Annotated in this window: 40 protein-coding genes and 1 pseudogene; 14 read left to right on the top strand and 27 right to left on the bottom strand. The window is 61.4% G+C overall.

Annotated features, from left to right (window positions below; all coding sequences use genetic code 11):
• Positions 1–179 precede the first annotated feature (179 nt).
• Positions 180–662: pseudogene (locus tag AU465_RS27270) on the top strand (tyrosine-type recombinase/integrase); the annotation flags it as partial.
• A 342-nt stretch (positions 663–1,004) separates the two neighbouring features.
• On the opposite strand, the gene AU465_RS27265 reads toward AU465_RS27270, so the two are convergent.
• The 11 genes from AU465_RS27265 to AU465_RS27215 form a co-directional block, all read right to left on the bottom strand.
• Positions 1,005–1,511: a flavin reductase family protein gene (locus tag AU465_RS27265; protein ID WP_192255091.1), complete on the bottom strand. Its 507-nt coding sequence runs from the start codon at positions 1,509–1,511 to the stop codon at positions 1,005–1,007.
• 25 nt (positions 1,512–1,536) lie between these two features.
• Positions 1,537–2,955, bottom strand: a complete 1,419-nt coding sequence (locus AU465_RS27260) for an FAD/NAD(P)-binding protein (protein ID WP_192255089.1) — start codon at positions 2,953–2,955, stop codon at positions 1,537–1,539.
• Positions 2,952–4,127 (bottom strand): FMNH2-dependent alkanesulfonate monooxygenase, encoded by a 1,176-nt coding sequence (gene ssuD / locus AU465_RS27255; RefSeq protein ID WP_192255087.1) that lies wholly within the window; start codon positions 4,125–4,127, stop codon positions 2,952–2,954. The genes AU465_RS27260 and ssuD overlap by 4 nt, the downstream gene beginning before the upstream one ends.
• Before the next feature lie 31 nt (positions 4,128–4,158).
• Positions 4,159–5,406 (bottom strand): SfnB family sulfur acquisition oxidoreductase, encoded by a 1,248-nt coding sequence (locus tag AU465_RS27250; RefSeq protein WP_192255085.1) that lies wholly within the window; start codon positions 5,404–5,406, stop codon positions 4,159–4,161.
• Positions 5,403–6,194: an ABC transporter ATP-binding protein gene (locus AU465_RS27245; RefSeq protein ID WP_192255083.1), complete on the bottom strand. Its 792-nt coding sequence runs from the start codon at positions 6,192–6,194 to the stop codon at positions 5,403–5,405. The genes AU465_RS27250 and AU465_RS27245 overlap by 4 nt, the downstream gene beginning before the upstream one ends.
• Before the next feature lie 63 nt (positions 6,195–6,257).
• Positions 6,258–7,589, bottom strand: coding sequence for an ABC transporter substrate-binding protein (locus tag AU465_RS27240; RefSeq protein WP_192255081.1), 1,332 nt, complete (start codon positions 7,587–7,589; stop codon positions 6,258–6,260).
• Between the two features lie 47 nt (positions 7,590–7,636).
• Positions 7,637–8,674, bottom strand: coding sequence for a branched-chain amino acid ABC transporter permease (locus tag AU465_RS27235; protein ID WP_192255079.1), 1,038 nt, complete (start codon positions 8,672–8,674; stop codon positions 7,637–7,639).
• 3 nt (positions 8,675–8,677) lie between these two features.
• Positions 8,678–9,574 (bottom strand): branched-chain amino acid ABC transporter permease, encoded by an 897-nt coding sequence (locus AU465_RS27230; protein WP_192255077.1) that lies wholly within the window; start codon positions 9,572–9,574, stop codon positions 8,678–8,680.
• Positions 9,574–10,476 (bottom strand): ABC transporter ATP-binding protein, encoded by a 903-nt coding sequence (locus tag AU465_RS27225; RefSeq protein ID WP_192255075.1) that lies wholly within the window; start codon positions 10,474–10,476, stop codon positions 9,574–9,576. The genes AU465_RS27230 and AU465_RS27225 overlap by 1 nt, the downstream gene beginning before the upstream one ends.
• Before the next feature lie 55 nt (positions 10,477–10,531).
• Complete coding sequence (gene sfnG / locus AU465_RS27220; protein ID WP_192255073.1) at positions 10,532–11,632, bottom strand: dimethylsulfone monooxygenase SfnG; 1,101 nt, start codon at positions 11,630–11,632, stop codon at positions 10,532–10,534.
• A 23-nt stretch (positions 11,633–11,655) separates the two neighbouring features.
• Positions 11,656–12,225, bottom strand: coding sequence for an NAD(P)H-dependent oxidoreductase (locus AU465_RS27215; protein ID WP_312891322.1), 570 nt, complete (start codon positions 12,223–12,225; stop codon positions 11,656–11,658).
• A gap of 445 nt (positions 12,226–12,670) precedes the next feature.
• Between AU465_RS27215 and AU465_RS27210 the strand changes: the two genes are divergently transcribed.
• The 9 genes from AU465_RS27210 to AU465_RS27170 all read left to right on the top strand — a co-directional run bounded on the left by AU465_RS27210 (position 12,671) and on the right by AU465_RS27170 (position 21,300).
• Positions 12,671–13,282 carry a cupin domain-containing protein gene (locus tag AU465_RS27210; protein WP_192255069.1) on the top strand — a complete coding sequence of 204 codons (612 nt, stop codon included), beginning with the start codon at positions 12,671–12,673 and terminating at the stop codon, positions 13,280–13,282.
• A 121-nt stretch (positions 13,283–13,403) separates the two neighbouring features.
• Complete coding sequence (locus AU465_RS27205) at positions 13,404–14,342, top strand: ABC transporter substrate-binding protein (protein WP_192255067.1); 939 nt, start codon at positions 13,404–13,406, stop codon at positions 14,340–14,342.
• A 73-nt stretch (positions 14,343–14,415) separates the two neighbouring features.
• On the top strand, positions 14,416–15,213 hold the full coding sequence (locus AU465_RS27200; protein WP_192255065.1) for an ATP-binding cassette domain-containing protein: 798 nt from the start codon (positions 14,416–14,418) through the stop codon (positions 15,211–15,213).
• 59 nt (positions 15,214–15,272) lie between these two features.
• Complete coding sequence (locus AU465_RS27195) at positions 15,273–16,214, top strand: ABC transporter permease (RefSeq protein ID WP_376774908.1); 942 nt, start codon at positions 15,273–15,275, stop codon at positions 16,212–16,214.
• A gap of 4 nt (positions 16,215–16,218) precedes the next feature.
• Positions 16,219–17,310 carry a phosphotriesterase family protein gene (locus tag AU465_RS27190; protein WP_192255061.1) on the top strand — a complete coding sequence of 364 codons (1,092 nt, stop codon included), beginning with the start codon at positions 16,219–16,221 and terminating at the stop codon, positions 17,308–17,310.
• Positions 17,311–17,370: 60 nt separating this feature from the next.
• Positions 17,371–18,141, top strand: coding sequence for a glutamine amidotransferase (locus tag AU465_RS27185; RefSeq protein WP_192255059.1), 771 nt, complete (start codon positions 17,371–17,373; stop codon positions 18,139–18,141).
• Between the two features lie 3 nt (positions 18,142–18,144).
• Entirely contained in the window at positions 18,145–19,053 is a 909-nt protein-coding gene (locus AU465_RS27180; protein WP_192255057.1) for a ribokinase, read from the top strand.
• Positions 19,050–19,892: a BtpA/SgcQ family protein gene (locus AU465_RS27175; RefSeq protein WP_192255055.1), complete on the top strand. Its 843-nt coding sequence runs from the start codon at positions 19,050–19,052 to the stop codon at positions 19,890–19,892. Before AU465_RS27180 ends, AU465_RS27175 begins: the two co-directional genes overlap by 4 nt.
• 604 nt (positions 19,893–20,496) lie before the next feature.
• Positions 20,497–21,300, top strand: a complete 804-nt coding sequence (locus tag AU465_RS27170; protein ID WP_192255053.1) for a thermonuclease family protein — start codon at positions 20,497–20,499, stop codon at positions 21,298–21,300.
• Between the two features lie 43 nt (positions 21,301–21,343).
• Here the strand turns inward: AU465_RS27170 and AU465_RS27165 are convergent, their stop codons facing one another.
• Complete coding sequence (locus AU465_RS27165) at positions 21,344–22,135, bottom strand: hypothetical protein (protein ID WP_192255051.1); 792 nt, start codon at positions 22,133–22,135, stop codon at positions 21,344–21,346.
• Positions 22,132–22,497: a hypothetical protein gene (locus AU465_RS27160; RefSeq protein ID WP_192255049.1), complete on the bottom strand. Its 366-nt coding sequence runs from the start codon at positions 22,495–22,497 to the stop codon at positions 22,132–22,134. The genes AU465_RS27165 and AU465_RS27160 overlap by 4 nt, the downstream gene beginning before the upstream one ends.
• A 22-nt stretch (positions 22,498–22,519) precedes the next feature.
• On the opposite strand from AU465_RS27160, the gene AU465_RS36770 reads away from it, so the two are divergent.
• The 3 genes from AU465_RS36770 to AU465_RS27145 all read left to right on the top strand — a co-directional run bounded on the left by AU465_RS36770 (position 22,520) and on the right by AU465_RS27145 (position 24,805).
• Positions 22,520–23,041 (top strand): YuaX family protein, encoded by a 522-nt coding sequence (locus AU465_RS36770; protein ID WP_246506475.1) that lies wholly within the window; start codon positions 22,520–22,522, stop codon positions 23,039–23,041.
• Complete coding sequence (locus AU465_RS27150; protein WP_192255047.1) at positions 23,031–23,912, top strand: TIR domain-containing protein; 882 nt, start codon at positions 23,031–23,033, stop codon at positions 23,910–23,912. The genes AU465_RS36770 and AU465_RS27150 overlap by 11 nt, the downstream gene beginning before the upstream one ends.
• A 350-nt stretch (positions 23,913–24,262) precedes the next feature.
• Positions 24,263–24,805 (top strand): hypothetical protein, encoded by a 543-nt coding sequence (locus AU465_RS27145; protein WP_192255045.1) that lies wholly within the window; start codon positions 24,263–24,265, stop codon positions 24,803–24,805.
• A gap of 36 nt (positions 24,806–24,841) precedes the next feature.
• On the opposite strand, the gene AU465_RS27140 is transcribed toward AU465_RS27145, so the two are convergent.
• Both AU465_RS27140 and AU465_RS27135 read right to left on the bottom strand, forming a co-directional pair.
• Positions 24,842–25,222 carry a KTSC domain-containing protein gene (locus AU465_RS27140; RefSeq protein WP_192255043.1) on the bottom strand — a complete coding sequence of 127 codons (381 nt, stop codon included), beginning with the start codon at positions 25,220–25,222 and terminating at the stop codon, positions 24,842–24,844.
• 19 nt (positions 25,223–25,241) lie between these two features.
• Positions 25,242–26,411, bottom strand: coding sequence for an SH3 domain-containing protein (locus AU465_RS27135; protein WP_192255041.1), 1,170 nt, complete (start codon positions 26,409–26,411; stop codon positions 25,242–25,244).
• 116 nt (positions 26,412–26,527) lie between these two features.
• Between AU465_RS27135 and AU465_RS27130 the strand changes: the two genes are divergently transcribed.
• On the top strand, positions 26,528–27,343 hold the full coding sequence (locus AU465_RS27130) for a hypothetical protein (protein WP_192255039.1): 816 nt from the start codon (positions 26,528–26,530) through the stop codon (positions 27,341–27,343).
• 184 nt (positions 27,344–27,527) lie between these two features.
• Here the strand turns inward: AU465_RS27130 and AU465_RS27125 are convergent, their stop codons facing one another.
• The 12 genes from AU465_RS27125 to AU465_RS27070 form a co-directional block, all read right to left on the bottom strand.
• A complete protein-coding gene (locus AU465_RS27125; RefSeq protein ID WP_192255037.1) occupies positions 27,528–28,127 on the bottom strand; it encodes a hypothetical protein in 600 nt (199 codons plus the stop codon).
• A gap of 223 nt (positions 28,128–28,350) precedes the next feature.
• Positions 28,351–29,535 (bottom strand): hypothetical protein, encoded by a 1,185-nt coding sequence (locus AU465_RS27120; RefSeq protein WP_192255035.1) that lies wholly within the window; start codon positions 29,533–29,535, stop codon positions 28,351–28,353.
• 133 nt (positions 29,536–29,668) lie between these two features.
• Complete coding sequence (locus AU465_RS27115) at positions 29,669–30,169, bottom strand: hypothetical protein (protein WP_192255033.1); 501 nt, start codon at positions 30,167–30,169, stop codon at positions 29,669–29,671.
• A 194-nt stretch (positions 30,170–30,363) separates the two neighbouring features.
• Positions 30,364–30,978, bottom strand: coding sequence for a hypothetical protein (locus AU465_RS27110; RefSeq protein WP_192255031.1), 615 nt, complete (start codon positions 30,976–30,978; stop codon positions 30,364–30,366).
• Between the two features lie 147 nt (positions 30,979–31,125).
• Complete coding sequence (locus AU465_RS27105; protein ID WP_192255023.1) at positions 31,126–34,074, bottom strand: D-Ala-D-Ala carboxypeptidase family metallohydrolase; 2,949 nt, start codon at positions 34,072–34,074, stop codon at positions 31,126–31,128.
• A 391-nt stretch (positions 34,075–34,465) separates the two neighbouring features.
• On the bottom strand, positions 34,466–35,059 hold the full coding sequence (locus AU465_RS35990; RefSeq protein WP_210325274.1) for a helix-turn-helix domain-containing protein: 594 nt from the start codon (positions 35,057–35,059) through the stop codon (positions 34,466–34,468).
• 95 nt (positions 35,060–35,154) lie between these two features.
• Positions 35,155–35,742, bottom strand: a complete 588-nt coding sequence (locus AU465_RS27095; RefSeq protein WP_192255021.1) for a recombinase family protein — start codon at positions 35,740–35,742, stop codon at positions 35,155–35,157.
• Between the two features lie 256 nt (positions 35,743–35,998).
• Positions 35,999–37,030 (bottom strand): PIN domain-containing protein, encoded by a 1,032-nt coding sequence (locus AU465_RS27090; protein WP_192255019.1) that lies wholly within the window; start codon positions 37,028–37,030, stop codon positions 35,999–36,001.
• A gap of 144 nt (positions 37,031–37,174) precedes the next feature.
• Positions 37,175–37,918 (bottom strand): M48 family metallopeptidase, encoded by a 744-nt coding sequence (locus tag AU465_RS27085; RefSeq protein WP_192255017.1) that lies wholly within the window; start codon positions 37,916–37,918, stop codon positions 37,175–37,177.
• Positions 37,905–41,237 (bottom strand): type I restriction endonuclease subunit R, encoded by a 3,333-nt coding sequence (locus AU465_RS27080; RefSeq protein ID WP_192255015.1) that lies wholly within the window; start codon positions 41,235–41,237, stop codon positions 37,905–37,907. The genes AU465_RS27085 and AU465_RS27080 overlap by 14 nt, the downstream gene beginning before the upstream one ends.
• On the bottom strand, positions 41,234–42,409 hold the full coding sequence (locus AU465_RS27075) for a restriction endonuclease subunit S (protein WP_192255013.1): 1,176 nt from the start codon (positions 42,407–42,409) through the stop codon (positions 41,234–41,236). The genes AU465_RS27080 and AU465_RS27075 overlap by 4 nt, the downstream gene beginning before the upstream one ends.
• Entirely contained in the window at positions 42,399–43,877 is a 1,479-nt protein-coding gene (locus AU465_RS27070) for a type I restriction-modification system subunit M (protein ID WP_192255093.1), read from the bottom strand. The genes AU465_RS27075 and AU465_RS27070 overlap by 11 nt, the downstream gene beginning before the upstream one ends.
• Positions 43,878–43,900 lie beyond the last annotated feature (23 nt).

Genomic DNA, 43,900 nt, shown 5'->3' with positions numbered 1-43,900 from the left:
CTGTCCGCGACTTAGCGGAATCCCCGTCCGGCTTTTGCGAAATGCGCAGATGACGGCACCATCGGGTCCGATGTGCTCAAAGCCATCAAACGAAGCATGGCGGCCGAGCACAGCCGGATGCTGTCGCTCAAAGTACTCCGAATTCGCAACTCGCCAATCCGTCGGAGCCGAGAAAGACGTTTGTCGGCGTCACAGACTATACCGGCTGCCGGCTCAGCGATGGGCTAGATCTGACATGCGATAGGCTCATGCTCAACGAGGCCTTCGTCTATTTCGAGGAGACGAAGAACGACGATCCGCGAGGCGCGCACCTCCCGCCGCTGCTAGTGACTGCGCTGGCGAACCACCCGCGAGGGACGGACCGCGGCCGGCAGAAGGTGTTTCGATTCAGGAAAAACGGCCACCTCTATAACCTGCTCAAGAAGGTCAAGCTGGCGGCCGGACCGGATGTCACCTTCGTCACCTTCCACACCTTTTGTCACACCTGGGCGACTTGGATGCGCCGCTATGGCGGGCTCGATACCCGCGGCCTAGTCGGCACGCGCCGATGGAAGGACATGAAGTCGGCGGCTCGCTACGAGCATGTGGACGTTTCGGTGGAGAGCATGAAGGCCGATCTGCTCCCGACACCAAAACGCAAGGGGAACAAATTCCCCGGATAGTCCACGGATTTCTGTGCCGAGTTGCGCCTTTGTTCGCCACTCGGTGCCAGATTGGCAACAATGCGCCATCAACTAGCAAGTTGAAAAAATTGGGAAAAACTGGTGCTGCGAGAGAGGATTGAACTCTAATTAGTATTAATAAAATCAAATACTTACGGCAATATTTGTAACGTTGTGACGACCGACAAAACGGACCGAAAATCGCCTCTAGTATGCGGGCTTTGGCCGGGGCGTTAAGCCAAGACCTCCTTGGCCTTTTCTCGTTCTCTCCTCAAGGCACCAACGCGTTGTGGTGTCGAACGCTTGGATCACTGCGCCGCCAATAGAAGGACCGACAGGCGTTTACGACGATCCGTATGCGCCGTGATGATAGATTAATGCCGGGCCAGGCTCTCCGCTCACCACATGCCGGACGCTGCCGAGGATCAGCGCATGGCTGTGGCGAATAATCGTATCCTCGACCGTGCAGCCGACTGCGGCAAGCGCCCCGTCGAGCGCCAGTGCGCCGCTTGGGAGACTGGACCAGCGAGCTCCCTCGTAACGAGCCGAGCCCTTGAGGCCACCGCGACCGGCGAAGCGGTCGGCAATCGCGATCTGGTCGGCGCGCAGCACATTCACGCAGAAGTGGCGATGCCGGCTGATGGCTGCCCATGTCGACGAGCTCAGGTTGATGCTGACGACCATCACCTCCGGTTCGACCGACAGGGAGTGGGCGGTGGTAACCGTTGCGCCCGTCCGCTCGTCGCCGATACCTGCGGTGACCACGGACACGGCTCCGGCCAGGTGCCGCATCGCAACTTTAAGAGGGATCCGGGTTTCAACCAGGGGGACGCGTTCCGTCAGTGTCATCTCGCTAGCCTCATCGTTTGCAGCTTCACGACGCCTTGCGACGCAACGCGGTTTGGCATCCCAACCATTGGTGAATTTCAGCGGCGATGCGCTCGGCATGCGCGGTGACTTCGGGAATTCCCATCAATTCGCCAACGCTGCCGCGCGCCAGTGGCCCGCTGACGAAAATGCTGTCGGTTGGGCGCCCGGATGTGCCGACTGCACGACCTTGCAGATCGGTCTCCAAGCCAAGACCAATCGGGTCGAGCCGGACTAAGCCAAACTTTCCGAGCGCGGCAATCGCGGTGTTGGTCCGCAAGATATCGGCATGCGCCGGCCCGGTCGTCACGATAACGCTCTCGAAAGCCTCGACAACGGGGCTGTGTTGGCCACGCAGCCGCTGCCTGACGCGAATGCGTCCGTCGACCTGTTCGGCGCCGACAATCGATGCGGCGCGATAGGCAAGCCTCCCCTCGGTTACCCGGCGATCGAGCACGTCCTTGATCTGTGGCGAAATGCGGAAGCGATGCACATCCCAGAGCGCGCGAAGATGGCGCACCACGCGGCGCTGCTCGGTGAGTGGCAGGGCCTGCCAGATGGCCGGCCCCTGGCGGCGGACGGCATCGAGCACCGGATGCCAGTCTTCGCCTCGCTGAGCGGCTGCGGCAACTGCGGTGCGGATGCGCCTGAGTAGCGCTGTGGCGCTACGTGAAGGCAGGTTGGTAAAGTCGCCCGCCGGATCGGCTTGCTTCACAGCATGGCCGCGCGACCGGTAGCCATGGCGCGAAAGTGCTGTGATGCGGCCGCGATGCCCCTTGCGGTCGAGCGTCGCAATCACGTCCGCCGACGTCAGTCCGGTGCCGACGACGAGAACATGTTCATCGCTGCCGATCGCTTCCAGCCTCTCGGGATCATAGGGATTGGCTAGCAACCCGGCTGCGCCGGCCACGGACTGTAGGGGCGAAGGCAAGGCCGGAGGCGGATGCGTCGTCGCAATCACCACGGCGTCGGCAGCGAGAGTCCCGCCCTCGGCGAGGATCAGGCGGTAGCGCTCGCCGGTGCGGTCGACCGATGCGACGGCAGACCTGACATGGCGGATCGTTTTGCTGAGCAGGAAGGGCTGCAGATGAGATTCCACATAGCGCCCGAAAACCCGACGCTGCGGGTAGAGCGCTCCATTGGCAGCAATAGCCTCGGCATCGACCACAATGGCGCTGGTCTGCTCCAGCCAGTCAACAAAGTGGTTGTCCTGACCGGAGATCAGCGTCATCCTCGAGGCTGGCACGTTGATGCGATGCGCCGGATCGACCGTGGAATAGGCTAGGCCATAGCCGAGCCCCTCGCGGGGCTCGACGACCACGATATCGGCTGCGCCGGCCGGCAGCTCCCGCGCCAGATGAAACGCGGTTGCCGCACCTGAAAAGCCGCCTCCGATAATCGCTATTACCGGTTCGCTGGCGCTCAAGACTGGCTCGCGCGCAGCGCCGACGGCCGATGGTCGCCGGCCACCGTTTCGCCGAAAGGCCCCATGTTCACGGCCGTTGTCCGTGTCGAGATTTCATGATCGAGCGGCAATAGGGGCAGCACCAGTTCGCCGAAACGATAGGCCTCCTCCAGATGCGGATAACCGGACAGGATGAAGGTATCGATGCCGATACGCCGGTATTCATCGATCCGCTCCGCCACGGTAGCCGCATCGCCGACCAGGGCGGTGCCGGCGCCGCCGCGAACCAGGCCGACGCCGGCCCACAGGTTCGGACTGATTTCGAGCTTGTCGCGACGGCCGCCATGCAGGCGGCTCATGCGCGACTGGCCGACCGAATCCATGCGCGCGAAAACCTTCTGCGCCTCGGCTATCGTGTTGTCGTCCAGGCGGCTGATCAGGCGGTCGGCATCGGCCCACGCCTCGTCATTGGTTTCGCGGACGATGACATGCAGCCTGATGCCGAAGGTCACCTGGCGCCCGGCTTTCTCGGCGAGACCGCGCACATGATCGAGCTTAGCTGCAACGTCTGCGGGCGGTTCGCCCCAGGTCAGATATTTGTCGATCTGCTCGGCGGCGACCGCATTCGCCGCCCCCGACGAGCCGCCGAAATAGAGCGGCGGATGTGGCGACTGAACAGGCGGAAACAGCAGCCGGCCGTCTTCGATGCGGAAGTGCTTGCCTTCGAAGGCGACAGTCTCGCCGCGCAGCACCGCCTTGTAGATGTCGAGGAATTCCCGCGTCACCTCATAGCGCTCGTCATGGCTGAGGAAGATGCCGTCGCCCTTGTTCTCGACCGGATCGCCGCCGGTGACGACGTTGATCAGCAGCCGTCCGCCGGAAATACGGTCTAGCGTCGAGGTCATGCGCGCCGCAAGCGTCGGCGACTGTAGGCCCGGGCGGACGGCGACAAGAAAGCGAAGCCGCTGCGTCAGGGGCGCCAGCGCCGACGCCACGACCCAGCTGTCCTCGCAGCTGCGTCCGGTCGGCAGCAGCGCGCCGTAGTAACCGATGGCATCGGCGGCTTTGGCGACCTGGGTGAGGTAGGGCAGGTCGACCGCCCTGCCCCCCTCCGAGGTGCCGAGATAGCGGCTGTCGCCATGGGTCGGAAGAAACCACAGGACCTTGATCCTGTCGGGAGTGGCAATGCTCATGAATGGTCCTCTGTGACTTGGCGCGCCTCGCTCAGCTCCAGGCATGGAGAGGTGGATTGACGTCGTTGAGGTAGTAGTTGCCGAGGATCGCGTATTTCCAGCGCACCGGATCGTGTAGCGTGTGGGTGCGGGCGTTGCGCCAGTGCCGGTCGAGATTGTGCTCGGCCAGCGTCGAGCGTGTGCCGGCGAGCTCGAACAGCTTGTTGGTGGCGTTGATGGCGATCTCAGTGGTGAGGATCTTGGACTCGGCAACCGCGATCTGCGCTTCAGCGACGGGCTTCTCGTTCGGGTCAGCGACGGCCCGATCGACCGCAAGCCCGGCCTTTTCCAGAACCGCTTCTGCCGCATTGGCCCGCAGGCGCAGGTCGCCGATCGCCTGGATCGTATAAGGATCCTGCCAGGCATGATCGACGCCGCTGTCTATCCAGGCGCGCGACTTGGTGCGCACGAAGCTGACAGTCTCGTCGATCGCGGCCTTGGCGATACCGAGATCGACGGCCGCCTGAATGATCTGGAAGATGGCCCCGTCAGCCGTCGGCCTGTCGTAACCCTTGAAGCCAGGAACGAGATGCGTTTTCGGCACTTTCACATTGTCGAGCAAGACCGTGCCGGACAACGTCGTCTTCTGGCCGAAGCTCGACCAGTCGTCGATGACAGTCAGTCCTGGCGCGCCGCGATCGGCGATGGCATACCAGGCGCGCCCCTCGTCATCGAGCGCCACGATCGGCACCAGATGGGCAAGCAGAGCACCGCTGGAATAGAATTTCTGACCGTTGACGACGACATGGTCACCGGCGTCGACGAACTTGGTCTCGAAGTCGGCCGCCCGCTTGGAGCCGAACTCGGAGAACGCGTTGCCGAAGCGGGTGCCGGACAAAACCTCGGCGAAAAGCAGATTCTTCTGCGCCTCATCCGAGACGGTGCGGATAGCGGCGACGACGCCAAGATGGTTCTGCGGAATCTGGCCGAGCGACGGATCGGCCGCCGAGATGATGGTGATCACTTTCGACAGGGTCACATAGGAGAGCTCCGGCCCGCCATAGGCTTTCGGCACGTTGATCGACCACAGGCCGCTCTGCGAAAACGCATCGAGCTCTTCTGTCGGCCAGATGCGTTCACGATCCCGCTTGGAGGCATCCCTGGCGAATTGGGCGGCCAGTTTTTCGGCGACAGCGATTGCCTCGGCATCGGTCTTGATGACATGCGCCTTGGCTGATGGACGCTCGACCGGCGGAACGGCACTGCGGATATCCGACGGCTGCCTGGATTGGATGGTCATGCTGCTGTCTCCTTGGGAAAATGTTGCGGTGGAAGCGGCGCGCCGCCGAGGTAGTAGGTTTTGATGTCAGCGCGCTGGCGCAGATCGGCAGCCGATCCTTCCAGAACGCTGACGCCGTTCTCGAGCACGGTGGCGCGGTCGGCGTATTTCAGCGCGACCGCCGAATTCTGTTCGGCGACAAGGATCGACAGCCCTTCGTCGCGATTGAGCCGCTTCAAAGCGCTGAAAATCTCCTCGACGATCAGCGGCGCGAGTCCCATCGACGGCTCGTCCAGAACAAAGAGTTTCGGCCGCGACATCAAACCCCGGCCGATTGCCGTCATCTGCTGCTCGCCCCCGGAAGTGAGGCCGGAGCGGGTTCGCCGCTTCTCGGCGAGCCTTGGGAAAAGTGAATAGACACGGTCGAGGTCGGCCTTGACGCCGGCGCGGGAGGACGAGCGTCCGAGCGCGCCGGTGAAGAGGTTCTCCTCTACCGTAAGCGAGCGGAAGCAATGCCGTCCCTCGAGGACCTGAACAAGGCCGCTGCGGACGAGATGCGAGAGACTTGCTTTGGAAACATCCGCGCCATCGAAGGTAATCCGACCGGCGGTAATAGTGCCGCGCTCGGCCGGGAGGAGATTGGATACGGCGCGGAGCAGCGTCGTCTTGCCGGCGCCGTTGGAGCCGAGCAGCGCGACGATCTCGCCCTTCCCAACCGACAGGTCCACGCCGTGCAGGGCGGCGATGGCGCCGTTGTAGACAGCTTCCACGCTGCTCACCGACAGTATCGGATATTCCGGGCTGGACATCGATCTCTCCGTTGGGGAAGCTGGATGGCGGCCGGCCCATGAGCCGGCCGCGAGGTGCTAAACTCAGTTGCTGACCACCGCGTCTGCATCCTCGGCCGTGCGGATCTTGATGCCGTTCTCCTTGGCATAGGCCTCGGACGACTTCTCGATGATCGGGCGCAGCAGCTTCCAGTCGGGTGCGATCCAGTCGGAAACGACGTTCCACTTCTTGCCGTCCCACTGCTGGAAGGTCACGTAGCCGTCACCCTCGTGATTGTCCCAGGAGACGTTGATCGAGTGGAACAGGTCCTTGGCGCCGAGCGCCTCAACGCGCGCCGGATCGAGCTTGAGGTGCTCGAAGCCCCAGCGCACTTCGTCGCCCGTCAGCGTGCGATTGCCGAACTTCGCCTGCGCGATGCGGACCGCTTCGACATTGAGGATGCCATTGACGATGCCGAGATTGTGGTAGACCGAGCCGATGCGGCTCTTGTCCTCGAGATTGCCCTTGCCGGCGCCGTAGACCGTTTTGACGATCTCCTGGACCACCGGATACTGCTCGCCCGACGCTTGGGTGGTGATCGCCGTATAGCCCTTGGCGGCATCGCCGGCGGGGATGACGTCCTCTTCCGAATTGGACCAGACATTGCCGATGATGTGATCGGCGGGGAAGCCGGTCTTCTGCGCGGTCTTCAAGGCGACGGGGTTCATCACGCCCCAGCCGCGCAACACCACATAATCCGGATGCTCGCGCCGGATCGTGAGCCATTGCGCCTGCTGCTCGTTGCCCGGATGCGGAACCTCGATCTGCGACAGCTCGAAGCCGTATTTCTGCGACAGCAGCTCATAGATCGGGATCGTCTCCTTGCCATAGGGCGAGCCGTGATAGAGCACCACGATCTTCTTGCCCTTGAGCTTGTCGAGGCCGCCTTCTTTGGAGGCGATGTAGTTCACGATTCCGGAAGTCTCGCTGTAGGGATTGAGAAGCAGCGGGAAGACGTAGGGGAACACGCGACCGTCCGTGGTGTCGGTGCGGCCGTGGTTGATAGTGATCAGCGGCACCCTGTCGTCGGTGATGCGATCGATCATGGCATAGGCGATGCCGACCGAGAGCGGGTTCCAGGCGGCGATGCCGGGATTGCTCTTCAGTCGCTCATAGACCTCGACGCCCTTCTCGACCTCATACTGCGTCTCGCCCTCGCTCCAGGTCAGCTTCACGCCGTTGACGCCGCCGTCGCGGATGTTGATCAGATTGAGGTAGTCGATGAAACCGCCGAAGAAACCGGTGCCGCCGGCGGCATAGGGGCCGACGCGGTAGCTCTGCAGGGGAAAATACTGTTCGTCGGCGTGAACCGCCGTCGCGCCGAGCACGAAGGCTGTGGCGATCGCCGCTTTTCGTAGATGACTGAAGAAAGTCATGGGTTGCGTCTCCTGAGGTTGTGGTCCGTGAGGATGTCGAGCGGCGCTCAGCTGGACCTTGAGCCGATCCGTCGTCTCAGGCGGTCGAAGAGGGCCGACAGCCCGTTCGGCTCCGCGATGAGGAAGATGATGATGAGTGCGCCGAGCACGATGCGCTGGCTCATGTCGAGCACGCCCGAATCGAACAGGCCGCCGAACACGAAGGCGCCGAGCCGGGACAGAAAGAGTGGGAAGACGACGATGAAGGCCGCGCCCAGAAAGGCGCCGCGTATCGAGGCCAGCCCGCCGATGATGATGATGAACAGGATCTGGAACGAGCGGTCGAGATTGAAGCCGGCCGGCTCGACGGTGCGCAGATAGGTGAAAGCCCACAGCACGCCGGCGACGCCGATGATGAAGGACGAGATGGCGAAGGCCAGCAGTTTGGTCCGCAGCACCGGAACACCGATCACGCGCGCCGCTGTTTCATTGTCGCGCACGGCGATGAAGTTGCGACCGGTCGCGCTGTTGACGAGACGCCAGACGACAGCCGTCAGCCCAATGACCGTGGTGACCGAAAGCAGGTAGCGGCCGCTCGCGCTGTCGAGCGAAAATCCGGCGACGGTGAGATGCGGCGCCGAAATCACCCCGGACGGGTTGTCGTTGGAAAACCAGCCGAACTTGGTCAACGCCCATTGCACGAAGAACTGGGCGGCGAGCGTCGAGACGGCGAGATAGAAGCCGCGCAGTCGCAGGCTCGGCAAGCCGAACACGACGCCGATGCCAGCGGCCGAGATCCCGGCCAGGATCATGGTCGCAGCCAGCGGCAGTCCTTCGACCCGCAGGTTGAAATTATAGGCGGCGAAAGCGCCGACCGCCATGAACGCGGAGGAGCCAAGCGAAAGCTGCCCGCAGTAGCCGGTCAAGAGGTTAAGGCCGACCGCCGCCAGGCTGAGCGCCAGGAACGGCAGCAGGATTGCCTCGACCAGATAGCTCGACGCGTAGGCGGGGATCAGGCCGTAGGCCACGGCAATCAACGCGGCTGGCAGAGCTAATTTCTGCCAGTGGATTGGAAGCCTTGCGGCATCGAGCGCTTGCACGGCCATCGGTCAGACCCTTTCGATGGTTTTCTGGCCAAACAGGCCCGAGGGGCGCACCAGCAGCACGACCAGTGCCAGCGCATAGGCGAACCAGCCTTCGATGCCGCCGCCGACAAACGGGCCGAGATAGACCTCTGCGAGCTTTTCGCTGGCGCCGACGATGAGGCCGCCGACGATTGCGCCGAGGATGGAATCGAAGCCGCCAAGCACCAGCACCGGCAGCGCCTTCAGCACGATCAGCGACAGCGAGAACTGGACACCAAGACGCGCGCCCCACAGCAGCCCTGCGACCAGCGCCACGAACCCCGCAGCCGTCCACACCGTTCCCCATATCCGGGTTAGCCGCAGCCCGACGGCAAGTGCTGCAAACTGGTCGTCGGCGACAGCGCGGAACGCCAGCCCGATCCGGGTCCAGTAGAAGAATGCGCTCAAGCCGGCCACCATTGCTGCGGCAATACCCGCGGCGAGAAGATCGAACGACGAGATCAGGATGCCGCCGACCTCGAAAGGCGTGTCGTCGATGCCGAGGTCGAGCCCGTGCACCTGCGTGCCCCAGGCCAACTGGGCAGCGCCCTCGATGATGTAGGAAAGACCGAGCGTGGCCATGAACAGCGTCATAGGCGAGCGATTGACCAGCGGCCTGAGCACGGTTCGCTCGATGGTGAAGCCCAGCGCAACCATGACCGCGAAGGTGATGAGAAGCGAGAGCGCAAAGGGGATGCCGCGTTCGACGAGACTGACAAAGGTGAGTGCCGCGAACAGCACCATCGACCCTTGCGCGAAGTTCAGGACGCCCGAGGTCTTGTAGATCAGCACGAACCCGATGGCGACGAGCGAATACATGACGCCCGAGAGCAAGCCGCCGACCAGCACTTCGATGGCGAAGAGGAAATCATAGTAGCTCATCAGATGCCCTCGCCATCCTCGGCCTCGGCGGTGCCGATGTAAGCCCGGATCACCGCCGGATCGGCCCTGACCTCGGCTGGCGCCCCGTCGGCAATCTTGCGGCCGTAGTCGAGCACGGCGACCCGGTCAGAGAGTCCCATGACCACGCCGATATCGTGCTCTATCAGGATGATAGTGACGCCGTGTCGGTCGCGCGCGGCGCGCACGAAGCCGGCCATCTCGGCTTTCTCGGTCGCAGTCATGCCGGCCATCGGCTCGTCGAGCAGCAGAATCTTTGGCTCGGCTACCAAGGCGCGGGCCAGTTCGACCCGCTTCTGCAGGCCGTAGGGCAGCGTCGCGACCAGGCGGTCGGCGACGGCCTCGAGATGCAGGAATGCGATTGTCTGATCGACCTTTTCCGCGATCGCGGCGTCTTCGCGCCGGGCGCGTGGCAATCTGGCAATGTGTTCGACGAAACTGGCGCGACGGGTATGGACGCGGCCAGACGCGATGTTGTCGCGCACAGAGAGACCGCCGAACAGCGCCAGGTTCTGGAAGGTTCGCGCAACGCCCAGCCGTGCCAGATGGCTCGCCGGCACCCGGGAGAAGGACTGGCCATCGATCGCGATCTTGCCGTGGTCGGCGTGATAGAGGCCGCTAATGATGTTGATCAGCGAGGACTTGCCGGCGCCGTTAGGGCCGATCACCGCGCGGATCTCACCGCTTTTGACCTCGAGGCCGACGTCGCTCAGCGCCTTGACGCCGCCAAAGGCAATGCCGATCCCGCTCAGGGTCAGGATGGCATCAGCCTTTGCCGACAGGAGCGCCGGGCGCGTGTCCTCAACGGAACCAGCACCAGCAAGAATGCCGGAAATTTCGGGCGCGCGCTCGTATGCGGCGGCTCCCAAGGAAGCACCAATCATGAAACGTCCCTGATTTTTGAAGGAGAGCCGGCAGCGGCCGTGGGCCGCGCCTGACCTATTCCGCGGCGACAAGCTCCCTGTCGCGAGCCGCTTCCAGTTCGCGCACCAGCGGGATGACGCGCTTGCCGAAGAACTCGACCTCTTCCTGGAAATGCAGGAAGCCGAGCAGTATCAGGTCGGCGCCGGTGTCCTTGAGCTTCAGGATGCGTTCAGCGATCTGTTCCGGCGTGCCAATGAGATTGCTGCGGAAGCCGTCATTGTATTGCACCAGATCCTCGAAGGAGGATTTCGCCCAATTGCCTTCGCCTTCCGGCGAGGCCTTGCCGGCATTCTTGACCTGGTCGGCAAAACCCTGGACCGCCTCGGGATTGGCCTTGGCAATGATCTCGTCGAGCACGGCGCGCGCTTCCTGCTCGCTGTCTCGGGCGATGGCGAACGCGTTGACGCCGATCCTGACCTTGTGGCCGTTGGCTTTCGCCTTGGCGCGGATGTCGTCGACCTGCTTCCGGATCTCCTCCGGCGTGTTGCCGTTGGTGAAATACCAGTCCGAGACCCGCGAAGCCATGTCGCGCGCGGCGCGCGACGAGCCGCCTTGGAAAATCTCGGGCAAGGGCTCGATCGGCTTGGGCTTCATCGAATAGTTGGTGAAGCGGTAGAAATCGCCCTTCAGAGTGAAACTGTCTTCGGTCCAAATGCCACGCAGCGCGCGGATAAATTCCTCCGACCGGCGATAGCGCTCGTCATGGTCGAGCCAGAGCTCGCCAATGGCGGCGAACTCGCCACGGAACCAGCCGCTGACGACATTGACGGCGACGCGGCCGTTGGTCAGGTGGTTGATGGTCGCGATCTGCTTGGCCGCCAGCGCAGGATTCCACGGCCCGGGCAGGATCGCCGCGATGACTTTCAGCGTCGTAGTCGCGGCTAGCAAGGCATGACTGAACGAGACGGATTCGTGCTGATTGTCGGCGCCGTAGCCGGCCGTGAACCGTATCTGGCTCAACGCATAGTCGAAGCCGTTGGCCTCGGCGATCTGGGCGAGCTTGCGGTTGTAGTCGATGTCCCAGCCCGTTCGCTGCTCGATGTTGGAGATGACCAGCCCGCCGGAGACATTCGGCACCCAGTAGGCGAATTTGATGGCGTCGGAATGCGAGCTCATATTGTTGTCCCCTTCTGATTGTTTCAGCCGACGCGCGCGCTGACGGCAGCGTCTGCATGACTGGAGTTGAGCAGTGAGACCGCTTCGAAAGCGGCCCGTGAAATACGGTCCCGTATCGACGGGCCGACAAGTTCTGCGCCGACGAAGTCGTCAGGCGAGCCATAGACGCCGGTCGGCACGGTGACGGCGCCGAAAAAGCCGAACAACGGCCGGAGTTGATGTTCGAGCACCAGGCCATGGTAAGGGCTGCCGCCGGTTGCCCCGAGAAGCACAGTCTTGCCGCCCAGCGCGCGATAGTCGACGAGGTCGAACAGGTGCTTGAGGGCACCGGTGTAGGAAGCCCGATAAACGGGCGTTCCGACCACGAGCAGGTCGGCCTTCTCGACTCGCTGGATGATCGCTTCGCCAGAAGCGCCGAGCGCGCTGCGGGAGAGCCCAGCGAAAAGCGACGGCGCTGCCTCAGTGATTTCGATCAGACCGGTGTCGGCCGGCACCCGAAACGCAACCGCCTTGACCAGCGCGTTCACCACCGCGGTGGTGCGGGACGGCGTGCTTACGCCGCCCGATATGCCGAGAACCGATAATCGTGCCACGCCGTCAATCTCCCAGTTCCTGTAAGCGCAACAGGCCATTTCCAAACCGGGGCAGACGATATTGGATAAAATCTATAGAGATAAGGAACTAGGTTTCATTTTTCGGCTTCCGCGAGGAAAATGCCGTTCTACTCCATGATGGGTAGGAGCAGGCACAGGCGCAGGCTACCGCACGATACGGATCGAAACGGCCTCACTTATCCATCGACATTTTCAAAGGCGCCTATTCCTTGCGCAATCAGGAACGCGTGTTGGAATCGACGTCATCTGGACCATTCACAACGCTCTCAACAGCATCGGCTCGATATGGAGCGGACGGTGGTGTTGGAATCAGCGTTGAGCCATTTCATATTCGAAATTGACGGATCATCGCTTGCAAATCGGCCGCCGCTGTCTTTTGCTCGCGCGAAAGTCCTCTCTTGACGTTTGAACGCTTGGCGAACGGATGAACAAAATCGATCGGCGACGGCCAGAATCCGAAATGGGCGGCACCGTAAATGCGGCACGGCTTGGAACGCGGTTGCGCCTCGCCCGCCAAACGCGTGGCATGACCCTAAAGACGCTGGCCATTGCTGCGAACTGCTCTGAAAGCCTTTTGTCCAAGATCGAGAACGGCAAAGCTTCGCCATCGCTGCCCATGCTTCACCGCCTGGTCGAGGTTCTGGACACCAATATCGGCTGGATGTTCGAGGAGGTCGATGATGACGAGGCGATCGTCTTCCGAGCTGGTGCGCGACCGTTGATCACACTGGACGCGCTGAGGCGCGGCGATGGCATCTCGCTAGAACGCGTCATTCCGTATTCGTCCGGTCACCTGCTCCAGTGCAACATCCACCACATCGAGCCAGACGGCGAGAGCGAAGGTCCGATCCAGCATGTCGGTGAGGAAGTCGGCTATGTGCTCGCGGGCCGGATCGAGCTGATCGTCGATGGGAAGATCCATGACCTCACTGCAGGCGACGCGTTCGTGTTCAGGTCGGAGTTGCCGCATCACTACCGCAACGTCGGCAAGGAGCGCGCGAGCATTTTCTGGGTCAACACGCCGGCGACCTTCTGATCGAGTTTCGGTTATTCAAACGCATTGACAAATATTCAAGTCTCTTGAATTGTTGCCTCGTGCCTGTAGCACCAATGGGACCAGCCAAATGAGGATGGCCCGCAAGCAAGGGGAATCGCAAATGCGTCTGTTCAAACTTTTAGTCGGTTGCGCGGCCGTCATTGCCATCGGCTCGACAGCCGTGGGATCGGCTCTCGCCGACACGTTCGCTCTCGTCAACATCAACCAGCAGGCCCTGTTCTTCAACCAGATCAACGAGGGCGCACAGAAGGCGGCCGATGCTGCCGGCGCCAAGCTGGTCATCTTCAATGCCAACAACGTCCCGAGCGCGCAAAATGACGCGATCGAGACTTACATCACACAAAAGGTCGACGGCATCATTCTGGTCGCCATCGACGTGAACGGCGTCAAGCCAGCCATCACCGCCGCCAAGGCGGCCGGCATTCCCGTGGTCGCTATCGACGCGCAGATCCCTAACGGCGACAACGTTTCGTTCATCGGTGTCGACAACACCAAAGCCGGCGAGGATATCGGCAAATTCTACGCCGATTATGTGAAGACCGAGATGGGCGGCAAAGCCAAGATCGGCATCATCGGCGCGCTAAATTCTTTCATCCAGAACCAGCGGCTCGACGGCTTCAAGAAGGCCGTCTCCGACAGCGGCGAGGCGATCACCTTCCTCGACACGGTCGACGGCCAGAACGTTCAGGAGACCGCGTTAAGTGCTTCGGAGAATTTGATGACCGCCAACCCGGACATGACGACGCTCTATGCGACCGGCGAGCCGGCGTTGCTGGGTGCTGTTTCCGCCGTAACCAGCCAGGGCCGCACCGGCGACGTCAAGGTGTTCGGTTGGGACCTGACCAAGCAGGCGGTTCAGGGCATCGACGATGGTTGGGTGGTGGCGGTTGTCCAGCAGGATCCGGCCGGCGAGGGCAAGGCGGCGGTCGAAGCGCTGACCAAGCTCAAGAAGGACGAAAAGGTCGATCCGATCATCAACATTCCGGTGACGATCGTGACCAAGAAGAACGTCGACCAATACCGCGCGATGTTCAAGTAAACTGCACCGAAGATCGACCCGCGGCGGCGCTCAAGGCAATGCCGCGGTCTCTTTGCTATTCCGTGGATCCAAGATGAGCAGTGGCGAGACCTATCGGGTGCGGATGAGCGGCATCTCAAAGCGCTACAACGCCATCCAAACGCTCGACGACGTGTCCCTGACGCTGAAGCCGGGCGAGGTCCTGGGCCTCGTCGGCGACAATGGCGCGGGAAAATCAACGTTGAGCAAGGTGCTGTCGGGAGCAGTTATCCCCGACGCCGGCACGATCGAGATCGACGGAATGCCGGTGACCTTCAACTCGCCGGCGGACTCGCGTGCAGCACGAGTCGAGATGGTCTATCAGGACCTGTCGCTCTGCGACACCATCGACGTCGCCGGCAACCTCTTTCTCGGCCGCGAGCCGCGCCGCCACATCGCCGGCATCTCCTTTCTCGACAAGAAGCGCATGCACGAGCAAACGCGCCAGATGCTCGACCGCCTCGGCATCGTTATCGCCGACACGCGGCTCAAGGTCGAAAACCTGTCCGGCGGGCAGCGACAGTCGATCGCGATCGGGCGCGCCGCCTCTTTCGAGCCGTCGGTGCTGATTATGGATGAGCCGACGGCAGCGCTTGCCGTCGCCGAGGTTGAGGCCGTGCTGGACCTGATCCGCACCGTGAGCGCCCGAGGTGTCAGCGTCATTCTGATCACCCACCGCCTCCAGGATCTGTTCCTCGTCTGCGACCGCATCCAGGTCATGTATGAAGGACGGAACGTCGCCGAGCGGCTGATCGGCGAAACCAATATCGAGGACGTCGTCAACCTGATCGTTGGCCGCAAGTTCAATGCTCGTTCCGCTGCCAGTCGATATCGCGATGGAGCGGCGACATGAGCGAAGCAACTCACTCCGCTCAGTCGCGAAAGGTGCGCGAAGGCACATGGCGAGAAGCGATGCTCGCCAACGGCAGTGTCGTGTCGATTGCACTGTTCTTTCTTGTCGTTTGCATCGTCTTCTCGGTGGCGACGAACGCCTTTCTGACATCGCCAAATCTGTTGAACATCCTGCGACAGTCGGCGCCGCTTCTGATCGTTGCCGCGGCGATGACCTTCGTCATCACCACGGGCGGCATCGATCTTTCAGTCGGCTCCGTGCTGGCCCTGGTGGCAACGCTGTCGGCGACACTTCTGCAGTTTGGCTTTCCGTGGCCGGCGGTCATCCTCGGCATGCTTGCGCTGGGAGCTCTGCTCGGCGCGGTTCAGGGTTATTTTGTGGCTTATGAGGGCATCCCGGCCTTCATCGTCACGCTTGCTGGGCTTTCGGTGATCCGGGGCGTGGCGCTGCTCATCACCGGCGGCTATTCCATCCCCGTCGACCCGGGAAGCTCTTTCACGGTCATAGGCCGCGCCTGGTTCGTCGGTGTGCCGGTGCCGGCGCTGATCGCGCTGGCGATCCTCGCGATCGCCTATCTGGCCTTCAACGAGACGCCGTTCGGCCGCTACGTGACGGGCATCGGCGCCAACGCCGAAGCGGTGAGGCGCGCCGGCGTTAACACGCAGCTGATGACGCTTTTCGTTTATGTGATTTCCGCCACCGCGGCGGCGCTTGCGGGTATCATCATTGCTGCCCGTCTCGGATCCGGGTCCTCGAATGCCGGGCAAGGCTTCGAGCTAGAGGTGATTGCAGCCGTCGTGCTTGGCGGCACCAGTCTCTTCGGCGGCCGCGGAACGATCATCGGCACGGTGCTCGGGGCGCTTACCGTGGCCGTCATCGGCAACGGCCTCATCCTGGCGCATCTGTCGCCTTTCCTGACGCCGATCGTAACCGGAACGATTATCCTGATCGCCATCTGGCTGAATTTCCGCTTGTTCCGCGGCGCCGTGCGAAGCCGTTGAACTCATGAACAATCTCTTCGATAACGCGCCGCACAAGCAACGGCCGGAGATCGGGGTCGAGACCGGCCATGTCATGACCGTGCTCGGCCCCATTCCTGTCGACGAGATGGGGATTACCCTGATGCACGAGCACATCTTGCTCGACGGCGCGCGCACCTGGAAATGTCCTTGCCATCCGGACGACATGGCGCTCGCCGAGCAGCCGGTGAACATCGAGATTATCGGCGAACTGCGCATGAACCCTTACGTGAACCGCGACAACGTTTCGCTCGACGACAGCGACCTGGCGTTGTCGGAGTTGCAGCGCTATCGCGCACTGGGGGGGCACACCGTCGTCGACGCGACCAATATCGGTATCGGCCGCGAGCCGGAAAAGCTTGCCCGCATCAGCCGCATGTCCGGCCTGAAGATCGTCATGGGCACCGGCTTCTATCTCGAGCACACCCATCCCGAATGGCTCAAGGCGATGGACGTCGACGCGGTGACCGAGTTCATTGTCAACGATGTCGGCGGCAGCAAGACGCAGCCGCCCATCATGGCCGGCCTGATCGGCGAGGTCGGCGTCAGCAAGGACTTCACCGCCGAGGAACGAAAGTCGCTGAGAGCTTCCGCCCGAGCGTCGCGCATCACGGGCGTGCCGCTGTCGATCCATCTGCCGGGCTGGGAACGCCTGGCGCACGACGTGCTCGATGTCGTGGAGGCCGAGGGCGCCGATCTTCGTCACACCGTGCTCTGCCACATGAATCCCAGCCACGACGATCTGGACTACCAGACAAGCCTCGCCCGGCGCGGCGCGTTCCTCGAATACGACATGATCGGCATGGACTACTATTATGCCGATCAGGACGCGCAATCGCCCTCCGATGAAGAGAATGCGCGAGCGATCGCGGCGCTTGTCGAAGCGGGCTTCGGCGACCGCCTGCTGCTCTCCCAGGATGTGTTCCTCAAGATCATGCTGACCCGCTTCGGCGGCTTCGGCTACGGCTATATCCTGAAGCACTTCATACCGCGTCTGAAACGGCATGGTCTCGAGCAGCCAGCGATCGACCGCATGCTGATCGCCAATCCTAAGGCCGTGTTCGCGCGGCAGAATTGAACGGCCCAGACTTACGGCGACCCAGCTATATGGCAGCCAACACCTACTGCGGAGTTTAAAATGTCCAAGAAAAAGATCCTGTTGGCTGGTGAATCCTGGGTCTCGACGGCGACCCATATCAAGGGCTTCGACCAGTTCCCGACGGTCACTTACCATACCGGCGCGGACGAATTGCTGACGGCGCTGAAAGCGACCGATTTCGACGTCACCTTCATGCCGGCGCACGAGGCGCAGCGCACCTTTCCGCAAACGATGGAAGCCCTCTCCGTATATGACGCGGTCGTGCTCTCCGACATCGGCGCCAACACGCTGCTTTTGCATCCAGACACCTGGGTTCACTCGAAGCGAACGCCGAACCGCTTGCGTCTGCTGCGCGACTACGTGGGCGGCGGCGGCGGGCTTTTGATGTTCGGCGGCTACTACAGTTTCCAGGGTATCAACGGCGGCGCGCGCTACCGCAAGACGCCGGTCGAGGAAGTGCTGCCGGTGAACTGCCTCGCGGTCGATGACCGCGTCGAGGTTCCAGAAGGCTTTGCGCCCGCGCTGAAAGGTCCGTCGAGCCATCCCATCCTGAACGGTCTCGGTGCGGACTGGCCAATGCTGCTCGGCTTCAACGAGGTGACGCTGAAAGACGGGGCGGAAGTTCTGGCAACCGTGTCGTCGGAATATGGGTCACTGCCGCTGCTCGTCACCGGCCACTACGGCAAGGGCCGCACCGTGGCCTGGACGTCCGATGTCGGGCCGCATTGGCTGCCACCGGAGTTCATCGCCTGGGAAGGCTACAAGACCCTGTTCGAACAGATGCTTGGCTGGGCAACCGGCGGGAATTGAGCGATGCACGTCCACGTCGTGGGCAACGCCTGTGTCGACACGACGTTTCGCCTCGGCCGCTTCCCTACAGCCGGCGAGACGTTGAACGCCACCGCTTATGCCGATGGCCTCGGCGGCAAGGGCGCGAACCAGGCGGTGGGGGCAGCCCGCACAGGCGCGGCGGTGACGCTATGGACGGCGCTCGGCAAGGATCCGGCAGGCGCATGGATCAGGAGCCGGCTCGACATGGAGCTGTCGGACGTGCGGGCGAGCGAATTCGACCTGCCAAGCGATCGCTCGACCATCGTCATCGATGCTGGCGGCGAGAACTTCATCGTCAGCGGCGTCGCCTGCAGCGAAGCATTCGATCCGATCACGCAAACCGCACTTGGGCGCCGGATTAGGCCGGGCGACATCCTTGTCTGCCAAGGAAACCTGCGAGGCGCCGCTACCAACGCCTGCCTGAGAGCGGCTCGGGAAAATGGCACGCGCACCATTCTGAACGCCAGCCCTATCGATAAGGCCGCTCTGCCTGACTTCGGCTTGGCAGACATGTTGGTGGTGAATCAATCCGAAGCGAAAGCACTGACTGGTCAGATGGATATGGCGGCGGCGGCCGGCGCGCTGGCCACCAAAGGCGCCGTGACAGTCGTGATCACGCTCGGCGCCAAGGGTTGTCTTGTGCTTGGCCCGGACCAGCCAGGAACACTGCGTTTGCCAGCCCCACACGTCGAGGCGCTCGACACGAGTGGTGCCGGCGATGTGTTCTGCGGCTGTCTGGCCGGCGGGCTCGCCAGGGGCATGCCGGTTATCTCGGCGCTGAAGTTCGCGCTCGCGGCCGCAGCAATCGCGGTGACACGGCCGGGCACATTGTTATCCTGTCCCTCCGCGTCTGAAATGGCGGCGCTCGTCGATCAAACGGAGTTCTCATGACCCAGCCCTCACGTCCGATCGGACAATCAGGCGGCGACGCACTCGTCCAGCTTTTCGGCCGCAGCAAGGTGGTGATCGGCGTCGTTCATCTTGCGCCGCTTCCTGGCGCGCCACGCTATGACGGCGAGGCTGTAGAGGCCATCTATCAGCGAGGGCTCGAGGATGCGCGCGCCTATCTCGGTGGCGGATGCGACGGCGTGATCGTCGAGAACCATGGCGACATTCCCTTCGCCAAACCTGACGATATCGGACCGGAGACAGCAGCCTATATGGCGGTGATCTCGGACCGTATTCGCCGCGAATTCGGCAAGCCGATCGGCATCAATGTGCTAGCCAATGCCGCGATCCCGGCGCTTGCGATCGCCAGTGCCGCTGGCGCGGGCTTCGTCCGCATTAACCAGTGGGCCAATGCCTATGTCGCCAATGAGGGCTTTGTCGAGGGCGAGTCGGGCCGCGCAGCACGCTACCGCGCCCGACTGCGCGCCAACGGCATCCGCATCTTCGCCGATGCTCATGTCAAACACGGCGCGCACGCCATCGTTGGTGACCGCCCTGTAGAGGAATTGGTCAAGGATCTGGTCTTCTTCGACGCCGACGCCATCATCGCGACGGGTCAGCGCACCGGGCATGCTGCGGATCTGAGCTACATCCGCATGATCAAGGAGGCCGCCGGACTCCCGACCCTGGTCGGCAGCGGCGTGACGCCCGACAACGCCGACGACATCCTTGGCATCGTTGACGGTGTCATCATCGCAAGTGCCCTGAAGCATGACGGCGTCTGGTGGAACCAGGTCGACCCCGCACGGGTAAAGACTTTCATGGCCGGGCTGAGGCGATGACCGAGCCGCAATCAATGCCGGCCGAAGCCGGCCGAGTTCCGGATCGTGAGTCGAGCGATCAACGCTCTTTCGGCGTGTCATCGAGGGCCAAGATTCTCCCGCTTTGAAAAATACTCACGGGCGGCGACGACCCAGCATAAGGGTGGTCATCGTTGGACTTGCGCACACCACCGCTAACAACGCGACGACGCCGACAGCGTCGGGCTTTGCCCTGCGCGATATGAGACGATCTGTTTCGCGGGCAATGCTTGGTGAACCCGCGGGACCAGATCGGACCTGCTGCCCTGTCGAACGGAAGATTTCGAAAGCGGTCTGCCATGTGATCCATCCGGTTTGTTACGGCTTTTGTAACGCCAGAATGGACAGGAAGCCTTGAGTGCCAAGCACTTCAGTGATTTCAATGGGATAGGATGGTGCTGCGAGAGAGGATTGAAGTCCCTCAAAGGCGGCACCCCAGCATTGAAAACAAAGAGCTTTTCAGGGCTAACGCATCTGTTCCCATAACAGCGGACCACAACATGTGCAACTTATAGGGCTGCGCCCCCGCGCCTATTCACACCCATTAAGCAGCTCAGTATTGTGAGGAAGGCGGGGGGCGATGGGAATGGAGCCCGAGGACGACCTGAAGTCCCGTATCGAGGCTGCACTCGTTCGCGGCCACCTCAGCCAATGGCAACGCCAATTCCTCCTGGACATGCGCGACCGATTGGTGAAGTACGGCCCGCGTACGCGGCTGAGCGCGAAGCAGTGGGCAAAGCTCCATGAACTCGTTGGCCCCGCACCGCCGATCACCTATGCACCGTCCCAGACGCGCCCTACCCCGACGTCGCCTTACTGGCGGCAGCGCCGCAGACGAAGCCCTCTGGCTCGTGAGGCTCGGTACCTGGCATCCAGGTTCGTCAGGGCCTTTGGCTTCGCTTTAGCCCTGGTCATCGGGTCGTTGATCTACTCGTACGTCGTCAAGGGCGGGCACATCAATTGGCCAAGCATGCCGTCTTTCGCAAGGTCGGGCGGCGGGGACAGGGTGCCGCTCGCCAGAACACAGTTCACCATTACGGACGGCGACACCATCCGGCTTGACGGTGCTGCCAAGGGAACCCGGCTGGTTGGCTTCAATGCGCCTGAAAGCATCGAGCCGAGGTGCGCCGTTGAAGCAGACCTTGGTCGTCGGGCGAAGGCACGCCTGACAGAGTTGGTCGCCTCCGCAAAGCTCGAATTGAAAATGATTCCTTGCTCTTGTCCGGCGGGGACCGAGGGCACAGATCGCTGCAACTATGGGCGAAGTTGCGGCTCGCTGTTTGCTAACGGCCAAGATGTGGGCGACGTACTGATCTCTGAGGGGCTGGCTGTGCCGTTCGTCTGCGGCGCAACAAGCTGCCCGCCTACGCCCCGTCCGTGGTGCGAATAGACGTGCGGTCCGAAATCAGCCGGCGACACGCGAGCCAGGCCGGTTAGAGAAAGCGCTTGATCGCGTTGCCATACCCATTCGACGCTACCCAAGCCTTCAAATCGTCTGGGTCCACCTTGTTGTTGCCCGGCGCGTAGCGATTCTTGGTGACCAATCCCCAGAGCTTCCCGCGATGGAATAGCTTGGGCGGCGTTCGGCTGTACTGGTTGTAGGGACTTTGAGCTGAGTAGGCGCCCCCATATGTCCCGTATGTGTTGTGGATCGACGTTGGGGAAAACTTACTTCCAAATGGCCCATAGGAATTGAAAATGGATTCTTGATCGTGGGGGCTGGGATTCAGAGTACCGAGAAAGGTTCCGTCGTACGCCTCGATGTAGGTGTCACCTCGGGCCTGGCGCTCAGCTTTCTGTAGAAACGAGCCGTCAAGAATGGACGCGATATTGTGCGCTAAGGCGTCCAAGAATGGCTCGGGCGGTATCCGGTCGGAAATCCGGAGGTTAGCCGTAACGTGTCCCCGGTACTGCCCATCTATAAAGAGCTTCGGCGGGCTAGGCGTATAGGGATTGGCCAGACTGTAGGTGCCGTAAGGACTGCGGTAGGGCGAATAGAGGTTGAAAATGCTCGTTTGGCTGTACGGGCTGCCATATGGTCCGTACGGATTTTTGAACGAATCGCGGTCGTGGGGGTCATTGTTGATGTTTCCCAGGAAGACATCGTCGCCCCCTAGCAAATAGCTACCAGCCCTTCCTCTTGGGTTTGCAGCTTGCTTCGCATGCAATTCCGCCAAGAGCTGAGCCAGAATGTTCTTTGTGTCGTCGGAATCGTCCGCGCTCATGCTGACGTCTCCCCGTGAAGCGATTTCAACAGGCGGATCATTTCCTCGGCTGCTTTATCGACAGGTAGTGTGCTGATCAGCAAAGGCGCGGTTGCCAAGGCTATGTTCTTAGCTCGCAAATCCCTTACCTCCTTCATTGGGTAATGAAGTAAGGCCGTGGTCGCGACCGGCGGTATCGACCAGATAAACTCGTGCAGATAAAGCGCTTGGATTAGACACCCGATTCCAGCCACGAACAGAACCACCGACATTACGATGTAGAGCGTCTCCGTGCGGCGGTTGTCTCGCAAGACATCGTCGATTCGCTTTAGGATTTGCTCGATAGGTGTCACAGTCCGCCGCCCCACGATGTTCTTGCCCACGACTAGGCAAGGGTACCAATTATTGTCGCCCGATACCATCTGCGAAGACAGCGAAGCGCTGGAAGAGGCGAGCGTGTTCGACTTTCGAACTTCCTATCATCGGTGGCACCGTTCAGCCTCTTATAATCAGTGCATAACAGTGCGATTCGGGACCAGGCAACATGCTTTGGCCGCCTCGGACACCTATATTGCGGAAGTACTGAGGAAAGTGGGCAGGGCTCCGATGATGAAGATACAGGGGTTAGATAAGCTGACGAAGACCCTCGATCAGGCGCAAAAGGCCTTCAAGGAGATGGACGGTGAGCTTGGGACAGTAAAGTTCGATCCCGATGATCCAGCCAGCATCGAGGCCGCTATTCAAAGCGTCGAGTCAATGGTTGATGAGCGACTGGGTCCTTATGCATCCAACCCGATTGTAGCTCCCCTGATCGAGAGCATGAAGGAACAGTACAGGCAGGCCATTGTGGATCGTGCAGCGGAGGCACGAATCGAGCAGGAGGACGGACACGATATCGGGCGGGACGACAACCACGATGGCGAGTGATCTGTTCAAGGAGATTAACAACGCGCTTCTCGACCTTCAGGGATCGAACTACCAGACCTATCAGCGGCCCCTGAAAACGCTCGGTCGCCTCTTGCAAAACCCGGACCTGGCCGATTCCAACGCGGAACTCACGAAAGGGCTTGATCTAGATAAATTTCTCGCCAGCCAAGAGCCTCGTCACAGCTTGGAATGGCCAGAGGACACGGGAGAAGCACTGGGGCTCACACTGCTGCTTGTCCTGCGGTTCGCAGAGAAGCCTGACTTCCTGCCCACATTCGGCCACAGCTACTACCACTTCGGCACCAAGATCACCGGGGCTATTCACGACGTGACCCGACAGCTCCTCATTCCGTTCGTGCGCGACTACAAATCCTACGTGGTGGCTAGGCATAGCAGGGAGACTCGTTTGACGGTCCCGGGATCGAACAAGGTGTTCATAGTGCATGGCCACGACGAAGCTGCTCTTCAAGGACTAGCAAGGTTCATCGAAAGGCTCGGTTTAGAAGCGGTGATCCTCAAGGAGCAACCAAACCAGGGCCGAACAATCATCGAGAAGTATGAGGATGTCGCTATCGAGGTGGCCTTCGCCGTGGTGCTACTCACGCCAGATGACGTTGGAGCCTCCAAGGCTGGATCAGAGCAAAACCAGCGTGCCCGGCAGAATGTGATCTTCGAGCTGGGCTACTTTGCCGGGCGGCTTGGTCGTGGAAGAGTATGCTTGCTTCGAAAAGGTGACGTCGAAATTCCGTCTGATCTATACGGCGTCCTGTACATCGACTTGGATGCGTCAGACGGTTGGAAGAGCAAGCTCGTCGCGGAGCTGAAGGCCGCAAAGCTGGATTTCGATGCCAACCGAATGTGGCAGCAGTAGCCGTAGCTAGCGCTCGGCTAGAACGGGGTAGTTGGTCCTGCCCTAGTCCGCCTTACCCCTCACCGGCTCTGCCGGCGTCGGCATGCCCCACCGTAACCTTGCAGATCGCGCTGGCCATCGGTGGCGGCGTTGCGGACCCCTGGGCTGGCATGTTGGGGTAGACATCTAGCGACGGCTCAAGGTTACCCATGATGTCCCGCATAGCGCGGGTCCATTCGCGGATGGCGTCGTGGCTGGTTGCACGCTGGAATGTGCCCCTAAGTGCCCTCGCCGCGCTAGGCCATTACTGTGCTACTTGCGGCGGTGGCAGAATCAGACGAAACCGCACCGATGGTGTGGGGTTGGACCAAATGCTCAAAGCTATGTTGATCGCAGTAGCGCTCGCTTTTCTTCCATCTGCGGCGTGCGCCGGGGAAGGGGGCAAGCTCGAAGCCCTCGTGGAAGACATTTGCATCGGCGGCCGATTGGACGAAAGCCTCCTCGGCACAATGGTCAAGCAGGTCGCGCAGTTCTACGAAATGAAGGTGAAGGAACTTGCGCTCGATGACCTACGACTGGCAATGCCAGAGGCAACGTCTGGGTGGGGTATATATGCTGGCGACGAAGCATTTATTATCAGCTTTGCGCGGAAACCGGCGAACCCTGGAACCAGCCAGAGTTGCACGATCACTACCAAGACCTCCGACACGGCCGGGATTAAGGCGTTCGTCGAGCAGAAATTCAGAAGCCGAAAGATGGTTGACGAAACACAGGGGTCATCGTCGATTATCGCGTATGAGTTGGCCTTGCTTGGCTTCTCAAAGCCCCTGTATCTAAGCGTCCAAACCTCCAAATCGACGGACCCTCGGCTGCAATTCACGTCGGTTTCAGTCTACGATGTCCCAAATCCGTAGTGCAGCTAGAAGCGCCGCTACGTCGTCAGGGATGATCTAGAACTGCGGCACGGGCTTGTCCCGACAGCCGAACTTACCGCCTGTTCCCGAGTCCTTGATGTTCGCGTTGTAGAACCGGCCCTTGGACTCTGCTGCCAAAAGCGCGGTCACCGTGCCCTGGTCAATCTCGCAGTAGTGGTACCAAGTCTGCTTGAGACGAATGAGCATGTAGGAGTGCTCGGCGTTGTAGCAGACGCGCTTGACCACGCTGCTGTCTAGCTCTGCTGTGCATTCGAACTTGGTGAGGTCCACAGGGCCGCGATACTTCACGTCTACGGTCTCGGCGTGGAGTGGCCCCAAGGCGGCCACCAAGACGACACCGGCAATTGCAGCCCGGAGTCCACGGAGGCGAAAGAGAATTCCAAACCTCGCTGTCATAATACCTCCTTGGCGGTGCCTATTGGCAGCACACCTTGCGAACGTACGTGTTACCGAAGGTTGCGTAGGCGTCGTCGGGGATTGCGCCTCTCGCCTTCATCTCGCTAACCAAGGTCTTAGCCATAGGCCCGTCGAAGGTGTTGTCGAGGGTGATCGCGAACCACCCGTTGGTAGCTAGGTAGGCGGAGAGCGGTATGGATGATGTTCGGACGAAGGCCTCGGCCTCAGCGTAGTTGTCGAAGCTCTTGACCTGGATGTGGCGCCGCCCAAATGGTCCGCTATCGTACTGATCGACGTGAACCCAGGTATCGTGCATGTAGCCGACCTGATTCCCTGCCTGGACTCGGTACCACCGGCCGCTACTGCCCAGGATCGCCACTGGGCTCCCATTCCGCAGTACAGCGACATTCGTGGACCTTCCCTCCGGCAATGCTTTGAGGGGTGCCGAGCCCTTAGGGTGCCCTATCCGGCCAGAATGAGCTTCAGGGATCACGAGCGATGGGTTGGCAGAAGGTGGAGGCGTGGAGGTTGCTGTCGGCGGGGTGGGCAGGGGCGGCGGCATCGGGGACGGCACCGAACTTGCCACGCTTGGTTGACCCGCGTCGGGGGTGAAAGTGACGACCTTGTACTTCGCCATCTCGCTCATGGAGAGGTAGCGGATGTCGTTGCTGTCATATTGCAGCGAAAGCTGGAGCAGAGCAGGGTCCACACCCATCTCGATCATGTAGGTAATAACGTCGGCAGTGATTTGCTGAACGGCGGAGACAGCCTCTTGGGTGCTCAGCGGAATGTCGCCTTGAAACGATGACTTGTGGACACCTATGGACCCCGCCTCGGCAAAGCGTATCACTCCCCCCAAGAAGGCCAACGAGCAGGCAGAGGCACACTCAGAGGCCCTAAACTGCGCGGTCCCCATGCCCAGCCTTCGAATTAGCCGGCCCAGGTCCATAGCCTTCTGAATGTTGCCGCCTGGAGACCGAAATGTAACTGCCGTTGCAGCGCTGGATCGAGCCAGGGCCTCAAAGACCGACAGGTCATCCTGATAGGCAAAATCGCCTGACACCAAAATGTAATGGAGTCCGCCGTCAGTCTGCCCGGCTTGGAACTGCAACCCGGCGCGAGCGGGCGATGCACCAAGCAATGCCGACACAACCCACAGCACTATCAGAGTTGAGAAAACGCGAAACATGGCCCCAAGCACTACCCCACGTCGAAGTCTAGCGTCGGCAGGCCGAAGTTGTCGAATCCTTGTTGCGAAAATAATGAATTTCCGCGTGGAGTCTTATTGTCACGGGGAGGAATCGAATGGGCGAGGCCAAGCAGCGAAAGACATTCTCTCAGCGAATTAGAGAAGACCAGCCGTTCTGCATCTTCTGCGGCGGGGAAACGCCGAGCGAAACGGTGGAGCACTATCCGCCCCGCAGCATCTTCGATGGCAAGCACCGGCCCAAGGGCATGGAGTTCGGGGCGTGCAAGGAATGCAACGAGGCGTCACGCGAGGCGGACCTCGTGGTAGCAACGCTGAGCCGCATGATGCCCGACCCAAAGACTGCGGCTGGGCGCGAGGAAGTGCGGAAGCTCATCAACTCCGTGTGCCGCATCCCGGGGTTCGCCCAGGAGTTCCACCCGGAATGGAACCAGCCTGCCACCTTGCACCGCCTTCGTGACATTGCGCCTCGGCTCCCCTCATGGAACTTCGTGCGGATCAACGGACCCATCGTAGCAAAGTCGATGACGGTCTTCGCCGCGAAGCTTGGCCTTGCGATGCACACCGCGACCACTCGGCGCATCCTACCGACCTCTGGGGCCATCGCGATCCAATGGTACTCGAACCTCCAGGCTTACCAAGATGCCCTGCCTAAAGAGTTCCTGGCTATGTGCGGGCCAGGGCGAACCCTCCGCCAAGGCAACTTCGAGGTGGGCGAGCAGTTTCGCGTCGCTAGTGTGGTGCCCGACGAAGACGGCTCGATGTCAGCTCATTTCGCCTCGTTCCGGCAGTCGTTCGCCGTCCTGATGTTCGCAACGGAGCAGCCGGAAGAGGTTCATAAGGGCTGGTCGGTATCGCCGGGATTCCTCAAGCGCCCCCTCACGGTGGTCCCGGTGCAACAGACCCGTAGCTGATAGAGGGCTTCGCCCCTCATCGTCACCTTAAGGTAGTGCGATAGCCCGGTGCTTTAAGCAGTCACATTGAGTACCAACTCCTGGTGGGCCGACGATGAAGAGGGCGGAGGCCTTCCATAACCCCCCTAGGCCACACCTGGAGCCTATAGCAGCGAGTTATTTCGCCAAACGGCGACGGGGCAGATTATTTGGTGCCTTTTTGATAGATAGCATCAACCGCGCCGTGGTCGGCCAACTCCCGCCACCCGGAAGGTGTCATCCCTTCGAGCAGTATGGTTCCGTACAGTTTAGGGTCGGCGGGCAACTCGTTTGTCGTCCTGAATGTTGAAATGCCCGCTGCCTGCAAGCTCTGGAAAAACGCCCGCGAAGCCTGGTCCGGCGAGGCCGAGGGGGGCACAGATACCAAAGCCGCTTTGAATAAGTCTTCAACTGCCCTTTGTTCAGCCGGTTTCCAGACTTTTCCGTCCGCAACGTAGTTCGTTATCTGGTTGACCTGGGCGGCCGCCAACTGTGTTCGAATGGTCCCGTTCTCGTTCTCCAGCTTGGAGATTGTCGCTTCAAAGCCGGAGAACTTTAGGGCCAACTGGGTCCATTTCGGCGTGGTGAGGAGAACAACCCCCAGCGTTGCGAAAGCGAATAGGCCTGTGGCCAGGACGATAGTGGGGACTGGAACTCGCAGCATCCGCAAGAAGGTGCCGCCAACAAGGGCAGCTCCGATTGGGAGACTAAGCACAATCGAGGCTACCACCGCCCAATTGAAAACAGTTTCCGGCACTATGGTCATTTGATCCCCCTCTTTGGCGCTACTCAAGGATTAGCCCGTCAAAGCAAAGCCAATTTCAGGTGCGGCAAGTCCCGTCTGGAACCGCAATGCAGCCCATCAACAACGAACAACGCCGACACCACAAAGGCAAGAAGACTTCGATCTGGGATTTGGATAGGCACAGAATCTTGGTGCTGTCGGCTCTCACCGGGGCTTCGGGAAGCAGCCTAGAGGGCCTTGCCACTTAGCAGCGCGTTCCCGTGCCCTTCTGATCTACGGGGAGCGCAACACCGACGAGCCGCCTTGACTCCTCCAGCATAGCCGTCCTGGTGGCCGCCGTGTTGCCCCCTGCTACGAGCACGCAATCGTGGATTGGCAGCGCAACTACGCCCTGTCCGCAGAGCCGAAGTAGCACCGCCACGAGGATGCTGCTTTCGATGTTCGCAAGTGTTGGCCCAATGTTGGTTCCTAGGAGGTGAGCAATCGCGGGATGCCGCGCCGCCACCGCCGCCTCAAGCCCCCGAGCAGTCCAACCCTCGGGAAGCAGCTCGCGAAGCTCTCCGGCGAGCCGGCACAAACGTCCTTCCCGGAAGAAGAGAGACGCCACGGCCTTCTTGGCGGCCGGACGGTACCCCTCCAGGCCAGGGATGTCGTATGGGTCTTTGGATGGCAATGCTGCCCCGCTCAGCGCGTAGGCAAGGTGAACGTACATGGCGCGAAAGTCCAACTCCACTAGGCGCTCGCCGCTGATGGTGAGACCCGCCCGCTCCGCGCGAGGGAGGAACTGCCAGGAGCCCCGAAAGAGCCTACCATGGCCATCGAAGGAAGCCGGTGCGTCCACGCTGCCAATGTGGAAGACCCGAACGAGTTGGTCAGGCGGCAGCCGCTCGCCCCATAACCTTATGTCGGCTCCCGCCAGGGCGGCATTGATGGTCCCCATCTCAGCGCGAAGACGAATGGTCTCATCAGTGTCGTCGTAATCCACCAAGACCTTTGGGCGGTTCCTGCCAGCCGTCGCCTTGAGGACGATAGTCTCCCCTCCTGGTGCTCGGCCGATGTCGCCTACTGCCGCCCCTACGCCCGCCAGCATCGCCTTGAACCCCGGCGCGGGCTCGATGGTTGTCCGACGCTGCTTGAAGACCGCCTCATGGTACAGAACCAGCCGCTCGTCGGCCATGGACTTGAGGGTCTTGATGAGTGGACCTCGCGGCAGCTCCTTGCGGTCATATCGTGTGGCGGCCTGCTTATCGGCCTGGATGACGATTCGAGTTCTTGGCGGGTGGCGGAGGGCGACGAGCGCAAGGCTGGCCACAAGGTTCTGGACAATGGCGAGGCGGCGCTCGGCGGCGTCTCCTCGGGGCTTACGGTTGGAGTTGCGGCCGGAGGACGCCTCAAGCTTGGCGTGGAGAGTGGCTGCCAAGCTGTCCAAGGGGGAACCCTCTCGGGGGGTCAGCCACGGGTCGTGCATGATGGCGAGGGACGGGGCCGGACCCGCCGCCCCAACCACAGAGCCGGTGCCTCGAAGGACCAATGCCCCCTCGGCGCCCTGGTCCGATCTCTCGTCAAACTGCGTCAAGTCTGCCCCCCGCCGCCTCTGCCACCTCGCGCACCGCCTCCGAGTCCGCCACGATCCCGGCGATGTCCTCGATGGTCTGCCCGAGGAGCCGCATGAAGATTCCCTCCGCGCGTGGATACCGCGAGAGGGTGCGGTACTTGGCCGACCGGAAGTGGGTGCCCGACGCTAGGCGGTGGGCCATCTTGGCGATTTGCACGTGCTGAAACTCCACATTGGCGCGAGGTCCGAGGGCTAGCTGGGCCGCCTTGACGGTGAGCGTGATGAGGAGGAGCTGCTCGCCCCGCTTCCCGGCCTCACGAAGCCGTGCCAGGGCATTTCGCACCTTCTCTTCGGTGCTCAGCCAGCGGGCCTCTTGCGCCTTCCTGGGGCCGCCGCTGCCGGCGATGAGGTCACCCAGGGCGGAGACCACGCGAACTACGGTCGCCTCGTCCCGATGCGTCTTGAGCCACAGCCTCGCCGCCGCTTGGAATGGCCCCAGCTCTGCCATCGTGTAGCTCCGCCGCCAGTGGGTGCCGTGGCGGCGTCTGAACTCGACGTGGCGCTTGCACAAAGTATCCGAAAGCCCGTTGCGGGCGGAGCGCTGAGTGAGGTTCTGGCAACCCCACGCGGCGCAACGCCGGGGTGCGAGGTCGGAAGGTGCGGCGGCTCGGTACTCGATGTCTGCCAGCGTCCCACGCGCCATCACGGCCCCTCCACTAGGACCGAATGCGAGGCCGGCTCTACATATTCGACCGCAGTACCGGGTTCGGCGCGGGCGAACGATGGCACGTTCTCGCGGCGGTACCTGAGGGCCGCATCGTAGGCGGGACCCTTCGCCAGCCGCGTGGCCTCCTTCGTGCCGGGATGGAGGGACCCTTTGGTCACCAGCGGACGGAAGCCCCAGCGACCTTCTCTTAGCGCCGTGGCCACCTCAAGGAGGGTCTGGTAGGCGGCATACGGTTTCCCGTCAGCAGCTCGCCCTGCCCGGCGCTTCGCCGCCCAAATGTACCCTGCCGGACCCACATGGGCGTAGAGTTCGGGGTGGGCAGAGACTTGGACCGACATCCCCGGCTCGGCCAGCGCGAGGACGCGGCGGACCCCGTGCGCCAACATGGGAACTTGGAAGCTCGTGCTGCCTCCGCCCCACAGCGCCCCCTCGCGCCCGCCGCCTGCAAACACCAGGCCGTAGCTGCCAACCGGGTAATGGTCCCGCGTCCGTACCTTAGGCGTCGGCTCGTGCCACGCCACAAGGATGGCCTTGAGCGTGTCGGGGCATCCGATGTCGTGGGGCGTGAACCCGCAGTCAGAGACGGTCATTTCCTTGCCTCTCCGTGCTTGCGTCGAACTTTGCGGACTTTGGCGGCGGGAGCCGGAGTCGGCTCGGGAGCCTTGGGGGATTCCGGGACAGCCGGAGTGTCTTTGCGGCCAAACGGCCACAGCCATGAAAGCATGATGGGTGTTCCTTTAAGCTAGAGCGTCCCTGGCCCAGGCCGGGATGGAGTCGCTCGAATGGGATGGTCCCCAGGCGCGGCGCTTGCCGATGTCCAGGTGGATGGAGTTCGCGTAGACCCCGATGCCGCCGAAGCCTTGAGCCCTGGCCGCCTGGATGAGCTTCACCCGGTCAGCCCTGGAGAGGTGCGACACGTCGATGTCCACTGCGTTCCCGTGGATGTGCTGGGAGTGCTTCGCCCCGCCAGCCCTGGCGTTCCGCTGGGTGTCGCGGAAACCCGAGACGATGGGGAGCGACTGACCGAAGGACTTCTGGAGTTCCGAGACCTTCGACTTGAGGGCCGGCTTCAGGTGCTCCATGTCGGGCTGGTAGCCGCGCTTGGCGCTGGTGATGAGGTCTGCAGGACCATTGCCCCCACCCTGCCCTTCCTGCTGCTGGAGCCACTCGCGGAAGCCTGCCTCGGGGTCCGTCGAGGCGACCTGGATGGAGCCGCCCTTCTTGACCTGGCCGAGAGTCTCCCGAAGGGCACCCTGGCGTCCCGGCAGCGAGGCCCATTCCTGGCCCAGGCTCCGCATGAACTCGGCGTCCGACATCTGGCCTGACTGCCACCGGGAGAGCCCACGGCGCTCCAGGAGGGCCATGCTGAGCCGGTCCTGCATCTTGCGGTCGAATAGCTCGTCGCCGGACAGCCCCAGTGCCCGCCGTAGGCTGCGAAGCGTCTTGCGGACGATCTGGTAGCGGCCCACGGGCGAGGCGTCGAAGTCGTTCTCCGGGTGGGAGAGTATCTGGGTCTGGAGCTGGTCGATCTGGTCGAGCGTCATGCCCTCCAGATTGACCTTGCCCCCGGTGAACTTCCCGTAGCCCAGGGTCTCGTTATAATCCTCGCCCTTGTCCGTACCCTCGGTGTGTCCCAGGAGGTTCAGGAGAGGCGCCACCGGAGTATTGCCGGCGGAGGATCTTCCGTCCTCGAGCATGGGAGGGTTCCGAAGGAGGGAGGTCAGCCTGGTGCGGGTATCCTCGTTGAGGGCACCGCGGTCGTCGGGACTCTGGGGCTGCTCCTGGGGCTTGCTCCCGAAGCCTAGCAAGGAGCCGATTCCGGAGACGATGTTGCCGATCATCCCGAACCCGCTCGGAGCGCTGTCGGCGGGGACCTCCTGGGCAGCGCCAGGTCGAGCCTCCGGCGTTGGTCCGGCGTCGTTCCGCTCTTCTTCAAGCAGCATCTCGTGCGCCACTTCCGGCGAAATGTTGTACTTGCGGGCCAGCTCATTGGCAGCGTCCGCTCGTGGGCCAGGAGGCAGGGGCGTAGAGGCATCGCTCGGTGTTTCGGCCGCTGGCGGTTGCTCGGCGGGCTGCTGGCTGGCGGGGCCGGCAGGGGGCTCTGCGGGGCTTTGCGGCTGCTCGGCCTTCGGCTGCTGCTCGCCAGGCTGCGGGTAGACGCCTTGTTGGCCCTTCTCGTCGGCCTCCGGGTTGGCCACGATGCGGTCGCGGATCGACTTGCCGATATCCATGGCCGCCTTCTCGCGTTCCATGATGGTGGCATTCGGATTGTCTGCGGACCACTGGAGGAGCTGGGTGCGGTAGTCGTAGAGCGCCCTCGCCCCATCATCGGTCAGACCCCGAACCTGATCCATGAAGTCCATCGGGCCTTGGCCCGTGGCGTTAGTGATCATCTTCACGGTGTCCTTGTAGGCCGGCGACTGGAGGATGCCGTCCGACTGGCTGGCCTTCTCAACGGTATGCACCCGGTCGAGCATCTGGGTCAGCGTCTTGGGGTCACGGATGACACCCTTGGCGCGAAGCTCCAGGACATAGGCCGTGCCTGCCCCGCCGTCGATCTTGGAGAATGCCTCCATGAGCGCGTCGGGGTCCTCCGCCGTATCACCCTCCAGGATGCTCCGGCGATACCCTGGGAGCTTGGAGCGGAACTCGGGGTCGCGCTTGCTGATCTCCTTCAGGGTGTCTTCCGGTATCTGGTACTTGGCGTCGGCGTTGATCTTGGTGAGTTCCCCGGCGACCAGGGCGTTGTGCCGCGCCTTGTCCTCCTTCTCCTCCTGGGCCGCCAGGGTGGTGGCAGCGGAGGCCAGCTTGGAGCCGATATGCTCGCGGGCGGCATATATCTTCTTGCGCACCTCCACGTCAGACGAGATGGCGTACTCCTTGCCGGGGAGCCTGCGGTCGAGGAGGGTCAGGAGGTCCTCGTTACTCGACTCCTCTGCCTGGAGGATCACGCTGTCCACCAGGAAGCCGTCCACGTCCTTCTCCAGGTTCCGCTTCAGAGCCTCGTCACGCGCGCCCATGAGGGTGCCCCAGAGGGTCTCGTAGTCGATGCCGCTGCCGGCAGCGCGAGCGTCGCCTCCGGCCCTGCTGATGTGGTCCGTCATGGAGGCACCGGCGGCGGCCAGGGCTCCCCCGTAGACGGTATCAGCGCGGTCCTTGGTGAAGTTTGCGTAGCCGCCCGAGAAGATTTGCTCCAGGTGCGGGTTGAGGCCAGCGAGGACCTCGGGGTCCGTATCCTCCCCGACATGCTCCTTGAGGAAGCCGCCGACGAACTCCTTGAACTTCTCCGGGTCTCCAGAGTTGCGGTCTGGCCACTGGTTGTAGGCCACGTCGAACTGGTCGATGAGCTGGCGGCCCCGGACATCGCCCTGGGTCGCCTTGTACCACTTCATGTAGGTCGTGGACTCATGCGGGGGGATGAGGCCCCGCTTCACAGCCTCGTCCTGGCCCTCGCCGCTGTTGACGTAGGCGTCCCGGATGGCCCGCTGCTTGTCCGCCTCGTCGCCCTTGGCCTTGCGCTTGACCATGAAGTCGCCCAGGCCGTCATCCAGCGCGGCGAGACCCTCGGCCAACTGGTGGAGGCTGCTCGGGGCCGGGTCTGCGGGCCTGACGTAGGTGTTGACCGGGGCGGCGATGCCCTGAAGTGCGGAGGGCGCGGAGATTTCATGCACGGGTGCTCGTGCCATGATTGGCGTTGTCCTTTCTGATTGGGAGGTGGTGTTTCGTCCGGCAGCATCAGGCAGCTATGCGCAGGGCTTGGCGTCGATGGGCCGCGCGGCATCATGCCGAGCGACATCTGTTGTCCAAGTAGGAGGGTATTAGCCGGCCAGCGGCGACCAGCCTGAGCTGCTATCAAGTAGCTGGGTATTCAAGTACGCGCCTAATCGCAGGCCGCCACCGCCTGTCCAGCTATCAAGTAGGTCCCTATTAGAGCACGCCCCTAGACAGAGGCGGCGGCGACAGGCCCGCTTAGCTATTTCAAGTACACGCCCATTGTGTCCCGCCGAACGGCCCACCATCTCGGCTATCAAGTACAAGGCTATTTCAAGTAGGTGCCTAACGTTCTGCCATGAGCAGCTAGCCGGCACCCGCCAACACCCGGTCGAGCCTCGCCACAAGGTCTCGGCCTTTGCCAGTCAGAAAGAAGACCTTCTTGCGGCCGTTGTCGGGGTGTCGCGCGGTCTCGACTAGGCCCAGGCCGGGAGTTCCCTCGCGGTAGCCTGAGCCCAGATATCGAAGATGCTGGGAGATTGTGGTAGGCGAAACGTCTACGCGGTCGGCAAGCTCCTCAAGCGTCATCGCATTGTCGGGGCTCCGGGAATCGAATCCGCAGATTGCAGCCGCCAGGAAAGCAATGGAGATGCCGAGCGGCATATCCCTGGCCTGCGATTTGATGAGGCGCGTAGCCTCAAGGAAGCGGCCAATGGCCGGACTCACGCCAGCACCATCGAACGGCCCGCGCTCCCGGTGGACGTAGCACTGGGCGACCTCTTCGCGTATCGAGATGACGTGCTGAAGCCAACTCTCAAGGCCATGCCCCTCGCGCCAGTCCATCAAGAAGGGACCGATCTCGAAGTCTTGAAGGCAGTCGAGAGCGAAGCTGACGGCGGTCGCTGGGTCTTGGAATGCGTCGGCAGATACCGGGAGCGGTGCTGGGGTCGGGGTCGTCATGCGCAGTCTCCTGTTAGAGTCGCGCTCCCCAGTATGGTCACGCAGCGCCCGCAGGCAACAAGTTTAACCTGTGCAATGACGGAGGGTGCGGCCCCCTAAGCCGACCGGAGGATACGGAAGACACTCGCCCTGCCGATGCCCAGCTCCTCGGCGATGGCATCCCCGGTCTTGCCCTCTGCCTTGAGCCTGATCACCTCGGCGGCTTTGCGCTGGGCGGTGGGAGCACGCCCCTTGTACTTCCCCTCGGCCTTTGCCTTGGCGATGCCCTCCCGCTGTCGCTCCAGCATCAGCTCCCGTTCGAACTCTGCGATGGAGCCCAGGAGGTTGAGCATGAGCTTGCCTGTCGGGGTTCCGGTGTCGAGGTTCATCGCGAGGATGCGGAGGGCGACGCTCTTGGCCCGCAGCCTGGCGGTGATCTCCACGAGGTCCGCCACGGAGCGGGCCAGCCGGTCGAGCTTGGTGACTATGAGGGTGTCTCCCTCCCGCACGTAGTCCAAGGTCCTCTCCAGCTCCGGCCTCGTGGCGGCCACAGAGGACAGCTCCTCGCGGAAGACCTTGGCGCACCCGGCTCCGGCGAGGTCCCTTAGCTGGGCCTCAAGTCCTGCCTTCTGGTCAGTGGTGGATGTGCGGGCGTAACCGACGAGCTGGCCGGCTCCGGTGGGCGTGGTCGCTGGGGTCTTCATCAAAAGGCGCTCCGATTGGGATCACTGGACTCAAAGACCCTCTGATCCAATAGTCTCAAAATGTCAATACCCATTCTTATGATACGCATTTGCACAGGGTTTCGGCGGACTCGCTAGGGCAAGCCCTAGTGATACGTCCAGCAACTACAACTTTGGGGAGATGGCACAGGGGGAGGCACAGGGGGATGATCTCCCGCCGCGACGCGAGGACGAAGGCTCACGTGGGGCCATATCTGAGATTTTCCAGTAGTCTCGGCTACTTTAGGTCCTCTTCGATGCTCACCCAGAGGGGTCCTCCATTGATAAAGTGCATTCCTTGAATTTCTTCCGGAATCCCGCGCTCATCCGTAAGGACCGTCATGGTGAACCGGACGTGGAAAGTATCGTCAACCACACCACTAATCTCTTGCCAAGGATAAGCCCGTTTGTCCTCGCTGTCGTAAAACGCAGTGGTCATATCCATTCCCGAATAGTCAATTGTCGCATAGAGCCTCATCATGCCCGTAACTAAAATCTCTTCCTCATCGGTCTCAAACTCATCCAGCTCAAGAATTTCCAGAGCGTTCAATGACTTAACATAACCGTCCAACTCTGGGTTTCCTTTGATATATATCTGAAAATCGTTAATCTCATGTTCGGCAATTTCGTGAATTTCTTCCTCGTACCTTGCAATAAAATGCTCAATATCCTGCGAAGCAATCGAGAGATTTAGCGAGTCGAATAAGTCCTGCACCGTGGCCTTAACTTTTATCAGGTCATTCCCACTCGATATGGCCGCGTAGTCACTGTCGCTAGTTAGAACCAAAATCTCTCCCGCTTCGGTAGAGTACTTCTCCAAAAGTTTGTAGATAAATGCATCCGGAAATTGGTCTTTCTTAGCCTCTCCATTAAACATTCCCCTCCCCCTGGAATAGTCTTCTAGAACGCTGTACGGCTCAATCGAATCTGCGTTCAAAACTGTGGCGCTGAGGTCCTTTAACAACGCGTCAAATTCCGCTTTATTCCTTTCCCAGACGCGACTTTCGGTCTCTTCAGAAGATATGTCGGGCAGCTCCACGCCTGTTACAGCCTGAACCAACGCCCTAACGTGCGGCTTTAGTGAGTTGCCAATGCTCTTAAGGTCATGGGCTGTGAAATGCCTAGTAACCTCGTTTATGGTAATATCCGTAGATACGACCTCAATCTTACCAGAATTGACTAAATTCTTTATCGCCCGAATGACGTCTTTACCGGGTGGCCGGCCATCCGCGATATAAATGTTGGCGTCGATAAACACTTTTGTCGGCATCAAAGGCTCTTGTGGGTCTGAGCGGCTGGGATTTCCGCGTTCGATTTGTGATGGATGTCAATTTCAACGAGACCGGGCGCAATCCTCTTCCCTTGCCTCATCCTGTCACTCGGCACTGATAAGCCCCACGCATAGCTCGATCTTTCAGTCGTTCAAGATGATCTCAGCGCTATGGTCGAGGCGCGATTTGATCGCCTCCCAGCCCGGCATCGAGCGGGTGAGAAGGCGGAAGAACTCGGGGCTGTGATTATGTTCCCTGAGGTGGCAAAGCTCGTGGGTGATCACATAGTCAATCGCCTCGCGCGGGGCCTTGACCAGGAACGGATTGAGGGTGACCGAGCCGCCCGTCGCACAGCTTCCCCATTGTCGCTTCATGTCGAGCAACCGGAAAGGCGGCGGCTCCTGGACCCAGGGCAGTGCCCTGGAGATTGCCTCGATGCGGCCGGCGAAATAGTCCCGCGCCTTGGCGCGATACCAGGCCCGCAAGCGAGCCCGGAGCGCGGCCTCGTCGGTGTTGTCGGTCGCTATGACAAGCAGGCCGCGCTTCAGCTTGATGGACCGCTCGGCCTTGGGGACCTGTATGATTTTCAGGACGTGGCGGCGGCCGAGATACAGCGCCTGCTCGCCGCTGACATATTGGCGTGGCAGGACATGCGCGAAGCGTTTCCTGGCATCGGTGACATGCCGGACAACCCAGCGGGCGCGTTTCATCACGGCCTTGCGGATGGCCTCCTCGCTGGCGTCCTCGGGTGCCTCGACCTCGACGGCTCCATCGGGATGAACATGGATGGCAATGCGCTCGCGCCGGGCAGAGTTGACCCGCACGACATAGGCGATGTTCTCGTTGCCGTAGCGCAGCGTCGACAGGTTGCGCTCAGAGAGTGCCACGGGAAGCCCCCAGGCGAACGATCTCGACGATGCGGTCCACCAGAGCCTGGGCCTTGTCCAGCCCTCCCAGCGCCTTGAAATAGCGCGGCAGAAGCCTGGTCCGGATGTCGGCCTCGATGTTGGCCGGATTGATCGAGAACGTCGCCACCGCGTTGCTCACGATCGCGTCTATGTAGAAGGCCTCGGCGACAAGCCAGTCCTCGCCACGATCCCGCGCGGCGACTTCGCCCAGGACGATTGGGAACAAACCGAAATAAGCCTGAGCATGCGGATTGTCCGGGAAGCGGTCGGGGACGTGCGGATTGGCCCGCATCCGCGCCTTTTCCTCTAGGTCCTTGAACAGGATGTATTGCTTGTGCGGGTGATCGAAAAGCGATTCCGCCTCCTTGATCGCCTGCCGCAGGAGGTCAGAAAACACGGCCTGGGCGTAGGGGTCATCGGCCAGCGTCTGCTCGATGGTTTTGGTCAGCCGGGTCTTGATGACATCGGTTTCGGCACGGGCCTTGTCGGCGCTCCAGGCGGAGGCGTCATAGCCGGCCTGCTTGTTGTCCGTGAAGCCGGTGAGGTCGATGACGCCTTCCGACTCCCTGATCTCGACGCCGACGACCTGTTTGTCCACCAACTTGCGTATCTGCTCTTCGTACGCCGAGAAGTCGACCGTCTCCATCGCATCTTGTTTCGCCTGGATGCGCAGCTCGATGAAGAACTTCAGGTCCTTCTTGTAGTCGGCGATCGTTGCTTCGCTGAAGGAGCCATCCTCGAAGAAGGCGCGGGATGAAAGCGCCAGCTTCAGGCACATGCCGAACTCCGTCAGCGCTGCGTAGAAATCCTCGCGAACCTTCTGGTTTCGGTCATAGCTCGCGCCGTCCTCGCCTAGCACCGAATCCGGCGTCAGCACCAGGCGGAATTGCTCGCGGTCGCCCTTGTTCTTCACCCCGGCGAAGATTGCCCACAACGCTGCATGAGCGGCGAAGATTGCCCACAACGCTGCATGAAGGCCCGGCAGGCGCTTGTACTCGGTTGAGACGTTGGCGAAGGTACCTTCGATGTCTTCGATGTCGTAGCCACCCTGGGTGCGCTCAGCGAGGTCCTGGTAATCTTTCAGCGAAGTGTCGAGTTCCTTCAGGATGCCGCGATAGTCGATCAGGAAGCCGTACTGCTTGGCCTCATGCAGCCGGTTCACCCGTGCGATGGCTTGGAGCAGATTGTGCTCCTTCAGGTATTTGTCGATGTAGAGCACCGCGTTGCGGGGTTCGTCGAAGCCGGTCAGCAGCTTGTCAACGACGATCAGGATGTCCGGCTTGCCGGGCGTGGCGAAATCCTCGATGACGCGTCGCTCGTAGCCCTGCGGGTCGTTGCCGACGTTGGCCGCCCACCATTTCTGCACTTCCGGAGTCTTCGACTCGTCGGTGTCCTCATGGCCTTCGCGGGTGTCGGGCGGCGAGATGATGACGGCGCTGGTGACGAGACCCGTGGCGTCGAGCGCCTGCTTGTAGCGGATGGCAGAAAGCTTGCTGTCGGTCGCCAATTGCGCCTTCAGGCCGGTGCCAAGCTCCTTGAAGTTCTGCGAGAAATGCGTGGCAATGTCCCAGGCGATGAGGTCTATACGATTGCCAGCCCGGTAGACGCTGCCACGGGTGGCGAACTTCTTCTTCAGGTCGGATTGCTGCTTGTCGGATAGCCCCGTGGTAATCTTGTCGAACCATTTGTCGATTGCCTCGGCGTTCACATCGACCACCGGCCGGCGCTCCTCATAGAGAAGCGGGGTAACGGTCCCGTCCTCCACCGCCCGCTGCATGGTGTAGGCGTGGAGGATCGGCCCAAACTTATTCTGCGTCTTGTTGTCTTTCAGAAGCGGCGTCCCGGTGAAGGCGATGAACGCGGCGTTAGGCAGAGCCTTGCGCATCCGCTCATGGTTCTCGCCGCCATGGCTGCGATGCCCCTCGTCGACCAGCACGATAAGGTCTTCGGAAGCGTTGTGGCATTCCTTGAAGCGAGTTGCCGAATTGAACTTTTGCAGCAGCGTGAACATGATGCGCTCGGTGCCGGAGCCGATGCGCTGCGCCAGGTCGCGACCTGATGAGGCCTTGGCGTTCTCACCGTCCTTCTTCGTCGCCACCGCAGAGCCGAAAGCGCCGCCCGCCATAAAGGTGGTTGACAGCTGGCGCTCCAGGTCAACCCGATCGGTGATGACGATGATGCGGCAACGGGCAAGGGCGTCGTGGATCAGCAGCGCCTTCAGCAGAAAGACCATGGTGAAGGACTTCCCCGAGCCGGTAGTGTGCCAGATGACGCCACCCTCGCGCCCGCCGTCGCGATTGCGTGTTTCCATCCGCCCCAGCATCGACTTGATGCCGAAGACCTGGGGATAGCGGGCGGCGATCTTGCCGAGCTTGCGGTCGAAGAGGAGGAAGTAGCGGACGAACTCCAGCAGGCGATCGGGCCGCAACAGGGAGACTATGAGCCGATCCTGTCCCGTCGTGGCGACAGGCTTCGACCAGAGGCCATCGAAGAAGGCGCGGACGTCGGGCGGGCGCTCGGCGAAAAGCGCGGAATGCTGCTGCGTTGTCAGACTGGCGATGACCCTCGTTTCGATGTCGGCGGCGGGTATCTCCTCCTCGCGCCACAGTGACCAGAATTTGGCCGGGGTCTCCGTGGTGGCGTATTTGCCGTCCTGCCCAGAGATGGAGAACAGGAGCTGGGCATAGGCATAGAGCGCGGGGATACCGTCCGGCTTCTGGTTGCGGAGATGCTGCGAGACGCCCTCGGCCAGCATGAGCTTTTGGGCATGGCTTCCGGTCGGGCGCTTGGCCTCGATGACGGCGAGCGGGATGCCGTTGACATAGAGAACGATGTCGGGCCGAAAACGCCCGTGCCCGCCCTCCCGTTCTACAGAAAGCTCCTCAGTGACGTGGAGGCGGTTTCTTGCGGGGTCCGCGAAGTCGACTAGCGGCACAGTGACTGAATGCTTGTGACCGTCCGGCATGAACTCGGACACGGTGACGCCAAAAGCGAGATGCTTCCAGATCCGCTCGTTGGCTGGGGTGAGGCCCTCGTTGAGGCCGCTGTCGTTGAGCGCCTTCAAAACCTGGTCAACGCCGCTGGCGGAGAGCGCATGGCTCGCGCCGCGATACGGAAAACGCCAGGTGAAGAGATGGTCGCGCAGCACAGTTTCCAGCAACACCGCCCGTTCGCTCCCTCGCTGCCTCAGGCAGTCGGCCGGCGACAGATGGTACCAGCCGAGTTTCATCAGGAGTGCGAGCGCCGGGACCTTGGCCTGGGTCTCTTCGTCGGTCCTAGGGCGCTCTGGGGCGTTCACGCCGTCACCCGCCGCTTGCCAGTGAGCAGTTGCTGCATAAGGGCCGACCTTTCCGAAGCCAATAGCTGTGCTTTCAAAGCTAGACGCTCCACTGATTTCGCGGCGACAGCGAGCGTCTCAACGATAGCTTCTTGCTCAGCCAAGCTGGGCAACCACAAGGGGATTTTCCGCATGTCTGCCTGATTGAGCTTGGAACGCGTCCCAGAGTTTGTAAAAGCAGTGATATCCTTGTGAACCAGTGAAAAGAAAAGCCATTCCGTTTTGCAGTTTGGTCTAGCCCTCAGCACGTGGGCATGGTTGTTCACCCAACATTTTCCAAGAGACAGATTGGCGATCGGCCGCGTCGCGTATTCATCAAAATAGCCTCCGTCTTCTGCGAGGAGCACGAGCGGTTCGTCAAATATGAAATCGGAAACATAATCGACGATCCCGTTTGCGCCCCAATAGGGTATGAGACCCGGCATAGCGCGGCGCTCACCTTCGTTTAAAGGCACCCGTTTCCTATCTAGACATTCGGCGACATCTTCGACCGTGAATTGACCCCAACTGTCCTTCTGGAATTCTGCGTAGCGCCGCTGCCCCGTGAGCAATTGCTGCATAAGAGCCTGCTTCTGCGCCACAGCGCTGGCGAGCAGTTTCCCGGTCGTCTCGATGGCCGCGTCCCAGGTAGACAGAATTTCGACAATCTTCGTCTGTTCGGGGAGAGGAGGAAGCGGGACTACGATGGAGGAAAGAATGGCTTGGCTGAGGTTTGAGATATTTGTTCCGCCTCCGCCCCGGCTGATTTGATCCTTCACTATTCGGGTTTGCATGAGAGCGGACGCGTATTGGGGCTTAATGACGGTCTCGTTAACACGTCCTCGAATGGTGAAGCCCGAGAAAGAAAGCGGGGTCTCGACCTTCGGAAAATACATGCATCGCCCGATAAGGTCTTTGTTGCCGTTTGATCGAACAAAAAGCAGGTCACCCGATCGGAGATAGTCATCGTGGCTCAACCGCCCAACGAAACTCAGCTCAATGTCGTCGAACGAAGTCATTGTCTGGCGCTGCCAAAAATGCGGAATTCCCACGACACGGACTTGCTCGCCGCCGCTGTCCTTCAGAAAATTTAGACCGTTTCGAAAAGATGCGATTGCGCCAAGACGCTGAACTTGCCACCCCTCAGGCACCATAGCCGAGTTCCTTTAGGTATCCCTCCATTTTGGCCTCAAGCTCGGCCATCTCAGTCTTCAGCTTCAATCGTTCAGCCCGCACCGCCATCAGGTCGATCTGCTCCTCCTCCTCGAAGGTGTCGACGTATCGCGGGATGTTGAGGTTGAAGTCGTTGTCGGCAATCTGCTTGGTCGTCGCGAGGTGGGCGTACCCGCCGATTGAGACGCGGTCATCGAAAGCGGCGAATATTTTCAGAAGCTGCTCCTCGCCCAGCCGGTTCTGATTGGCGTCGGCCTCGTATTCCCGCGAGGCGTCGATGAAAAGCACGGTGTCGTCAGGCTTCTTCTTGCGGAAGACGAGAATGGCGGCGGGGATGCCGGTGCCGAAGAACAGTTTTTCGGGCAGGCCGATGACCGTATCCAGAAGGTTCTCCTCGATCAGCTTGCGGCGGATTTCGCCCTCGCTCGATCCCCGGAAGAGAACGCCGTGCGGCACGACGACAGCCATGCGGCCGGTCTTTGGCTTCATGGTCTCGATCATGTGCAAGATAAAGGCATAGTCGCCCTTGGTCTTCGGCGGCAGGCCTCGGCGGAAGCGGCCGAAGCGATCATTGGCGGCTTTCTCAGATCCCCATTTGTCGAGACTGAAGGGTGGATTGGCGACGACCACATCGAAATGGCGCAACTGGTCATCCGCCGTGCGCAGCTTCGGGTTGCCGATGGTATCGCCCCACTCGATCTGGTGATTGGTCTCGCCATGCAGGAACATGTTCATCTTGGCCAGCGCCCAGGTCGAGCCGATAGCCTCCTGGCCATAGAGCGCATACTTCCTGGAACTGGTGTGCCTGGTGATCTCCTGGCCGCATTTCATCAGCAGCGAGCCCGAGCCGCATGTCGGATCGCAGATGTCGTCGCCTTCCTGGGGTTCGACAAGTCGCGCCATCATGGTGGACACCTCGGCGGGGGTATAGAACTCGCCCGCCTTCTTGCCGGCCGACGCCGCGAAACGCGAGATGAGGTATTCGTAAGCCCCGCCGATGATGTCGAGGCTCCCGACCCGGCTCGGCCGTAGGTCGAGGCTGTCCTTGGCGAAGTCCTCCAGGAGCAGGCGGAGGATGTCGTTCTTTTGCTCCTCGTCGCCGAGCTTGTTGGCGTTGAAGGAGATGTCCTGGAATACGTCGCGCAGTTTATTGCCGTTCGCCTCCTCGATGGCATGGAGCGCCTTGTCGATGCGCTCGCCATTGCCGGCCTTGTGGCGGTCGCGATGGAGATCATAGAAGCTCGCGCCCTTGGGTAGCACGAACTGCTCGTTCTTCATCAGCGCTTCGATGAGGTCGGGATGGTCGCCGTGCTCCCTGCGATAGGTCTCATAGTGGTCCTTCCACACATCTGAGATGTATTTCAGGAACAACATGGTGAGGACGTAGTCCTTGTAGACCGATGCGTCGACCGTGCCCCTGAAGTGACGTTGCCCCCAGTTTCTATCCAGCTTTGAGTTCGTTTCCGGCGTGG

Origin of the sequence: Mesorhizobium silamurunense (assembly GCF_014843905.1) — a bacterium.
In the GTDB taxonomy this organism is placed as follows: Bacteria; Pseudomonadota; Alphaproteobacteria; order Rhizobiales; family Rhizobiaceae; genus Mesorhizobium; species Mesorhizobium silamurunense.
The sequence above is the reverse complement of the archived record's forward strand: the minus strand, read 5'-3'. Positions and strand labels throughout refer to the sequence as shown.

Bases quoted from the DNA above. Each gene is read 5' to 3' on its own strand.
- AU465_RS27265 (WP_192255091.1), bottom strand. From the start codon at position 1,511: ATGACACTGACGGAACGCGTCCCCCTGGTTGAAACCCGGATCCCTCTT.
- ssuD (WP_192255087.1), bottom strand. From the start codon at position 4,127: ATGAGCATTGCCACTCCCGACAGGATCAAGGTCCTGTGGTTTCTTCCG.
- AU465_RS27250 (WP_192255085.1), bottom strand. From the start codon at position 5,406: ATGACCATCCAATCCAGGCAGCCGTCGGATATCCGCAGTGCCGTTCCG.
- AU465_RS27245 (WP_192255083.1), bottom strand. From the start codon at position 6,194: ATGTCCAGCCCGGAATATCCGATACTGTCGGTGAGCAGCGTGGAAGCT.
- AU465_RS27240 (WP_192255081.1), bottom strand. From the start codon at position 7,589: ATGACTTTCTTCAGTCATCTACGAAAAGCGGCGATCGCCACAGCCTTC.
- AU465_RS27235 (WP_192255079.1), bottom strand. From the start codon at position 8,674: ATGGCCGTGCAAGCGCTCGATGCCGCAAGGCTTCCAATCCACTGGCAG.
- AU465_RS27230 (WP_192255077.1), bottom strand. From the start codon at position 9,574: ATGAGCTACTATGATTTCCTCTTCGCCATCGAAGTGCTGGTCGGCGGC.
- AU465_RS27225 (WP_192255075.1), bottom strand. From the start codon at position 10,476: ATGATTGGTGCTTCCTTGGGAGCCGCCGCATACGAGCGCGCGCCCGAA.
- sfnG (WP_192255073.1), bottom strand. From the start codon at position 11,632: ATGAGCTCGCATTCCGACGCCATCAAATTCGCCTACTGGGTGCCGAAT.
- AU465_RS27210 (WP_192255069.1), top strand. From the start codon at position 12,671: ATGAACAAAATCGATCGGCGACGGCCAGAATCCGAAATGGGCGGCACC.
- AU465_RS27205 (WP_192255067.1), top strand. From the start codon at position 13,404: ATGCGTCTGTTCAAACTTTTAGTCGGTTGCGCGGCCGTCATTGCCATC.
- AU465_RS27200 (WP_192255065.1), top strand. From the start codon at position 14,416: ATGAGCAGTGGCGAGACCTATCGGGTGCGGATGAGCGGCATCTCAAAG.
- AU465_RS27195 (WP_376774908.1), top strand. From the start codon at position 15,273: ATGCTCGCCAACGGCAGTGTCGTGTCGATTGCACTGTTCTTTCTTGTC.
- AU465_RS27190 (WP_192255061.1), top strand. From the start codon at position 16,219: ATGAACAATCTCTTCGATAACGCGCCGCACAAGCAACGGCCGGAGATC.
- AU465_RS27185 (WP_192255059.1), top strand. From the start codon at position 17,371: ATGTCCAAGAAAAAGATCCTGTTGGCTGGTGAATCCTGGGTCTCGACG.
- AU465_RS27180 (WP_192255057.1), top strand. From the start codon at position 18,145: ATGCACGTCCACGTCGTGGGCAACGCCTGTGTCGACACGACGTTTCGC.
- AU465_RS27175 (WP_192255055.1), top strand. From the start codon at position 19,050: ATGACCCAGCCCTCACGTCCGATCGGACAATCAGGCGGCGACGCACTC.
- AU465_RS27170 (WP_192255053.1), top strand. From the start codon at position 20,497: ATGGAGCCCGAGGACGACCTGAAGTCCCGTATCGAGGCTGCACTCGTT.
- AU465_RS27165 (WP_192255051.1), bottom strand. From the start codon at position 22,135: ATGAGCGCGGACGATTCCGACGACACAAAGAACATTCTGGCTCAGCTC.
- AU465_RS27150 (WP_192255047.1), top strand. From the start codon at position 23,031: ATGGCGAGTGATCTGTTCAAGGAGATTAACAACGCGCTTCTCGACCTT.
- AU465_RS27145 (WP_192255045.1), top strand. From the start codon at position 24,263: ATGCTCAAAGCTATGTTGATCGCAGTAGCGCTCGCTTTTCTTCCATCT.
- AU465_RS27140 (WP_192255043.1), bottom strand. From the start codon at position 25,222: ATGACAGCGAGGTTTGGAATTCTCTTTCGCCTCCGTGGACTCCGGGCT.
- AU465_RS27135 (WP_192255041.1), bottom strand. From the start codon at position 26,411: ATGTTTCGCGTTTTCTCAACTCTGATAGTGCTGTGGGTTGTGTCGGCA.
- AU465_RS27130 (WP_192255039.1), top strand. From the start codon at position 26,528: ATGGGCGAGGCCAAGCAGCGAAAGACATTCTCTCAGCGAATTAGAGAA.
- AU465_RS27125 (WP_192255037.1), bottom strand. From the start codon at position 28,127: ATGACCATAGTGCCGGAAACTGTTTTCAATTGGGCGGTGGTAGCCTCG.
- AU465_RS27115 (WP_192255033.1), bottom strand. From the start codon at position 30,169: ATGGCAGAGCTGGGGCCATTCCAAGCGGCGGCGAGGCTGTGGCTCAAG.
- AU465_RS27110 (WP_192255031.1), bottom strand. From the start codon at position 30,978: ATGACCGTCTCTGACTGCGGGTTCACGCCCCACGACATCGGATGCCCC.
- AU465_RS27105 (WP_192255023.1), bottom strand. From the start codon at position 34,074: ATGGCACGAGCACCCGTGCATGAAATCTCCGCGCCCTCCGCACTTCAG.
- AU465_RS35990 (WP_210325274.1), bottom strand. From the start codon at position 35,059: ATGACGACCCCGACCCCAGCACCGCTCCCGGTATCTGCCGACGCATTC.
- AU465_RS27095 (WP_192255021.1), bottom strand. From the start codon at position 35,742: ATGAAGACCCCAGCGACCACGCCCACCGGAGCCGGCCAGCTCGTCGGT.
- AU465_RS27090 (WP_192255019.1), bottom strand. From the start codon at position 37,030: ATGCCGACAAAAGTGTTTATCGACGCCAACATTTATATCGCGGATGGC.
- AU465_RS27075 (WP_192255013.1), bottom strand. From the start codon at position 42,409: ATGGTGCCTGAGGGGTGGCAAGTTCAGCGTCTTGGCGCAATCGCATCT.